At 52.4% G+C, this 57,671-nt stretch carries 42 protein-coding genes, 4 pseudogenes and 1 other annotated feature (1 of these 47 only partly in view); of the genes and pseudogenes, 12 read left to right on the top strand and 34 right to left on the bottom strand.

What is annotated here, in order from left to right:
• Nucleotides 1-201: the 5' end (the start) of a bifunctional aldolase/short-chain dehydrogenase gene (locus tag ACHHV8_RS22295; protein WP_395161661.1), read on the bottom strand. Its footprint begins 1,869 nt before the window's first position; only the first 201 of its 2,070 coding nucleotides appear in the window; the start codon lies at nucleotides 199-201; its stop codon lies off the left edge, out of view.
• A gap of 637 nt (nucleotides 202-838) precedes the next feature.
• On the opposite strand from ACHHV8_RS22295, the gene ACHHV8_RS22300 reads away from it, so the two are divergent.
• Nucleotides 839-1,435, top strand: coding sequence for a YdeI/OmpD-associated family protein (locus ACHHV8_RS22300; RefSeq protein WP_395161662.1), 597 nt, complete (start codon nucleotides 839-841; stop codon nucleotides 1,433-1,435).
• Between the two features lie 313 nt (nucleotides 1,436-1,748).
• Here the strand turns inward: ACHHV8_RS22300 and ACHHV8_RS22305 are convergent, their stop codons facing one another.
• Together ACHHV8_RS22305 and ACHHV8_RS22310 are read right to left on the bottom strand one after the other, a co-directional pair.
• Complete coding sequence (locus tag ACHHV8_RS22305; RefSeq protein ID WP_395161663.1) at nucleotides 1,749-2,876, bottom strand: class I mannose-6-phosphate isomerase; 1,128 nt, start codon at nucleotides 2,874-2,876, stop codon at nucleotides 1,749-1,751.
• The gene (locus tag ACHHV8_RS22310; RefSeq protein ID WP_395161664.1) at nucleotides 2,791-3,156 is read right to left on the bottom strand and encodes a hypothetical protein; all 366 of its coding nucleotides are present in this window, start codon (nucleotides 3,154-3,156) and stop codon (nucleotides 2,791-2,793) included. The genes ACHHV8_RS22305 and ACHHV8_RS22310 overlap by 86 nt, the downstream gene beginning before the upstream one ends.
• A gap of 137 nt (nucleotides 3,157-3,293) precedes the next feature.
• Here ACHHV8_RS22310 and ACHHV8_RS22315 point away from each other — a divergent pair.
• Nucleotides 3,294-4,746, top strand: a pseudogene (locus ACHHV8_RS22315) (IS1182 family transposase).
• A 108-nt stretch (nucleotides 4,747-4,854) separates the two neighbouring features.
• Here ACHHV8_RS22315 and ACHHV8_RS22320 read toward each other — a convergent pair.
• Nucleotides 4,855-6,078, bottom strand: coding sequence for a HAMP domain-containing sensor histidine kinase (locus tag ACHHV8_RS22320; protein WP_395161665.1), 1,224 nt, complete (start codon nucleotides 6,076-6,078; stop codon nucleotides 4,855-4,857).
• Nucleotides 6,071-6,718, bottom strand: a complete 648-nt coding sequence (locus ACHHV8_RS22325) for a response regulator transcription factor (protein WP_395161666.1) — start codon at nucleotides 6,716-6,718, stop codon at nucleotides 6,071-6,073. The genes ACHHV8_RS22320 and ACHHV8_RS22325 overlap by 8 nt, the downstream gene beginning before the upstream one ends.
• 314 nt (nucleotides 6,719-7,032) lie before the next feature.
• Here ACHHV8_RS22325 and ACHHV8_RS36820 point away from each other — a divergent pair, with 314 nt between their 5' ends.
• Nucleotides 7,033-7,305, top strand: coding sequence for a hypothetical protein (locus tag ACHHV8_RS36820; RefSeq protein ID WP_483874886.1), 273 nt, complete (start codon nucleotides 7,033-7,035; stop codon nucleotides 7,303-7,305).
• Between the two features lie 21 nt (nucleotides 7,306-7,326).
• Nucleotides 7,327-9,366, top strand: coding sequence for a glycoside hydrolase (locus tag ACHHV8_RS22330; protein WP_483874887.1), 2,040 nt, complete (start codon nucleotides 7,327-7,329; stop codon nucleotides 9,364-9,366).
• A 281-nt stretch (nucleotides 9,367-9,647) separates the two neighbouring features.
• Here the strand turns inward: ACHHV8_RS22330 and ACHHV8_RS22335 are convergent, their stop codons facing one another.
• The 7 genes and pseudogenes from ACHHV8_RS22335 to ACHHV8_RS22365 form a co-directional block, all read right to left on the bottom strand.
• Nucleotides 9,648-9,959: a 2Fe-2S iron-sulfur cluster-binding protein gene (locus ACHHV8_RS22335; RefSeq protein ID WP_395161667.1), complete on the bottom strand. Its 312-nt coding sequence runs from the start codon at nucleotides 9,957-9,959 to the stop codon at nucleotides 9,648-9,650.
• Nucleotides 9,960-9,961: 2 nt separating this feature from the next.
• Nucleotides 9,962-10,876: an FAD-binding protein gene (locus ACHHV8_RS22340; RefSeq protein WP_395161668.1), complete on the bottom strand. Its 915-nt coding sequence runs from the start codon at nucleotides 10,874-10,876 to the stop codon at nucleotides 9,962-9,964.
• A gap of 20 nt (nucleotides 10,877-10,896) precedes the next feature.
• Complete coding sequence (locus ACHHV8_RS22345) at nucleotides 10,897-11,694, bottom strand: FAD-binding protein (protein ID WP_395161669.1); 798 nt, start codon at nucleotides 11,692-11,694, stop codon at nucleotides 10,897-10,899.
• A gap of 22 nt (nucleotides 11,695-11,716) precedes the next feature.
• Nucleotides 11,717-12,500, bottom strand: a pseudogene (locus ACHHV8_RS22350) (LamB/YcsF family protein).
• A 131-nt stretch (nucleotides 12,501-12,631) separates the two neighbouring features.
• Nucleotides 12,632-13,662: pseudogene (locus ACHHV8_RS22355) on the bottom strand (5-oxoprolinase subunit C family protein).
• The gene (gene pxpB, locus ACHHV8_RS22360; RefSeq protein ID WP_395163591.1) at nucleotides 13,641-14,360 is read right to left on the bottom strand and encodes a 5-oxoprolinase subunit PxpB; all 720 of its coding nucleotides are present in this window, start codon (nucleotides 14,358-14,360) and stop codon (nucleotides 13,641-13,643) included. Before pxpB ends, ACHHV8_RS22355 begins: the two are co-directional and overlap by 22 nt.
• 331 nt (nucleotides 14,361-14,691) lie before the next feature.
• Nucleotides 14,692-16,077, bottom strand: coding sequence for an MFS transporter (locus ACHHV8_RS22365; RefSeq protein ID WP_395161670.1), 1,386 nt, complete (start codon nucleotides 16,075-16,077; stop codon nucleotides 14,692-14,694).
• Nucleotides 16,078-16,448: 371 nt separating this feature from the next.
• On the opposite strand from ACHHV8_RS22365, the gene ACHHV8_RS22370 reads away from it, so the two are divergent.
• A complete protein-coding gene (locus ACHHV8_RS22370) occupies nucleotides 16,449-17,210 on the top strand; it encodes an IclR family transcriptional regulator (RefSeq protein WP_395161671.1) in 762 nt (253 codons plus the stop codon).
• 155 nt (nucleotides 17,211-17,365) lie between these two features.
• On the opposite strand, the gene ACHHV8_RS22375 is transcribed toward ACHHV8_RS22370, so the two are convergent.
• Both ACHHV8_RS22375 and ACHHV8_RS22380 read right to left on the bottom strand, forming a co-directional pair.
• Nucleotides 17,366-18,316, bottom strand: a complete 951-nt coding sequence (locus tag ACHHV8_RS22375) for a DMT family transporter (protein WP_395161672.1) — start codon at nucleotides 18,314-18,316, stop codon at nucleotides 17,366-17,368.
• 146 nt (nucleotides 18,317-18,462) lie between these two features.
• Entirely contained in the window at nucleotides 18,463-19,212 is a 750-nt protein-coding gene (locus ACHHV8_RS22380; RefSeq protein WP_395161673.1) for a class I SAM-dependent methyltransferase, read from the bottom strand.
• A 345-nt stretch (nucleotides 19,213-19,557) separates the two neighbouring features.
• Between ACHHV8_RS22380 and ACHHV8_RS22385 the strand changes: the two genes are divergently transcribed.
• Nucleotides 19,558-20,145: an MSMEG_1061 family FMN-dependent PPOX-type flavoprotein gene (locus ACHHV8_RS22385; RefSeq protein ID WP_395161674.1), complete on the top strand. Its 588-nt coding sequence runs from the start codon at nucleotides 19,558-19,560 to the stop codon at nucleotides 20,143-20,145.
• Nucleotides 20,146-20,178: 33 nt separating this feature from the next.
• Here the strand turns inward: ACHHV8_RS22385 and ACHHV8_RS22390 are convergent, their stop codons facing one another.
• From ACHHV8_RS22390 to ACHHV8_RS22400, 3 genes are all read right to left on the bottom strand, one after another.
• Nucleotides 20,179-21,651 (bottom strand): protein adenylyltransferase SelO, encoded by a 1,473-nt coding sequence (locus tag ACHHV8_RS22390; RefSeq protein WP_395161675.1) that lies wholly within the window; start codon nucleotides 21,649-21,651, stop codon nucleotides 20,179-20,181.
• A gap of 282 nt (nucleotides 21,652-21,933) precedes the next feature.
• Nucleotides 21,934-22,146: a hypothetical protein gene (locus ACHHV8_RS22395; protein WP_395161676.1), complete on the bottom strand. Its 213-nt coding sequence runs from the start codon at nucleotides 22,144-22,146 to the stop codon at nucleotides 21,934-21,936.
• Nucleotides 22,147-22,318: 172 nt separating this feature from the next.
• Complete coding sequence (locus ACHHV8_RS22400) at nucleotides 22,319-22,750, bottom strand: GNAT family N-acetyltransferase (RefSeq protein ID WP_395161677.1); 432 nt, start codon at nucleotides 22,748-22,750, stop codon at nucleotides 22,319-22,321.
• 357 nt (nucleotides 22,751-23,107) lie between these two features.
• Between ACHHV8_RS22400 and ACHHV8_RS22405 the strand changes: the two genes are divergently transcribed.
• Nucleotides 23,108-24,676 carry an IS1182 family transposase gene (locus ACHHV8_RS22405; RefSeq protein ID WP_395161262.1) on the top strand — a complete coding sequence of 523 codons (1,569 nt, stop codon included), beginning with the start codon at nucleotides 23,108-23,110 and terminating at the stop codon, nucleotides 24,674-24,676.
• Between the two features lie 99 nt (nucleotides 24,677-24,775).
• Here ACHHV8_RS22405 and ACHHV8_RS22410 read toward each other — a convergent pair whose 3' ends face one another.
• From ACHHV8_RS22410 to ACHHV8_RS22425, 4 genes are all read right to left on the bottom strand, one after another.
• On the bottom strand, nucleotides 24,776-33,478 hold the full coding sequence (locus ACHHV8_RS22410; protein ID WP_395161678.1) for a cadherin-like beta sandwich domain-containing protein: 8,703 nt from the start codon (nucleotides 33,476-33,478) through the stop codon (nucleotides 24,776-24,778).
• A 497-nt stretch (nucleotides 33,479-33,975) separates the two neighbouring features.
• A complete protein-coding gene (locus ACHHV8_RS22415) occupies nucleotides 33,976-35,112 on the bottom strand; it encodes a response regulator (RefSeq protein ID WP_395161679.1) in 1,137 nt (378 codons plus the stop codon).
• Complete coding sequence (locus ACHHV8_RS22420) at nucleotides 35,090-38,233, bottom strand: ATP-binding protein (RefSeq protein ID WP_395161680.1); 3,144 nt, start codon at nucleotides 38,231-38,233, stop codon at nucleotides 35,090-35,092. Before ACHHV8_RS22420 ends, ACHHV8_RS22415 begins: the two co-directional genes overlap by 23 nt.
• A gap of 168 nt (nucleotides 38,234-38,401) precedes the next feature.
• Nucleotides 38,402-38,722 (bottom strand): KGG domain-containing protein, encoded by a 321-nt coding sequence (locus tag ACHHV8_RS22425; RefSeq protein WP_395161681.1) that lies wholly within the window; start codon nucleotides 38,720-38,722, stop codon nucleotides 38,402-38,404.
• Nucleotides 38,723-38,866: 144 nt separating this feature from the next.
• Between ACHHV8_RS22425 and ACHHV8_RS22430 the strand changes: the two genes are divergently transcribed.
• Nucleotides 38,867-39,316, top strand: coding sequence for a hypothetical protein (locus tag ACHHV8_RS22430; protein ID WP_395161682.1), 450 nt, complete (start codon nucleotides 38,867-38,869; stop codon nucleotides 39,314-39,316).
• Nucleotides 39,317-39,432: 116 nt separating this feature from the next.
• Here ACHHV8_RS22430 and asd read toward each other — a convergent pair whose 3' ends face one another.
• The 8 genes and pseudogenes from asd to ACHHV8_RS22470 all read right to left on the bottom strand — a co-directional run bounded on the left by asd (nucleotide 39,433) and on the right by ACHHV8_RS22470 (nucleotide 46,923).
• Entirely contained in the window at nucleotides 39,433-40,518 is a 1,086-nt protein-coding gene (gene asd / locus ACHHV8_RS22435) for an aspartate-semialdehyde dehydrogenase (protein WP_395161683.1), read from the bottom strand.
• Nucleotides 40,519-40,643: 125 nt separating this feature from the next.
• Nucleotides 40,644-40,908: a binding site (T-box leader), on the bottom strand.
• Nucleotides 40,909-40,977: 69 nt separating this feature from the next.
• Nucleotides 40,978-42,069, bottom strand: coding sequence for a HAMP domain-containing sensor histidine kinase (locus tag ACHHV8_RS22440; RefSeq protein WP_395161684.1), 1,092 nt, complete (start codon nucleotides 42,067-42,069; stop codon nucleotides 40,978-40,980).
• Nucleotides 42,062-42,758: pseudogene (locus ACHHV8_RS22445) on the bottom strand (response regulator transcription factor). The gene ACHHV8_RS22440 and the pseudogene ACHHV8_RS22445 overlap by 8 nt, the downstream one beginning before the upstream one ends.
• Nucleotides 42,759-42,877: 119 nt before the next feature.
• On the bottom strand, nucleotides 42,878-43,402 hold the full coding sequence (locus ACHHV8_RS22450; protein ID WP_395161685.1) for a VanZ family protein: 525 nt from the start codon (nucleotides 43,400-43,402) through the stop codon (nucleotides 42,878-42,880).
• A 33-nt stretch (nucleotides 43,403-43,435) separates the two neighbouring features.
• Nucleotides 43,436-44,299 carry a M15 family metallopeptidase gene (locus ACHHV8_RS22455; RefSeq protein WP_395161686.1) on the bottom strand — a complete coding sequence of 288 codons (864 nt, stop codon included), beginning with the start codon at nucleotides 44,297-44,299 and terminating at the stop codon, nucleotides 43,436-43,438.
• 105 nt (nucleotides 44,300-44,404) lie between these two features.
• Nucleotides 44,405-45,316, bottom strand: a complete 912-nt coding sequence (locus ACHHV8_RS22460) for an SDR family oxidoreductase (RefSeq protein WP_395163592.1) — start codon at nucleotides 45,314-45,316, stop codon at nucleotides 44,405-44,407.
• A 239-nt stretch (nucleotides 45,317-45,555) separates the two neighbouring features.
• Nucleotides 45,556-45,864, bottom strand: coding sequence for a hypothetical protein (locus tag ACHHV8_RS22465; RefSeq protein WP_395161687.1), 309 nt, complete (start codon nucleotides 45,862-45,864; stop codon nucleotides 45,556-45,558).
• Between the two features lie 174 nt (nucleotides 45,865-46,038).
• On the bottom strand, nucleotides 46,039-46,923 hold the full coding sequence (locus tag ACHHV8_RS22470; protein ID WP_395161688.1) for a TetR/AcrR family transcriptional regulator: 885 nt from the start codon (nucleotides 46,921-46,923) through the stop codon (nucleotides 46,039-46,041).
• 198 nt (nucleotides 46,924-47,121) lie between these two features.
• On the opposite strand from ACHHV8_RS22470, the gene ACHHV8_RS22475 reads away from it, so the two are divergent.
• The 4 genes from ACHHV8_RS22475 to ACHHV8_RS22490 all read left to right on the top strand — a co-directional run bounded on the left by ACHHV8_RS22475 (nucleotide 47,122) and on the right by ACHHV8_RS22490 (nucleotide 51,814).
• Nucleotides 47,122-47,826 carry an MBL fold metallo-hydrolase gene (locus tag ACHHV8_RS22475; RefSeq protein WP_395161689.1) on the top strand — a complete coding sequence of 235 codons (705 nt, stop codon included), beginning with the start codon at nucleotides 47,122-47,124 and terminating at the stop codon, nucleotides 47,824-47,826.
• The gene (locus tag ACHHV8_RS22480) at nucleotides 47,823-48,914 is read left to right on the top strand and encodes an AbrB family transcriptional regulator (RefSeq protein WP_395161690.1); all 1,092 of its coding nucleotides are present in this window, start codon (nucleotides 47,823-47,825) and stop codon (nucleotides 48,912-48,914) included. The genes ACHHV8_RS22475 and ACHHV8_RS22480 overlap by 4 nt, the downstream gene beginning before the upstream one ends.
• Before the next feature lie 166 nt (nucleotides 48,915-49,080).
• The gene (locus ACHHV8_RS22485; RefSeq protein WP_395161691.1) at nucleotides 49,081-50,556 is read left to right on the top strand and encodes a DHA2 family efflux MFS transporter permease subunit; all 1,476 of its coding nucleotides are present in this window, start codon (nucleotides 49,081-49,083) and stop codon (nucleotides 50,554-50,556) included.
• 469 nt (nucleotides 50,557-51,025) lie between these two features.
• Nucleotides 51,026-51,814: a class I SAM-dependent methyltransferase gene (locus ACHHV8_RS22490; protein WP_395161692.1), complete on the top strand. Its 789-nt coding sequence runs from the start codon at nucleotides 51,026-51,028 to the stop codon at nucleotides 51,812-51,814.
• A gap of 496 nt (nucleotides 51,815-52,310) precedes the next feature.
• Here the strand turns inward: ACHHV8_RS22490 and ACHHV8_RS22495 are convergent, their stop codons facing one another.
• From ACHHV8_RS22495 to ACHHV8_RS22515, 5 genes are all read right to left on the bottom strand, one after another.
• Nucleotides 52,311-53,138 (bottom strand): carbohydrate ABC transporter permease, encoded by an 828-nt coding sequence (locus ACHHV8_RS22495; protein ID WP_395161693.1) that lies wholly within the window; start codon nucleotides 53,136-53,138, stop codon nucleotides 52,311-52,313.
• On the bottom strand, nucleotides 53,128-54,003 hold the full coding sequence (locus tag ACHHV8_RS22500) for a carbohydrate ABC transporter permease (RefSeq protein ID WP_395161694.1): 876 nt from the start codon (nucleotides 54,001-54,003) through the stop codon (nucleotides 53,128-53,130). Before ACHHV8_RS22500 ends, ACHHV8_RS22495 begins: the two co-directional genes overlap by 11 nt.
• Nucleotides 54,004-54,026: 23 nt before the next feature.
• On the bottom strand, nucleotides 54,027-55,103 hold the full coding sequence (locus tag ACHHV8_RS22505) for a glycoside hydrolase family 130 protein (protein WP_395161695.1): 1,077 nt from the start codon (nucleotides 55,101-55,103) through the stop codon (nucleotides 54,027-54,029).
• A 37-nt stretch (nucleotides 55,104-55,140) separates the two neighbouring features.
• Complete coding sequence (locus ACHHV8_RS22510) at nucleotides 55,141-56,463, bottom strand: ABC transporter substrate-binding protein (RefSeq protein WP_395161696.1); 1,323 nt, start codon at nucleotides 56,461-56,463, stop codon at nucleotides 55,141-55,143.
• Between the two features lie 107 nt (nucleotides 56,464-56,570).
• On the bottom strand, nucleotides 56,571-57,578 hold the full coding sequence (locus ACHHV8_RS22515; RefSeq protein ID WP_395161697.1) for a LacI family DNA-binding transcriptional regulator: 1,008 nt from the start codon (nucleotides 57,576-57,578) through the stop codon (nucleotides 56,571-56,573).
• Nucleotides 57,579-57,671 lie beyond the last annotated feature (93 nt).

Raw genomic sequence — 57,671 nt, forward strand, 5'->3', positions numbered from 1 at the left:
GTCGGAACCGCTGCCTTTCACGAACATGACTTCCACATCGCGGCCGCGGAAATCCTTCACGATAGTTTTGCTCGAGGTATTGCCGCCGCCGTAATTGCAAACGCGGCGATCCGTGCCGATCAGATTGGAACGGTAAACCAGTTGATCCAGCCCTGTAGCGAGCTCTGCTGCCTTTGATGCTTCCCACAAACTTTGTACCATGACTATACCTCCGAGTAAATGTTTATTTGGATTTGTTTTTATATTAGCACATTTGTTTTTGTTTGAATACACTAAAATCAAAAATAAACAAAAACAAAACAAAAGAAGCGAAGATGAATTGTGGAGCAAACCCATACGCCGGACGCTAGAGAGGGAACAGGTATGGGGCGAAAAGTTTACGTACCGTGTTTGAAGTCGTGTTCAAATATATTTAGATAAGCCTGTACGCAAATTGTGCAATCCATAAAAAGGAAGTACAATGGAACCTGGGAAATGCGGATTCAGATAAGCGAAGAAAAACGAAAAGCCGTTAAGCCACTTCACTTGGGCCCCTATCTAAAGCCGTATAGAGGCTCTATGATCCAAGACCCACCGACAAATGCTGAATAACTCATTATGCATTGCTCGCCGGAGCAGGGGACGTTATAGAAGATCATGTTTCGACAGAGCCCGCTTAGAGTCGTGAGAGTTAATCGACCGCGCGCATCAGGTTATGATCGGTATGTCCCCGCTCCGTGTCCGTCAGCATGGGTGAGCCGCAAATTGGGACAAGCTAAATAGCAATCCATTGGATTTTGAAGATGAACTGCTTATTTAAAACACCCTATTTTTACGGATGAAAAGGAGTTGTTTCTTGATGACCAACCGCACAACGAATCCGAAGGTTGATGCGTTTTTAAGTAAAGCCAAAACGTGGAAGGAAGAATACGAGAAGCTGAGGGCGATCGTTCTTGACTGCGGGCTGACCGAAGATTTTAAGTGGATGCATCCTTGTTACACGCTGGAGAATAAAAACATCGTTCTAATCCATGGATTCAAAGAATATTGCGCGCTTCTGTTCCATAAAGGCGCTTTATTAAAAGACCCCCGGGGGATTCTAATCCAGCAGACGGAGAATGTGCAGGCGGCGCGTCAGATCCGGTTCACCAATGCTGAAGAAATCGATGAATTGAAAAATATCCTGAAAGCTTATATTCATGAAGCCATTGAAGTTGAAAAAGCCGGTTTGGAAGTGGATTTTAAAAAGCCTGCGGAATATACCGTTGCTGAAGAGCTTCAAAATAAATTCGACGAAATGCCTGCCTTGAAAACGGCCTTTGAAGCATTGACGCCGGGACGGCAAAGAGCCTACCTGCTTTATTTCTCCGAACCCAAGCAATCCAAAACCCGGGAGTCCAGGGTCGAAAAATATGTACAGCAAATTCTCGACGGCAAGGGATTAAACGATAAATAATAAAATAACCCCACAAAGTGGGGCTTGTGCTTCGAAGCAGACTCAGGTACTTTGCGGGCCCCGAAAACATATAAATTGTATCATGTTAAGAAAAACCACAGGCTGAGCCTGCGGCAAAGGAATAAATAAGATAAAGCTCAGGCCCCCGCCTCTAAACGCAGTGTTCTCGCATCCGTACAGCTTTTTTCCGGCGGCTGCATAGTAAGAACTTTCGGGCTCCGCTTAGAGCGGATACGGCCGCGCAGCTCCCGGCGCGCGTGCTTCGCTGCATGACGGCGGCCGGTCGAACCTCATCGCCGGGCGCTCATAAATGCTATGCCGGCGGGAAGCAGAGCAGCACCTGCAGCGCCTGCGCGTCGTCACCGCTGCGAATGAGCTCCAGCTCTTCGCTGTCCGCGGGAATAAAGAAAGAGTCGCCGGCCTGGACAGACAGCTCTCCGCCCGCCCAGCTCAGCTTGCCGGAGCCCTTCACGGCGATAGCGGTAAAGAAGCTGTCCTGCGGCTTCAGGCGCCAGCGGCCTGCAACCTCCAGCCGGTGCATGCGGAAGCAATCCGTATCCCGGCTTCCGATCAGCTGCCATTCGGAGCCTTCTTCCGTCCCCGTCAGCAAGATCGGATCCTTTTTCCAGCGCTGCATCGTTTCGTCGTAGCTAAGATCTTCATAATGAAAGCAGTCGAGCATCCGCTCGAATCCGATCCCTTGGTGGCATGCCTGATCCGGCACGGCATGGCCCCGCGGCGTCGTTCTTTCCGTACGGAGCGTCAGATCGGTCGGCTCCTGGATCTCAATTAAGAAGCAGCCGCTGCCGATCGCATGCGGCACGCCCCCCTCTACCAGAAATACCTCTCCTTCCCGTAAAGGGATTTGGTGGAGCGCATCCACCATGCCCTCGATATCCTGAGCCTCGAAAAGCTTGCGCCATACCTCGCGGGTTATGCCTGGCTTAAAGCCCATCAGCAAATAGGGCTCCACTCCATCGATCGTGCGCCCTCCGAGCACATACCAAGCCTCCGTCTTGCCGTAATCCGACTGAAACTGTTCCTTGGCGAACTTCCGGTCCGGGTGTACTTGAATCGTCAGACGTTCACTCGAATCAAGCGCTTTCACAAGCAAGGCGGACTGTACGCCATATTTGGCGACGTGCCCGCTTCCGAGAAAGCTTTGCGGACTGCGCTCTACCGCTTCCTTAAGCAATCGAACGGTACCGTCCGAGCCTATATATTGGCTGTAGCCTTCCGTAATGTGCTCGCGCCCTACATTAGCGGCCCGGACGAGCGAGCCGACCCAATCCTCCGGGAAAGCACCATCTGACGGCGCATCCGCCCCATGCCACCGATCCAGCAGCCCGCCTCCCTCATACGTCCGCCATACCCGGTTGGGAAGAAGCTTCAATGGCCGTCGCGAATCGGCAGCAGCGTTTCCTTGTTCCTCTAGTTTCATCAATCGAAAGCCTCCTCATGATCTTTATCCATAGACAGATGCCTACTTGTATCATAAGGAATTTCACACCGGATGTCTTCCCTTTCTTCACATCCCGTCTCCGATCCAGCGGCTCACCGAGCGGCTGGCTGGAAACAAGCGGCAGGGAGAAGTAAAAGGTGACCGTTCCCGCCTTCGCTTCAAGACCGAAGGAAGCGTTATGGTTTTGCAAAATCGTTCGGGCAATCGGCAAGCCGAGGCCGGTGCCGCTGAATTGTTTGCTGCGGGAGCTCTCCATCACGTAAAAAGGCTCCCACACCCGATCCCGAGGCCACTGAAAAAGTCCGTTAATGAAAAGGTACAGACTCTCAATATTTTGAGGGCGCTGTGCCTTTTTTCTTGTATACTTTAAAGTAATACGTCGGAAGGGTGAAGACCATGTTCCAGCCTCAACTTTCTTTTGCATTAAGCCCATACACAGCGCTATATGACCTCATCGTGCCGAAAGACAACATGCTACGCCAGATAAATGAGCTGGTTGACTTCTCCTTCGTCTACGACGAATTGAAAGCTAACTACTGTTTGGACAACGGCCGTAACGCCATCGATCCGTTGCGGATGTTTAAATATCTGCTTCTGAAAGCTATTTTCGAGGTGTCGGACGTGGATCTGGTCGAGCGCTCCCGGTACGATATGTCTTTTAAATACTTCCTTCAGATGGCTCCGGAAGAAGCCGTCATCGACCCGAGCTCCCTTACGAAGTTCCGCAAGTTGCGGTTAAAAAACATGGATCTGCTGGATCTGCTCATCGGCAAGACAGTTGAACTAGCTACTGCGCAAGGGATTTTAACGAGCACCTCCATCATCGTGGACGCGACGCATACAAAAGCCCGTTATAACCAGAAATCACCGAGGGAGATTTTACACGAACCGTTCCCGCAAATTGCGAAAAGCCATCTACTCTATCGACGAATCGCTGAAGGGGAAGCTACCTGCCAAGAACGCCGTGGATACGCTCGAGGCCGAGATCGACTATTGCCAGAAGCTCATCAAGGTTACCGAAACCGGGCTTGGTATCGCCCAACTGCCTAAGATTACAGAACCGTTGAATCTGCTAAAAGAGACCGTCGAGGATGACATAGAACAACTGCGCATCTCGCAAGATCAGGATGCGCGCGTCGGCCACAAGAGTGCAGATTCCTCGTTTTTTGGCTATAAGACGCATATTGCCATGAGTGAGGAACGAATCATTACGGCGGCAATTGTAACGACCGGAGAGAAGAACGATGGCAAGCAGTTGCAATCGCTCATCGAGAAAAGCAAGGCTGCGGGCATGGATGTAAAGACGGTAATTGGCGATATGGCCTATTCGGAAAAAGAAAACATCGCATACAGCAAGGAAAATCAGATTGAACTCGTCTCCCGGCTTAACCCACAAATCACCCAGGGTATGCGCAAAAAGGAAGATGAATTCGAATTCAATAAAGATGCAGGCATGTATGTATGCAAGGCAGGCCATATGGCGATTCGGAAAGCGCGGACAGGAAAAAAGGGAATCAGCAAAAACCAAAAGGACACTTACTATTTCGATGTGGAGCTATGCAAACGATGCCCCTTCAAAGAAGGATGCTACAAGGAGGGCTCTAAAAGTAAAACGTACTCGGTGAGCATTAAATCCGGGGAGCACGCCGAGCAGATGGCATTCCAGGAAACGGAGTATTTCAAAGAGAAGGCGAAAGAACGGTACAAGATCGAGGCCAAAAACAGCGAACTTAAGCACCGGCACGGGTACGACGTAGCCACGTCCTCGGGTCTGTTAGGCATGCAGATACAAGGAGCTATGGCCATATTCGCAGTAAACTTAAAGCGGATATTGAAACTGGCTGACTAAAAAATAGCGTAAAGCCCTATGAAAAATGCGGTACCCTCCGAGAAAATCGGAACAGGTGCCGCATTTTTTTCGCCTAACGCCTGGACTCACCGAAAAAACGTAAGTTCTTCAGTGGCCTCCCCGATCCCACCGGGCATCGTCGCCAATGTCCGTCTCATTGGAAATGCGGAAGCAAACCGTATTTCTCTCCGTTCGCATCCCTACATTAACCCGAGAGCCGACCGTATATTTCAGCGCATTGCTGAGAACATTGTGAAGCACGGACTCCAGCTTGGGCCGATCCGCCGTCACCCATGCGGTCTCGGGCAGCCGGTTTTCAATCTCCAGCATCAGCCCTTGCTGCTCGAACGCAATGCTATAAGCGTCAAGCGTCTCCAGCGCCAACCGGTGAAAATCGACCGCCTCCATACTGTAGGACACGACCTGCAGCCGGGAAAATTCCAGCAGCCGCTCGATCAAGCCGGCCATCTCTTCGCTCTGCTGACGGATAACGCCGGCATATGTACCGTCATCCAGACCGTCCTGCAGCCCGGACGTATACACCCGGATCAGCGACAGCGGCGTCTTCAGCTCATGCGAAATGTCCGCGATAAACGTGCGCAGATTGGCATTCCTCTCTTCCAGCGACCGGTGCGATGCTTCAAGCTTATCGCTCATCCGGTTAATGCTGCGGGCCAAAGTCTCGATCTCGTCCCCTGTCCGAATGTCCGCCTTGGTAAAAGATAAATGGGAGATTGCTTCGGCCGTCTCATTCAGCGTCGCAAGCGGCTTGACGATCCGCGCTGTATACAATGCGGAGAGCAGGATAAGCAGCAGCAGCATGCCGATCCAAATGTAGGCATTAAAATGATTGACGATTCGGATCGTTTCCGCCGAATGCGTGATCGATTCGCCTATGACGAACACGGAGCCGCCAACGGTCACGAAATTAGCCAGAAAGCTGGATTTCAGCTTCGTCTGGTCATATATTTTATTGACCCGTCCACCGTCGCGCAGCAGCGCGATGCTCTCCTCCGTCAGCCAAAATTTGCTGAGCGCAATGCCTTTGCGGTTCAGCAGCAGCAGCAGCCCGCTGTTCAGATCATTGACCGGATCCGACAGCGGGGCATAGGCGATCGTCACCTCGTTCTGCTCCTCTATCGCGGGAATCTGCTCGATTAAGGGACCAATGTCCATTGCGGTAAGCCCGGAGACGAGCTCGGCCAGCTTGTGCTTTTTCTGATACAAGAAATATTTCGGCAAAAAATACGTATTCACCGCAAACGAAAGAACAAATACAACGCACAGCGCGGCGGTGATCCGCACGATCAGCTTCCGCGTCAGCTTACTCATCGGCAGCCTCGAGACAATAGCCCATCCCGCGATGGGTTCTGATATGCTGCTCGCCGATCTTTTCCCGAAGCCTGCGGATGTGGGTATCGACCGTCCGTTCTTCGCCGAAATAATCGAAACCCCATACCTGGTCGAGAAGCATTTTACGCGTCACGATCTGGCCTCTGTTGAGCGCAAGATATTTCATCAGTTGAAATTCCTTATGCGTTGCCAGCACGTCCGTGCCGCCGCGGTACACCTTCTGTCCTTCGAGATCGACGGTCAGATCGCCGATCATCAGCTTCGAGGTGAGCTGCAGCAGCTTTTGGGCCCGGAGAATCAGAATGCGGGGATCAAACGGCTTGCGCACATAATCGTCCGCACCGGATTTCAGGGCGAGCAGCTCGTCCTCCGGGTCTCCCTTGGCCGTCAGCAGCAATACTTTCGTTCGGCCGGTTTGCTTGATTTCCTGGCATACCTCAATCCCGCTGTGCTTCGGCATCATCCAATCCAGAATGGCCAAATCAATTGTATGATTATAGTAAATATCCAGGGCGGCCTCGCCGTCCTGCGCAAGAAACAGCCGGAAGCCCTCTTTGCGGAAATAAGCTTCCAGAATCTGCAGCATAAGCGGCTCATCCTCTGCGAGCAGCAGGTTCATCTCCGAGCCCCCTTCCTGAGCGGTGCCGCGTAGCCGTGACACGCTGTCTTTTTACTTATCATTATAATCTCCCATTGTTACACCAGTATGAAACAACCCCACAAAGTAAGGCTTATGCTTCAAAGCCGACTCAGATACTTTGCGGGGCACCCGAATAAATTCTATCATGTTGAAATAAACGGCGGTCGGGGACGGCCCCTATATTCGTAACATCCGCAATATTTTACCGCGCCTCTATTTCCCTGCACATTCCTGTAACATTCCTTCCTTACACTGACGCTGCTGGTTAACCAAACAACGGGAGGAATATATTTATGAGAAAAAGATTTGCTTGGACTTGTGCTGCCAGTCTTTGGGCCGGTATCTTAACCGGATGCCAGGACAATGCAGCAGGCCGACTCGAAGCGGCAAAGCCGCAGCTGACAGCGGAGGCCGCACAGCCTGCGGGCGAGCCCTTCGATTATGAGGTGGACCCCGAAACCTTCACCCTGGCCGTCATTAAAGACGGCGTTCGCGTACCGGCATCGGTCTCTCTGCCCAAGGCAGCGGTAACCGATCTGGTCCAAAGCAAGGATTCGGTCGAGTGAACCTATCCCGGCCAGGTGCATGTGCGGATAGCCAAGAAAAGCGACTATTTGGACATTCGTCTGGAGTCTGTCGGAGCCGAGCAGTTTCAATGGCCCTCCGTCAAAGCCGACCGCTACCTGCTTCCCTTGGGCGAAGGGAAACAGATTCCGGCCGACGACACGAATTGGCGGACGTTCCTGAAGGACCAGAGCTATACGTGGAGCGAATCGTTCTCCATGGACTTTTTTGCCCTGCAGGCCAATCCGTTCTCAATCGTCTATGTGGTGACGAACAAGTTCAACGACGAGGTGCATTTCGATACGTCGTCGTCTATCCAGTTCCAATTCACCCATGCGTTTCCTTCCATCAATCCGGATAAAAGCTACGGGTTCCGCCTATATGTCACGGGCAATGATCCGCAGAAGGTCGTACAGCCCTACCGCAGCTATGTCCAAGAGAACGGAAATATCGTGACACTGAAGCAAAAAGCCGCGGACAATCCGAATATCCGCAAGCTGTACGGAGCGCCGCAAATTTATTTGTGGAGCGAGTCTATTCTTACCGATGCCGATGTCATGTGGCCGAAGCTTCGAACGATACTGCCGGTGTCGCTTGGCCCTTGGCTCGTACAGCTTCTTGCCGGTTCGGCCGACGGCAGTGAAGAGCTCACGCAGGTGTTAAAGGATATAAAGAAACAGGATTACTTGGATAAATATCAGAAAAGGGTTGTGCTGAGCGCCCTGAATCAAGGCATAAAGCAGCGTGGCTTCTATTCTCCATCCATGTTTCCGAAGCCGGGCGAAGAGGCACAGAAGCTGATCGATCAGGGAATGGGCAAGCTCAGCGAGCAAAAGCTGTATGAATTGAACAAGCTGCTGCTCAAAAGCGCGCTGCAGGACGCCGTGCCCGCCATTTCCGCATGGGGTCAGGCAGGTTCGACGGACCTGATCAAGGAGTTAAGCAGCTCCGGCGTGAAGAACGCGTGGATCGGACTGCCGAATTGGGCTGACGGACTGATGAACCCCCAGCTGGTTGACGAAGCGAATCGGGCCGGTTATCTCATCGCTCTCTACGACTCCTATCATTCCATTCAGCAAAATCCGGACCCTTCGTGGAATACGGCTTCGTTTCCCGATCCGTCGTTGTATGAGAACGCAACAATTACGCGCAAGGACGGAACGAAGGTGCCCGGCTTTCTGCAAAGAGGGCGCAAGCTGAATCCTGTCTTGGCGATGCCGAGCGTCCGGCAGCGGGCAGCCGGCATTCTGCAGGACGGCATCCGCTTCAATTCATGGTTCGTGGACTGCGACGCCACGGGCGAAATCTATGACGACTACTCGCCGGCTCATTCGACAACGCAGCAGCAGGATCTGAAGGCCCGTCTGGAACGGCTCGGCTATTTCGCCGACGATAAGCAGATGGTGGTCGGTTCGGAAGGGGGAACGACTACGCCAGCAGCGTCATTGCCTTCGCCCAAGGCATCGAGAGTCCGGTCATCGCCTGGGGCGATCTCGATATGCGGGAGAACCAGCAAAGCGAGTATTACGTGGGCGGCTACTATGCTCCGGACGGCATTCCCGACCGGTACGGCAAAGCGGTGCCTGTTAAACCGCTGTATGAAAAAGTATATACCGACCCGGCCTACTCGCTTCCTCTGTACAAGCTGGTCTACAATGATGCGATCATTACGACGAATCATTGGGAATGGGGCACGTATAAAATCAAGGGCGAAGAAGCGGATAAGATGCTTTACGGGCTTTTGTACAACGTTCCTCCTCTGTATCATTTCGGACCGTAAAACCTGGGAAGAGGACAAAGCCAGCATCCTCGATTATCTGAACGTATGGTCCCCCTTCCATCAGCAGGCGGTTTCCCATGAGATGAGCGCATTCGCCATCCTGACGGACGACAAGCTTGTTCAGATCGCACAATACGGAGAAGACTTGAAGGTTATCGCCAACTTCTCCGATCGCGAAGTGACGGTTGGGGATGAAACCATTCCTGCCAAATCGGCTGTTCTTTACGAGGGAAAGCAGCGCTTGATCTTCGATGCGGCCGCGAATGCCAAGCTGCTGCCTTAATTGCGGGACAGACGACTGTTGTCATATGGCGCTAGTTCGTTGCACAAGTAGGGACGGCGAATCGAGCAGTCTCTTAGCAAGCAAGTAAAAATATTCTGCGGCTAGTGAGGCCGCTGAGAAATTTACGGAGAGTGCGGAATCATTCAATAGAAGCTAAAGCGTTCGCCTTTGTCCGTGGCAAATAAAGACGCTTCCAGAACCACCTTTGCAGGTGGAATGGAAGCGTCTTTTAATTAGGAAGCTTATCCTTATAGCAAAGAGGAAGCGAGCGATTCCCTCTCTTATTCCATCGAAGTAGCCAGGTCTTTGATCCACGGAAGCCCCTTCGTCGGCTCAATATGGACCTCCGATTCGGGTACTGCGCGGATTGAGCACAGATAGCCCGCTTTGCCGTCCACGACCGCCATGCACTCCTTGCAGGCATTGGCCGACCGGCACGAATATCTCACCGCCAGCGACGTATCCTGATGCTCGCGAATCCAGAAGATCGCATCCAGCAGACTCATCCCGTCGTGGTACGGCACCTCGTAGTCTTCCGTTCTTCTGCCCGTCTCCGCATCGCCGCGGACGACATGCAATGTGACGTTTGCCATGCTTATTCCCCCCCTCGACTCGGTTGTGCCGGATCGGCTAGTGACAATTCCTCCATCGTCCACTGACGCTGCTCGTCCAGCCGGAACTTCGTGCTGACGGCGGTATCGTAGGCTTGGTCATAATCAAGACGCACATGCGCGCCCCGGGATTCCCGGCGGGCCAGCGCCCCGATGATGATCGCTTCGCTCAGCTTCAGCATATGGAGCAATTCGAGCTTCTCCACCAGCGTCAGCGCATAAAATGCCTGCTTCGCCAGCGCGATGCCTTCCACGCGTCCGGTCAGCTCGCGCAGCTGCTCCAGCGCAAGGTTCAAGCTGGCTTCGGTCCGCAGCGGTCCTGCGCCTTCCCACATCAGCTGCTGCAGCTCGCGCTTCACCGAAAGCATGGCCGTCTCGTCCTTGTCCACCTCACGCGGATGCCACACCTGCTCCAGCCGCGCGAACTCCCGCGCCAGCTCCGCCTGCAGCCGTTCGGCCGAAGCCTGCCGGCGCTCCGCCTTCGCCGCGGACTCGGCCGCGGACTCGGCCGCGATGCGTCCGGTCACCAGCGCTTCCGTGATCGCGTTGCCCGACAGCCGGTTCGCGCCGTGCATGCCGTAGATCAGCTCGCCGCAGGCGAACAGCCCCGGCACGGTCGTTTCCATGCGCGGGTTCACGCGGATGCCGCCCATCGTGAAGTGGGCCATCGGCGCGACTTCAACCATATCCCGGGTCAAGTCGACGCCCTGGTTTTTCAGAATGTCGATCACTGGCCCGAACGCCGCTTTCAGCTTCTCTTCCGGCACCATGCGGAAATCGAGGTAGGCGCCGCCGTGCGGCGTGCCCCGGCCCGCTTCCACCTCTTTGAAGATCGCAAAGGTCGTCTGATCGCGCGCCGCGGTGTAATTGCCCGCGACTTCGTTGTTATATTTGTCCATAAATTCTTCCAAATTGCCGTTCAGCAGGCGGCCACCCAGCTTGTAGCGGAACGGGCCCACATGATCGGATCAATGCCGACGAGCGGCGGATGCAGATGAGCAATCGGGAAAAACTGCACCATTTCCATATCCCGCAGCTCCGCTCCCGCTTCAGCTGCCAGCATAAAGCCATCGCCGGTCATATTCGCCGATGCGCTGTTGCGCGCATAAATCTCGGTCAATCCGCCGGTGGCCAATATGACCGCGTTCGCCGCGATCGTGACCGGGCGGAACTGCTCCATCGTAAACCCGACCGCACCGACGACCACGCCGTCCTCCACGACCAGCTTCGTGATCATGATGTTCTTCAGCCGTTCGATCGCTTCGTCTTTCCAGATCGCCCGGCGCAGTCCCGCCGAGGTCGCGCCGCCCGTGTTCAGGATATCGACGTAGACGCAGCGGCGGCGTGAATGGCCCGGCGCCACGACCTGGGAATGCTTGCCGTCCGGCGTTCTCGCCCATTTGACTCCGTAGCCTTCGGCTTCGAGAATCAGCTCGGGTCCGCGGTCGACGATCGTGCGGACGATCTCCGGGTCCGCCATGCCGCGGCTGCCCTTCATCGTGTCTTCAAAATGAATGTCCGGGTTGTCCTCTTCGGCGTCTCCGAGCGCAACCGCTACGGTCATCTGCGCGAGAATCGTCGCGCCGCCCCGGCCTACGAGGCTCTTGTCGGCCAGCACGACCTTCGCGCCTTCCGCCGCGGCCGCTTTGGCTGCCATCATGCCGGCTGCGCCGGAGCCGATGACCAGAACGTCTGTTTCAATATGCAAAGGATTCATGAGTGTGCGCGCTCCTATCTGTCTATGAGGATTGTCCGGCGATGGTTTTGCCGATCGGCTGGACGGTAATGCCGGCCTGCTTCAAGGACTCGTTGATCGTTTGAGCGAATTCGAGCGCATGCACGCCGTCGCCGTGAATACAGATCGTGTCCGCTTGAATGCGGACGTCTTCCTGCTGCCGTGACAGCACTTTGCCCTCGTTGACCATGCGGATGACCTGCTTTACCGCCTCCTGGTCATCGGTGATCATCGCATCCGGCTGACGTCTGGGCGTCAGCGATCCGTTGGATTGGTACGTACGGTCGGAGAACACCTCGCTTGCAGTGCGCAGCCCGATCTTCGCTCCGGCCTTCAGCAGCTCGCTGTTGGCCAGTCCCAGCAAAATCAGCTCGGGATCGACCTTGTACACGGCTTCCGCGATCGCTTCCGCCAGCGCAGGGGTCACCGCCGCCATGTTGTATAATTCGCCGTGGGCTTTGACGTGCTGCATCGTGCCGCCCTCAGAGCGGACGAAGCCCCACAGCGAGCCGATTTGATAGACGACGATGTCGTACGCCTCCTGCGGCGAAATATCCATCTTCCGCCGGCCGAAGCCGATCAGGTCCGTGCAGCCCCGGATGCGCGCCGATGCCGACACCGTGCTCCAGCGCCAGCTTGACCGTTTTGCGCATCGTCCCGGCATCCCCGGCATGAAACCCGCAGGCAATGTTGGCCGAGGTTACATAGGACAAAATTTCCGCGTCTCGGCCCAGGCTGTACGCCCCGAAGCTTTCCCCCATATCGCAATTCAGATCCACATATCTCATTGGCATTGTTCCTCCTCTGATTTTTTGATCGCCGTATCCTTGATCGCTGTTTCCTGATGAACCGCTATTCCTGCTTGATCGTCACGTCCTGCTCGCTCGATCGCTATAATCTGATTATCATTGCTTTCTTATCACATAAAACGCATCGGAATGCTTTTTCTTAAAAAATCCAGGTTCAGCTCCGTCATCAAGTGAACCTCCTGCGCTTCCTGCAGATCGACCTGCTGGAAGCGGACGCTGCTGCCGATTTGCGCCTGCGCCAGCAAGGGCAGGTCTGCCGAGATGACCTGCGCGATCTTCGGGTAACCCCCGGTTGTCTGCCGGTCCGCCATCAGCACGATCGGGTTGCCGTCCGGCGGCACCTGGATCGTCCCGAACGTCACCGGCTCGGACAGCATCTCCCGGCGCTCGCGCATCTGCAGCGGCTGCCCCGCCAAGCGGTAGCCCATCCGGTCCGACTGCGGCTGGACTTTAAACTCCGCCGAGAAGAACGTCTCGAGGCCCGCCTCATCGAACAGCTCAAACTGCGCGCCAGGGAGAACCCGAAGCTTCGGATTGGCTTCGTAAGCGGGCATCAGCTCGTAGGAGACGCGCCAGGCCACCGAAGCAAACGGCGCACCGCCCGCCTGCCCGCCGCGGAGCCGCTCGAGGATCCGCGAGCCGAGCGCGGTCACAGGCTTCGTGCGAAGCCGATCGCCCGCCTTCAGCGCCCGGCCCTCGAAGCCGCCGAGCCCGGCGCGCAGATAGGTCGAGCGGCTGCCCATCCGCTGCGGCACGTCGAAGCCGCCGGCGACGGCAAGATAGCAGCGGCAGCCTTCGCGGGCGGAGCCGAACTGCAGCGTCGCCCCGGCCGGGACATAAACCGGCCGCCATAGCGGCACGGGGTCCCGTCGATGCGGGGCGACAAGTCCGAGCCGCCGATCGCGATCAGCGCCGGCGCGTCGAAGGTCAGCACCGGGCCGATCACCGTGATCTCGAGCGACGCTTCGTCCTCCCCGTTGCCGACGAGCAGATTCGCCGCCTTGTGCGCGAAGCTGTCCATTGCGCCGCTGGCGATGACGCCGTATTTCTGGTAGCCGTACCGGCCCGCATCCTGCAGCGTGGAGAGCAGGCCCGGTTTATGCACCTGCATCGTTGTAGTCATCGGCTGTCCCCTCCCCATTGGTCATACTCCTTGCGGGTAATCGGGTAAAAGCGGATTCTATCGCCCGCTTCAAGCAGCGTCGGCGGCTGCCTGTCCGGCAGAAACAACGCCAAAGGCGTCCGGCCGATCAGCTGCCAGCCGCCCGGCGTCTCGATCGGATAGACGCCGGTCTGTTCCCCGGCGATGCCGACCGTGCCCGGCGGGATGGCCAGCCTTGGCGTCTGCTTGCGCGGCGCCGCGATCCGCGGATCCATGCCGCCCAGGTAAGGAAAGCCCGGGGCGAAGCCCAGCATGTAGACCAGGTACGAGCCGCCGGCATGAATCTCGATCACTTCCTCCGTGCGGAGCCCGTTGATCTCGGCGACATGCTCCAAATCGACGCCGAATTCATCCCCGTAGCAGACGGGAATCTCAACAATCCGCGGCTCGGACACGGCACCTTCCTGGATATGCTCCAGCATCTCGATCAGCCGCCGCTTCACCCCGTCATAGGGATAGCGGATCTCTCCCTGAGCCATCCCTTGGCTATCTTTTAGAAAAATGCGAACCGGGTCATAAACGACCGTCACCGAGGTGAAGGCCGGAATATATTCCACCAGGCCATCGAACGGATGGCTGTCGAGATAGTCGGAAAACACGCTGACCTTCGTGTGCGTCTCCTCATCGACCCGTTCGCCGAGCTTGACTACAATGGCGCAATCCCCCAGCGGGGACATTTCCAAATACCGAATATCAATCCCCTCCTTCGTACGTTACGGGTTTTCGCTCCAAGCTGCCTTAAGCCGCTCCACTGTCACACGTCCCTTGGCAATGTGCCGCATGGAATGGAGGGCTTCTATGCTTCCCCTGCTCCATTGTCCTATCTCCGCTGCCGATTGTGCGCCCCGCAGCGTCTAATGAAACAGGTCAGCCCCAAGCCGGCCTCGCCCAGATAGTCAACCTATCTGAACTATGGCTAGATTCTCGGGGCTAAAAATTCCGTTTTACGGAATTACATTTCCGATATTCGAAATAGATTATAAATTCATTATAGTTCCAACCTGCTTGTTAGGCAATCCCGGTTTCCTCGTTCTCCACATCCTGGCCGATCGGCTCCCATTTGATCAATAGGGTTGCCAGCAGACCGAGAATCGGAACGATAGCCAGCAGCAGCAGCGTATTGTATAAGCCCGCCATAGCCAGTACAACCGGGAAGAGGAAGAAGCCCAGGATACTGCCGACCCGTGTAATGCCTTGACCAAACCCGGCCCCCAGTCCGCGAAGCTCTGTCGGGTAGGACAAGGTTGCCATGGTCATGCCCTGCGAGCCCGGACCGAACGCGTGACCGAATATAAATGCGGCCAGCAGCACGGCGGAAGCTCCAATATAGGCGTTGCCGATCGTTCCCATTACGAGAAGACCGAGTCCGGCAACGATATAGCCGATAATCGACAGCTTGCGAACGCCCCAACGGGTATTCAGCGACGCGCCCAGGAAACCGCCGAGGGCGCCGAACAAATTAAAGACAATGGTACCCGTAATGGCATAAATAACGCCTTTTCCGAACAGGATGGTAGAAATCGTCGGGATATAGAAACCTACCGCAAAATATTCCATACTCTGGGTGAACGTGATAATCGAAGCCAGCAAAGTTCTTAATTTGTATTTGCCTTGAAAGATCGCTTTGTAAGAAACCTTTTCCTTGTTTACCTGCTCAGCGCTCACTTTGACAGCCGGATGAACATTCACTTGAATGTTATAGGTTTTCCGGATCACCTTGGCGCTTTCCTCCAGTGACAAATGATGAGCTGCCCAAAGCGGGCTTTCATTCATATAAAAATACCGCAGGAACAAAACGATAAGAGCAAAAACCCCGCCAAGACCAACCGACCATCTCCAAATATATTCATGCTGATTCAGAAAATAGAACGGCAGCGCGATCAGGCCGGTAACCGATGCGGCGCTGAACCACAGAGGGCACCAGAGCGTAACGTTGGCCCCTTTTTTCTTCAGGTTGCTGTATTCCGCAATGAAGCTTAAGGCTACAGGGATATCCAGGCCGACCCCGATCCCCATCAGCAGCCGGAAAAAGACAAGCCAGCCAAAGTTCGGAGACAACGCTGCGCCGAGCGCTGCAAAAACCATCAAAAACAAGTCGATCAAAAACATTTTGTTACGGCCGAATTTATCGGTATAATAACCGCCAAAGACCGCGCCGAGCAAAGAACCAACGGCCATAATCGCCGTCAGGCTGCCCAGCTCCACGGCCGTCAGACCGAACTGCTGCTGAAGCTGCGCCGTACCAATGCCGATGCTTGTAAAGTCATAGGCGTCGACAAACACGCCTGCGAGCGCCAGCAAAATAATTTTAAACCCGGGCTTGCTTACCGGATTGGAGTTGATGAAATCAACAATGTCCCGTCTGCTTCTTACTTCTAATACTTGTCCACTCATTAACGTGCGACCCCTTCCTATTGCTTTCCTGATGTATATCCCGGCCTATCCCCAATACTTTCCTGCTTATGATCCGGTTCTCGCTGCTTTTCCATACCTAAGCCTTCTGACACAACCCCATTTCCTTTTTATTGTTGATAGCTCCTTTATTCCAAATTCCGTATTTCGGAACTTTAAATCCGAAATTTAAACCCTATATATACGATCATTATAGTCGGTATTTTGCAAAAATCAAGAAAAAATTTTCATATTTTTATCATAATCCTCAGGAGAGAGGTTGGGATTCATTCTGCATCCGTTGTATACTTAATAACGGCCCCTTAAATGGTCTCCAATCATCCCATATTCAAACACGCAAGCAGGAGGAACAAGTGCAAAACAAAAATAAGACCGTTGTAAGGTTCATGGATCTTCTTAATCTATTCTTGAATCACATGAAGCTCAACATAAACGAAATGGTGCAGCTTTCCGGCATCCCCAAAACATCCGTCCATCGAATGATCGGTTCCTTAGAAGAGATGGGATTTCTGCATAAGGATAAAGATGGCCGCTACTCGCTTGGCCTGCTGTTCCTGCAGTTTGGAAATCTGGTCGCGGAACGGCTGGATATCCGGCATATCGCTTTAGAAGGAATGCAAAAGCTGCGCGACGAGATCGGAGAAGCCGTCCATCTGGTTCTGCGGGATGGTAATGAGTCCATCTACATCGAAAAGCTGGATACGGATCATCCCGTGAGGCTTTTTACGAAGATAGGCAAAAAAGCGCCGCTTTATGCAGGCGCCTCCTCGCGTATTATTCTTGCATTTATGCCGGAGCAGGAACGAGAGGCTTATTTGAAAGAGGTGGAATTGAAGCCTGTCGCCTCCGGTACCATCATCAGCAAAGAGGAGCTGAGTGCCTCTCTGGCGCTTTCCAGACAGACGGGATACAGCTTCAGCCGTTCCGAGCTGGAGAATTACACCGCGGAGTTAAGCGCTCCCTTATTCGATCATTCCGGTCAAATTATTGCCGCGCTTAGTATTGCGGGACTTGAAGTGCATTTTGGGGAAGAGCAGCTGCCTAACCTTATTCAGAAGGTTACATCCGCTGCGCATGAAATATCCCGGAAGCTTGGGTATATCGGGCAGGGCTAGATAGCTAGGCAGCCTCCAGGCTGCCCCGAAACGCAGGTGGGGTATCTTCTGAGGGAGGGGATAACCCACCTGCGTCCCCACCATGTGAGGGAGGTCTCTCCCCCAAAGGGCAGGGCGGGCGTCGTTCCGTTAAGCTCAAACTAAAGCAAGCTGGGCTAGGGCAGCAGCACAATCCCGCCAATGCCTATAAGCACCAGCAAACTCCCTGCAATCACCCGCAGGGTGATGCCTTCCTGATTTTTTAACAGAAAGTAGCTGAGAGGAATAACCAGCAGCGGCTGCGCCGTGGTGATCAGCGTAGCAATGGCAACCGGTATGTAATGCATGGCGGCAATTTGTCCGATTTGCGCCGAAATGGTCAGCATGCCGCTCAGCGCATATAACCGGACGGCCTTGGGATCGGCGGTTCGCAAGGAAGAGGTAATCTGTCTTGCCTTTTTATTGAGCAAGATCTGCAGCATGACGCCGGTCAAAGCGCCGAGAAAGCCTCCGAGCACCGGCTCGTTCCAATCCTGAATTCCCGATCCGCGCGTAATATTGCCCAGCGCATAGGAAATCGATCCCAATAATGCCAGTGCGGCTCCCGGCTGGATGAGCCCGTACCAGCTTTGCCAGCCCGAAGCTTTCCTGTGTTGTGCCAAAGAAACATCTTCTTGCAAGCCTGCGGCGACGTATTTCCCCGACGGGTTATAGCTGACCGCAAAAAGGCCCGCCAGAACGACCAATACCCCCGCAAACTCCCAGTAAGACAAGGTTTCGTCCAGAAACAGCCATGCCATGAGAAAAGTGAACAGCGGGCTGCTGACCATAAAGGTGCTGGCTTTGGCCGGGCCTAGTTTGGCGATCGAATCGAAATACATCGAACGCCCCAAGTAAGACGCGAAAATGCCGGATATGACAAACATAAAGAAACCGAAAGGGTGAAATGCCACAGGATCGTCCATCACCATGAGACGAATGAGAAACAAACAGCCGGAGAACAGCACATTCACCGAAATCGAAATCATAAATCCAATGTCCAGGCTGAGCCGCCCGCTGGCAGCCTTGGTTACAATCACGTTCAAGGAAAACATCAGCAGCGATAAAATAGCAAATAATTCCCCCATCAATAATCCTCCACCATTTGATTTCATGATCTATGCCAGACAGGCGTGCCTATGATAAAACCGTCTATCGACACCGCTTCATGGATTTTCGAACGAAGAAAAAGGATCCCAGCGATCCGCCGGCATCCCCCTGTTTATTTTACCACTTATTTCTTCGCAATGATCATAAATCGTTTCGAATTGGTCATAATTCCTCGTTCCGTCCGGCTGCGTTCGATGAATGCATGAAGTATGTCAAAATCGTTTTCACCGGTTCCAAAATCCGAAATAATCGGGGTATGCTTCAAAAGAAAAACAATATCCTCATCCGTCTGGTAATACTCGGCCGCATCATATTCAAAAGATTGAATATCCGAAAACCCGGCTTCGGTCAAATCGGAAATGTATTTATGTTTTAATTCTCCGTCTTCCATTCCAAACTGCTGCCCTCTTTGAAAAGCCTGCTTGATATTCCGTTTATCATGCTCGCCTATTTGCTGCGTGAGAAAGATTCCGCCCTCGGCCAAAACTCTTGCAGCCTCCTGCGCGCTGAATTCCGACTGTCTGCACGAAACGATATGAAAAAAGCCCGCCGGGAATTCAAGGCTTCCGGCATCCATCTGCAGAAAGCGGGCACGGTGCTCGTTTGCCTTCAGCGCATTAGCCTGAGCGGTGCGGATCATCCCTTGCGATAGGTCTATACCGACAAGCAGCAAGGCGGACTCTGCAATGGGCAGCAATTTTTCCCCGCCGCCGCAGCCGATATCAAGCCAGAGGTCGGTCTTCCTGCACCTCTTGGTTACTTCCTCATAAAAATCCCATTGCTCCCCCACGGTCCGAACGTTCAGCCGGCTAAAGTCCCAGCCGTTCACGCTTCCCATCTTTTCATAAAAGCTTTTATATTCTGGCGGTTCCATCCCCCACACTCCTTCACAACCGTGCGCTCACCTTGACACAGCTTTATACCCACGTGCCTTTGAAGGGCAGCTTAGCTGACGAGACCCGGCATTGTATTCCATCCGGCCGACGCTATGATTTTACCAGCATAATTCAGCTTGATTGAAGAATACAGATAAACTGTTGCTGTAATGAAACTCGCCCGCAGCGGCCGATTCCACAGACCATCCCGCTTATGGTAAACTTAAAAAGTCTTTAAAACGCTTTCCACGTAACTGCATTCCGGATTGAACACGGGCAGGACGTTTCATGAACAGTCCACATTCCGTCTACAAATTACAATTACATAGAAGGAAGGTTAGCCTATGAAAAATAGATACGAGGATCTCGTTACATCCGTTGAAGAGCTGCGCGAACTGGTCGGAACGCCTAATGAAGCCGTTGTCAAAAAATCGATTGCTCAAATTGATGAGCATATCCGGCATTACTTGTCGAAATCTCCATTGTTTTTTCTTTCAACCGCGGGCCGGGAAGGCCGCTGCGATGTGTCCCCTCGCGGCGATGCTCCCGGATCGGTGCATATCCTTGACGATCAAAGGCTGGTTTATGCCGAGCGTCCGGGCAATAGGCGGATTGATTCGTTGCTAAATATTCTCTCCAACCCTCAGGTAGGCATGCTGTTTATCATCCCGGGCCAGGAAGAGGTGCTTCGCATCAACGGAAAAGCATGGATCACCCGGAACGAGGAGCTGCTCCGGCCGCTGGAATGGAAAGGTACGCCGCCTAAGCTAGGCGTTATTGTCGAGGTAGAGGAAGCCTTCGTGCACTGCCCGCGGGCGTTGAAGCAGGCTGGCATCTGGGATCTGGAATCGTGGCCGCCCGCAGAAGAGCGGCCATCCATTCAAGAGATGTTTAAAGCCCACCTTCAAATCAACGGCTTGACGTTGAAATAAAGTTGATCTCTAGAAGCATCCGGCACAGGCAGATCATGTACCGCAATAGGTCCGGTAAGGATAGGCGGACGGCACAGGCAGCGAGCAATACTCAGCCTGTTCCGCGGCGTACGCGTACGGGTTCGCCAACGCTTCAAGAAGCCGCTCCATTACGCTGTAATCTTCGTGCATCACCGCGGCATCCAACGCTTCCTCCACCCGATGGTTGCGCGGGATGACCGCCGGGTTACTGCTGCGCATGAGCTGCCTGGCGTCGTCTTGCGACTCCGGCTGTCTGCCTAATCTTTCCTGCCACTGCTCATACCACCGGCTAAACGGTTCCGTGCCGTAAAAAACGGTGTCCTCCGGCTTTTCCAACGTTAATGCACGGAACGTATTCGTATAATCCGCCCCATGCTTCTGCATCATCGTGAGCAAGCCCTCAATCAGGGAGTCATCCTGCTCTTCCACATGAAATAAGCCCAATTTCGCTCTCATTCCCGAGAGCCAATTCCGTTGATACAACTCAAAATACTCTGCAATCGCCCCCTCCGCCAATTGAACGGCCTGATCCTCGTCCGCATGCAGTAAGGGTAGTATTGACTCTGCCAGCCTTGCAAGATTCCAGGCGCCGATCCGCGGCTGATTGCCATAGGCATAGCGGCCCTGAGCGTCAATGGAGCTGAATACGGTTGACGGGTTATAGGCATCCATAAAAGCGCACGGGCCATAATCGATCGTTTCTCCGCTGATGGCCATATTGTCGGTATTCATCACCCCATGGATGAAGCCAACAAGCTGCCATTGGGCAATCAGCGCCGCCTGACGCTTGATGACTCCCTGAAGCAGGGCAAGGTACCGGTTCTCGGCCGCATCGGCTTCCGGATAATGCTTCTGCAAGGCATAATCGGCCAGCGCCTTGAGATCCTCAGCTTTTCCCCAATTCGCAGCGTACTGAAAGGTACCGACACGCAGATGGCTTGCCGCTACGCGCGTCAGCACAGCGCCGGGGAGCTCGGCTTCGCGAAAGACGGATTCGCCCGTCGTCGTCACGGCGAGGCTGCAAGTAGTCGGAATGCCCAGCGCATGCATGGCCTCGCTAATGATGTATTCGCGCAGCATCGGCCCGAGCGCCGCCCGGCCGTCACCGCCGCGGGAGTATGGCGTTCTTCCTGAGCCCTTCAGCTGGATATCGAAGCGCTCTCCCCCAGGCGTAATTTGCTCGCCGAGCAGCAGCGCTCTTCCGTCTCCCAGCATCGTGAAATGGCCGAACTGGTGACCTGCGTAAGCCTGCGCCAGAGGTTCGGCCCCTTCCGGAATCCGATTGCCGGCAAACACCGCAGCGCCGTCGCTGCTTCTCAGCGCTTCGGCATCAAGTCCCAGTGCCGCTGCCAGCGGGGCATTGAGTACAGCCAGCTTCGGCGAGCGTACCGGCGGCGGAGTGAGCTTGGCATAAAATATTGCCGGCAGGCGGGTATAGCTGTTATCCAAATTCCAGCCCGCTTGTATTGCGTTTTGCTCTGTCAAACGTATCATCCCTTTACGTATGGGCTATAACCATAGAGGATAGCCTCGTTATTGTCTACTTCTGCCAATTTATTATACCCTTTCCGGTGCCTGACGGCATCTTCTTCCAAGCACAAACTTAAAAACCGCACCTATAGATGCGGTAAGCATTTGTGTTTATTTTCACTTAGTGTGAATCCCCTTGTTCCTCAATGGCCTAGTCGCGCACATAGATGCGGATGTCAGGATGCCCACATTTATTTCCAAGAATGATGCCTCATGCAGCCTCTGTCCGAGCCTGACCTATGCTTTCACAAGCTCTTTCTTCCAAAATTCCAATACGGTATGCTCCGGCAATTGGACGGAGGCCCATGAGTTTTTCGTTTTAAAGCCCAGGTCTTCCATTTTTCCGATCAGATTAGTCACTGCAGAATTTTCTACTCTCACTTCCATGGAAAGCGTATTTTTAATCAAATCGGACAGCTCCGTACACTCGTTAATTGCAGAAGTATTCATGCTCCTTTATCATCCTTCCGAACCGAATATTGCTTTATACTGCCCGGAAAATTCCATATTATTCGACTCCGGATCATGGCACGCCTGCGAGCTTAATGCGTCAGGCCGTTCCTCGAAATGATTATATATTGTGCAAAAAGGCGGCAGCGCAGGAATCGCGACGGCGGGTGCGCTACCGAACAGATCCTTGTTTACCCTCAATTAAATCTGCGGCTTTCCTCCACAATCCTCCGGCGCAGGGAACAAACCCGCTTCCGGCATAAAATGAAGCATGCTTCATATCGTACGTTACGGTGACAATCTCCAGCCCCGCACGCTCGGACTCTTCCAGCAGCTTCTTTACTAAGGCTTGCCCGATGCCCCTCTGCTGAAATTGCGGATGTACGATGATGTCTTCCATATATCCGTGCTGCAGGCCCGTCCCGGCAACATAGCCGAATGCGATAAGGCCGCCGGTTTCCGCATCCCGGCATCCCGCCCAGAAGCTGCAGCGTTCGAACAAAATCGGGTAATCGGAGTGCCGCGCCTCCCACCCCACCTGCTCTCTAAGCGCCGGCACCTCATGCGGCTCTATCGGAAGATTTAGCATAATCTCATGCTTCATGACATTCCCCTTTCTTTTTTGCGCCTGCTCATGAAAATTGTCCACCGACGTCTTTTCAGCGATGTTCGACCGCGTTTGGCGGTAGCTTCCCCCTTGATGGAATAGCCGCATGGGCAGCTTCGAGGCGATATTCCCTTTTTGAATATACTAATATACTATACCAGAATTAACCATAAGTAGAACCGGATGCGTTCTATCTGGAACACCGTTATCCCTGCCCAGCAAACAAACGAAAGAGGGTGTCCCATAAGTCATTAAATGACTGAGGGACGCCCTCTCATTTTGTACAACAAAAAGAAACCTACCTTTGGTAAAATGGAAGTACCACCCACCATTCACATAAAGGAGAGGTTTCTTTTGTACATTCAATATACCATGGATCAACTTTGCCTGCCAATGGATTTAGAAGAGGACATTCCAGCAAACCACCTCGTTCGCGTTGTAAACACTGCCGTCAATCGTCTCGACGCCGCTATCTTCGACGCCGCTTACCCCGGAGGCGGACGAGATAGCTATCACCCCAAGATGTTAACCAAAGTCATCATTTATGCCTACACACAACGCATCTACTCCTCTCGCCAGATTGCCAAGGCTGTCCGTGAAAACATCATGTTTATGTGGATCGCAGGCAGGCAGCGCCCGGACTTTCGTACCATCAACCGCTTTCGTTCGGAACGAATGAAAACTGTACTGGAGACTGTGTTTACGGCCGTTCTTCAATTCCTCGCAGAGGAGAACTATGTGCAGTTGGAGCATTACTTTGTGGACGGCACGAAGATCGAAGCCAATGCCAACCGCTATACGTTTGTTTGGGGAAAGGCTGTCGTGAAGCACAAGGCCAAGCTCCAGGAGAAAGTCCAGACCTTGTTCGCCGCCATTGAAGAAGCTGAGAGGCAAGAAGAAGGAGCACATGAGGGCAGGGATCTTCACGAGCTGGGAGAGTCATCTGCCATCACAAGTGAAAAGCTGGCACATGCCGTCAAGCAGTTGGAAGAGCGCCTGCAGGAGAAGCCTAAAGATAAACCGCTAAAGAAGGCGGTGCGTGCGCTCCGCAAGGACTTGCTTCCGCGGCTCCAAAAGTATGAGACACATGAGATCATCTTAGGAAATCGAAACAGCTACAGCAAAACGGACCATGACGCCACATTTATGCGAATGAAAGAAGACCACATGCGAAATGGCCAGCTCAAGCCGGGTTACAACGTACAGATTGGCACTGAAAATCAATTCATTCTCGGCTACAGCGTTCACCAGCGGCCGACCGATACGCGCTGCCTCATCCCTCATCTGGAGAAAATAAAATCACAGTTCGGCAAGCTGCCACACACCGTCATCGCTGATGCGGGCTATGGCGGTGAGGAGAATTATGACTATTTGGAGCAGAACAAAGTCGAAGCCATTGTAAAGTACAGCACGTACCATCGCGAAAAAAGCAAGGCATGGCAAAAGGACATCAGTAAGATCGACAACTGGACCTACAACAGCGAGCAAGACACGTGGACATGCGCAGCCGGACAACCGCTCCATTTTCGTAGGGTAAGTAAGGAAAAAAAAGAAAGTGGGTATGAAATCGAACACAGGCATTACCGAAGCACCAGCTGTGAGGAATGCCCGCTGAAACCACAGTGTACGAAGGCCCAAGGTAACCGTGAGATCAAAGTCAGCATGAAGTATTTGCGGCTAAAGGGCCAAGCAAGGCAAAAGCTCCGCAGTGAAGAGGGTTATGCCCTGGCAGTGAGGCGCATGATCGAGCCGGAGCCTGTGTTTGGTGATATGAAACACAACAGAGGATTTAGAAGATTTCTGCTTCGTGGCTTACCAAAAGTAAGTCTGGAGGTCGGGTGGCTTTCCCTTGCCCACAATCTACTTAAGAAAGCTGCAATAGATACCAAAAACCAAGGAGCTAAGCGAGAACAGATCGCATAGCTCCTTGGTTTTTTCGAATGTCATCTTATTTTGTTCCAGAGGGTGTCTCCAAATTTACTTTTGGGACAGCCCCTCTAACGTATAATTTGATTCCATTAATTAATGGTGGGGCACGATCGTTACACTGCCATCGGACATCAGCTTCACGGTACCGGAAGCCGATTCGATTTCTTGCATAGCCCAGTGGTCTTGCGGGACATCCGGCCAGCTGGAGGACTGTACATGCGCGGCCGGACGTTCAAACAACCGGTTCAATACTTTCACCGCTTCAGCGCGGTTCAGCTTGCCTTCCGGCTGGAAGGTACCGTCAGGATAGCCTTGCAGTACGCCTGCCTTCGATGCTTGCTCAATCGCATCGGCTGCCCAATGCGTCTGCGTATCGCTGTAGCGGCCGACAGATGCTTGGTCTGCCGCGGCTGCAGGAAGCAGTCTGGCCGCAATGCTGGCCATCTCCGCTCGGGTAACGGCATCGTCGGGACGGAACAGCCCCTTGTCGTCGCCGAGCATCAATCCCGAGCGCTGCATACCGGCAATTGCCTCAGCCGCCCAATGTCCTTCTGCGACATCAGGGTAGCCCGCTGCCGCTCCCGTTGCAGCGCCGCCTGCATGGCTTGCAGCTCCAATGCGGTACAGAATCGTCGCCAATTCTGCGCGTGTAATGGACTGCTCCGGACGGAAGGTGCCGTCAGGGTAGCCGGACAAATAAGGCTCCAGCACCTTCAGCGCTTCCGCGCTATTTTTCTGAATCAACGTAAATGTACTGAACTTATTGATTTCAATTGCAATCCCGGCCGGATTGCCTTCGGCATCGTAGCGGATTTCTCCTTGCGAAAGCTCCTTGTCGCCGTCGCTGTGCTCGATATACACAGCCAGATTGGATAACACTAGTTTTGCAGCCGCCTGATCTGCAGGCAGCGTCAAGCTGTTCAGCGGGAACAGGAGCTCTGTCGTGTACCCGGAATAATTCGTTTCAATCTGAACCGGTTGGCCGATCACGTTGACCGGCTGGCCGCCGGCTGCATTTTTCACCAGCTCTGCAGCCTGCACCCGGGATGCTACCTCGCTGCGCCCGGCGTCGGTACGGACTGGAACCACCCGGAAATAAACCTCTTTCCCATCCTTGCTCAGCTGCTCCAGCGAAGCTTGCGATAAGGTGATTTGCGCATCCGGCAGTACGATCTGCAGGGACAAGCCGCCGCCAGCAAGCAGGTTCACGGACTCGGCTGTCAAGCTTACAATCCGTTCATCCGCCGGTGCCTCCGGCAGATCTGTCACATAGATTCGAGCGATGCCGTCCTTGTTCTGAACGGCTTTATCGAGAATCACGCGTATTTTGTCCGCATCGAGCTTCACCGAATCGATCGTTCTGCCATCCTCGGTCGAATTCCGAACGATGGACGTCTGATCCGTCCAACCTCCGGCACCGCCGGAAATCGTCGTTTGACGTACATTTTCAGCAGGCTTTTTGGAATCCCGTACACGTTTCACATCGATGGAATATGTCTGCGAAGCGGTCCGGTCAGCGGACTCCACGCTTATGATAACCGTGTTGCTTCCTAAGTTAAGGTGTGGCGTAAAGCCTCCGCCGCCCTTCAAGGAAACCCCATCAACCGTCACGGTTGCTTCCGGATCATTGGCAATCGCCGTTACTGTCGCGACACCGCTGGTGGTTGCTCCAATTGTTCCGTACTTCAGCTTGTAAGGATTAAAAGCGCCATCCATTAGCGGCGTTACCTGCAGGCTGGACAGCAGTGGCGGCTGCACAGGCTGTGTCTGCAGACGCAGCACGGAGACATTGTAAGTAAGCTTGGTGCCGTTCTGAGCGCTTACTTCGACTGCATAGGTTTGCGCGTTCCCGGTAAACGGAACGGATAATGCAGAACCGTTCGCTGCAGCTTGACCGTCGATGTGAATCGTCGCATCCGATTGTTCCACAGCAGGCAGCAGCGTCAAGGATTGGGCCGTATTAGGTGCAAGCACCTGATAATTCAATACCGCCGGATCAAATCCGGACAGCAGCGCCGTGCCTCCGGCAGCCACTTCCAGCTGCCGCAGCCGTGCGTCACTGCTCTGCTCACGCCATACCGCTACCTGATAGCTTCGCGTTTCAGAGCCGTCCGGCGAAGCCACCGTCACAGGAATCGCATTCTCACCTACAAGCAGCGGTATCGATTGGGATGCCTGACCGCTCGAAACCGGCTGCCCTTTAATCTTAATGCTAGAGCTGGCCTTCAAGGCTTCCGGCGTCAACGTAACGCTGTCTACCGTATTGTCTACATAGACGTTGAAGCTTTCTTCCGCCCCTGTAAACGGCTTCGCCGGAAGCTCTTTCCCGGACTGCTGCGCAGTCGCGTCATTCAGCTTCAGCCCACGCAATACGGCAGCGCTGGAGCCTTTTCCATCGAGCTTCAAAGTATAGGTCTTATCCGTCCCGCTGGCGGGATGGACTACTATTTGCACGGTACGTCCCGCAGCAGGCACGTCGACCTCTGCATAGCCGTTCGAAAGCGCCTGGCCGTCGACAGTAACCGCGGATGAAGCGTCCATCGGAACCGCGTAAACGCGAACCTTATCCGAGAATGCAGACGCTTGATACGAAGAGGTGCCGAACTGATAAGGCTTGCTCAGCTTTGCATTTCCCGTTGCCAGAGCGGCAAGATCGCTAGGATAGGTCGGCAAGGTTCCATCGATGCCGCGCAATACTTCAAAGCCATACTCCGTTTTATTACCGACTTCATCGGATGCCGTAATCGTTATCTGATTCCGGTCCGCCTGAGCCGTCCAGTCCAGCGGAGCGTAATATACGAAGCGTCCGTCATCGTCAAGCGGAACCGCCGTTCCATTAATCGTCAGCTTAGCACCGGAATCCGTTTGACCTGTAATATAAACCTTGCTGTCGTCTGTAACGGTACCGTTCAACGAAATCGGCTGCCCGTTCGTATCGTCGCCGCCGGACGCAATAAGCAGCGGACCGGTACGATCGATAAACAGCTTACGGTACACAGTACTGCGGTCGCCGCGCTCATTTACCGCTTCGAGCAGCAGATTGTATTCCCGTTCTTTCAGTACGCTTACTTTCAACAGCTCCTGTAAAGCAAAGGCATACGTACCGCCTGCCGTAACTTGCCCGCTGCCCAGCTGCTGTCCGTTGACAGACAGTGTAAGCGATGCGTTCTGATCGGACGCCACCTTCAAGGAAGCCTGCTCAGCGGTTGTAAGCAGCATTGTTTCTTCCGTTCCGTCATAGGCCGTGTAGGAGCGTTCAACAACCGGAAGCGCGCCTGCATCGAGCGATACAGTGAGAGCGGCCGGCTGTGGAACCGGAAGCTCTGCTTTCACGCCGGCGGATAAAGGACTCAATACAATATGTCCCTGCTCCTGCCCGAGCGCCGAAACCGCAATGGTGTAGGAAGCACCCGCAGTCAATCCGGATACGACGACTTCCTGCTCATTCCCCGATTGCGGAATCCAATCCATCACGGGAACATCGGCTTGCACATTCTCTCCTTGACCAGCCCAAACCCGATACTGCGTCACATTCCCCGAAATGGATGCAAAACGCAGCTTCACTTCTCCGTTACCGGTAGAAAGCACTTCCGGCTGGCTCGGCGCACTTAGCGTATACGGTGCGGTAACTTCAACGGTTCCTTCCGCAATTGCATATACCGGCGCTTTGTCGGCGCTCGTTCCCGCCGCGGACAAATAATAGGTTCCCGGCAGTGTCGAAGCAGGCAGGTCGATCGTGGTGCTGCCGGAAGCGGACAGACCGTCGGCAATTACTTCTCCGATCAATTGATCAGCACTTCCTGTCAGCATCAACGTCACTTTCGCATCAGACGGAGCATTTTCCGTCGACCAGGCTGCCTTGATTCGGTTTTCCGCCCCGGAAACAGGCGAGACGGTCACCTTGATAGCAGACTGCGGAATAAGCTTCTGGATTTGCAGATCCACTTTTTTCGCGCTTTGAACCGTCCATCTGCCTGCAGACGCTCCGAGCAGCGAAACGTAAAGCGCATCACGCCCGTCCTGTACCGGATTCGGTGTACTGATCTGAGTCTGCTCAAGCGGATCCCCGCCCGCACTCGCGGCCAACACCCGGTCTGCCGCCGGCTGAAGGTAGGCGTTGCCGTTCGGACCTTCAAAGTTCAAAGTATACTTCGAACCGTTAGGCGCGATGAGAGTCGTATTCACATCTCCACCGCTTACGGTCAGCATATAATTTCCGTTCTCCGGCAGTTCAAAATATTTGCCGAAGCGTCCCTCTGTCAGCAGAGGCTTGATGGATTTAAATTTTCGGGTGGACTTATAGGCAACCACACTGGTAAAGCTGCTGCCTTCCACCTTCCATTGTCCGCTTAAATCATCCCCGTTAAGCAGAACGGACAGCTTCTTCTGAGATGCATCATAAATGGCATTCATGCCCGTCTGATTCGGATCAAGCTGCAGCGCATACAGCTCGCCGTTAGGTTTAAACAGCTTCGTCTGCGCATCCGCTCCGTAAATTTCAACAATCGCTTGACCGTTATCGGTCCGGCTCATTTGAAATGCCGTAGGATAAGCCTGCTCTTGCAGCCACTGTACGACATCGCCGATTGCAGCCTGCGGCGGCACGTTATTCAACACAACCGCCGGGCTTGTGCCGGCGCTGACGATCCACGTTCCCGCTTCCACCGCATCCAGCAGCGCGTACAGATTGCCCCCGCCATCGCGGTAAGCGTTCCAGTCCGGCTCATTCTGCGCGGTTTGCAGGCTGTAAGGACGCCCATCCGGCTTGTAAACAATAACGTCGCCTTGAACCGGGCCGATCTTCATCACGTAAGACCCGCGCTCCTTCATGTTCAGCGCCGTAACCGGCCTTTCAGCCGCTTGGGTCCACATTCCAGCCAGCTCGCCCAGCTTCAGCGATCCGTTAGCAAATGTCAGTTCATTGACACGGATACGGCTGTCGCCGTTCGTTATCAACGTCCAGCTTCCTGGTGTCAGCTGTGCGCGCATAAAAGTCGTGTCGCTAGCCGCATCGTAGTAGGTTCCCGATTGTGCGCCTTGCGGGTAGCTTTGGCCCAGCATTTCTGTTGAGCGAAGCATACCGGAATGCTGATCGCCCGTTAAGGTAATGAGCGCGTCGTAGGAACGCTCTACCGCAAACGTCACGTTCGATTGGCCGCTTGTAGCGTCCGTCTTCGTGCTCATGGACGGCGTCCGGTCAAGCGACGTAAACTGCCCGTCGACCATCTTCGCTTTCGCATCCAATTGAGCCGTATCGTCCGGCTGGAAGGACAAGCTGACCGGCGTCCAGTCAAATACCCGCTTCATGTCTCCCGCAGCGGCGATATTTACCTTTTTGACCGGATCCTTCATCAGGAACAGTTCCTCCGCTATATCAAGCCACGGGTCCGCTGCATCCATAAAATCGGACACGTTGTTCATGAAATCGAGCCCTTTTTCCCACCAGGACTTCTTCGGCGGCTCTGCTTCCACTTCAAACAGAATCGTATTGTTGTTAAAGGTATACTTCATATTGGCGCCGATTCCGTTATGCCGGAAGGTGCCGTAAATACCGGTGTCATTGACGCTCAGCGCAATATTGTTCACCGTTGCTCCGCCGATGCGCGGGATCCCCTTCGGAACGTATACCGTTCCCTGGATAACCCCGTTAAAGCCTTTTTTATTGAAGGAATAAGTGCCGATGGCTCCCTTGACTACATCAAAAACATTAATTTCGCCCTTCGAAGCAAAGCCCGGGGCGGAAAATCCTTTGATCCCGGCTGTTGTCGGGTTCACTACCGTCTGCATGTTCATGTTGTTTACAGGCAGCCAATAATAGTATTCGATGCCTCTGGCATTAAAGCCGTAGGAGGATACATCCATATCGATCGAATCGGTTCCGATCAGATTAAATTTGTAGTTAGCCTGCGGATGCTTAAGCTCAGGCACAATGATGTCATTCACCGAGCCGGTAACGCTGAATTTCTGCGGAACCTGTGTTTTGTCCGCCAGCTTGTCCACGTTCCCGAACAAATAATTCACCTGCAAACCTGTCGAAGCCAGCTTTGCCTTATGGTACATACCGAAGCTTACACCGTCCAAGCGCCCCTGCTTGGTCTTCATATACAGATCGAAGCTAAGATCGGTATCGGGCAGCGTGCCTGTACCCTGAACGCCGACATACGGAATGCGGCTGTCCACAACAAACTGGGTGTCTTTCACATTAAACGGTCCCGCCTGGAAGTTTTTGTTCATCTTGAACGTTCCGGACAGGTCAAACCGGTTATTGCGGAAGTTCAAACCGTCGACCGGCACAGTGCCCGTCACCTTCTGGCTTCCAAGCTGCATGCCAACCTCAAGATCGCCCGTCAGACGCAAGCCGTCTTTGGTAAAAATGAGCGAGCTTGCCTTGAGCGGCATATCGATATTCAAATAATCGGCTGCTTCGCCGCTGCTAAGCGGGATGGAAAAATCATCCGAGGTGAGCTCGAACGCTCCCTCCTGGATCGTGTAGGACACGTTCGCTCCAACGCTTCCTCCGCCGTTCACGTACAAGCGTCCTTCGCCGCTGATGACGGCTTTGCCTGTGTCGGTATCCTTCGTGACGACAAGACGGCTGCCCTTGAACATCAGCGATTCGTTGATAGTAACAACCTCGGAGGTATCGTTCAGCACATAAGTATTCGGATTCTTCGGATCCTCCGTAAACGGTCCTTGCAGCGTCAGGCTGTTCACTTCGTTGCTTTCAGAAGTGCTCGGCACATCGACTCTGGTAAAGTTACGCGGCTTGTAGAAATCCAGCGCCGTCACCATCAGAGCGTCAGGGAATATATAATCATCGTAGAAATTGTGCTCCAAATGGACGTCATAATCGCCCGGAGGCAGGTCTGACTTCGAATCTTTTAAGGTCAGCTCCAGCTGGCGCTCATTAATGATGTTATAAGCCAGGTCATATCGGGTGCCGTCCTTGCCTTTCAGGTAGTAATCAATGCCGTCGATCGGTTTGCGCAGCAGGTTCGTAACGCCTGTACCGACTGCAACCAGCCGCTTCTTATCCTTCACGTGAAGAACCGAGGCGCCGACGCGGGCATACTTCACATCAGGCGGATCCATATTCGGATCTTCTATCATAGTGAAGTCTTTGACCGGCGTATAGCTTGTTCCGAGCTCATTGACCGCGTATCCGCGGAGCTCGTAAGCCTGCTGCCAGATGAGTCCCGTAATGGTGACCGTAAAGGAACCAGCGCCTTTCGGTTCATCCTTCGTATAAGGAACTTGAGTCCAGTCGCTGTCACCGTTTTTACGATACTCCACTCCTCTCGAAGTGATGTCTCTCGAACCGTCATCATACACATTCGTAATGACACTGACCGTATCGTTGGTATGCTGGGGATCAAAATTGATTATCGGTTCCACATCGAACTTTACACCTGGCGGCGTCGGCGGCGAATAGCCGAACAGCCACGTTTCATTCATGTTCGCGGCGGGCCAGGAGCCAACCTGAGCATTACCGATACTCGGGAAGTTTATTACTTCAATCTCGTTGCGGCCTCCTCCGAACATAACAAAGTTCTTCCCGTCAAATGCCATACTGGCATAACTAAGCGGGAAAGGCAGCTGGTTAGGAATCAACTGAACGTCATATTCCGTTCCGTTCTGCCCCTTCCTATCTTGAAAAACAGCTTCCATACCCACAACATAAGGATAATATTCCCAACTGTTATCGCTCCAGCCATAAGCCATGGCATGCTTCCAGGTAGAAAAGCCGCCTATACTTTTACCGGCCATATCGGGATACATCGTCGACGGTAATTTCAGTTTAGGCACCAGCACGGCATTCGAGTGGACATAATCGCGCTCTCCGCTGAAGATGACGACACGCCGGCCGTCATAAGCCATAACTTGACCCCAGCGGCCGTAGTCTTCCGGACCGTTCACCGAGCTCCAGTTACCGCTCTCTCGATCCCATTTCCATAGGAGCGGTGAGCTGTCATCGTGTGTGATCGACTTTGTCTCATGGGTGCTTTTATCCTCATAGCTTTTCGTCACCGATCCGCTATCGCCGCCATACAGCACTGCCGTCTGGCCGTCATAGGCCATCTGGCCGCCGTACGATGCCGGAGGAGAATCGGTCGGACTCGCTTCGGTCCATGCCGTACCATCCCACAGCCACGTATCGTTCAGCAGCGTTTTGGAACCGCTGCTGCCCTTATAGCCGCCGAACAGAATCAGCTTCTCGCCGTCGTAGGCAAGCGCAGCTCCTGCCCGCGCCGAAGGGCCGGCTCCTGTTACTTCCTCCCACTTCTCTTCCAGGCCGTCCCACAACCAGGTGTCGTTCAGCAGGCCTGATTGCCCCTCACCGCCAAACAAGAGCACCTTTTTGGTGACAGGGTCGTACGCCATAACCGCGCCTTTACGCTTCTCAGGAAGCGGATCTAAATGAAGCTTTTCCTGCCAGGTCTTATGGCTGCCGTCCCAAATCCAGGTTTCATCAAACAGTCCGCCACTGCCCTCGCCGCCGAACATCACCACGTTGCCGGCATTCTCATCATGAGCCATCGAAGCGGCTTGTCTAGGCTCTGGAGGCAGTTCAACCTTTATCCGTTCCCATTTATAATCGATTAGTTTACTGCTGTCCGGTGTTACAGGTGTATATGTATTCGACCCCACCGTATCGTTTCCATTGCCATAAGTTTGCTGCGTGACCGTTCCCCCTGCTTGAACAGTACTCAGCCCCCCCTGAAAGAGAGGCAAACCCTGCAGCAGCAGCGCAGCGATCAAAATCTTCGCCAATCCCACATTCCAACGTTTCCGCACTGATGCGTTCCCCCATTCATCTTACATTTGCCAAGTCATACTACATAAAAAACTGCCAGCCTCTCTATCGCATAGATTGCCAGAAAAAATACACAACTCGACACAGAGGCCACTGAAAAACTAGCGGAGCGTGCGGAATCGTTCTGTAGAAGCGAATGCGTTCGCCTTTGTCCTTGGATTTCAACCGCTACAAGCGGTATATAATCAAAGAAATCCAGGGACAACAGCGATCGGAAGAATGTTCCGTACTCGGAGCGATGCCTTTTTCAGTGGCCTCCTCGACACATCAGCTCCTTTTTTGTCTGATTTTGTAGTATTCAATTATATAATCAATATAACGAACTACTCTGAACAAATTCTGAACATAACGTTCTACAAAAACCGACACAAAAAGCAGCACTTTGTCGAACCGTTGAAACCAGCTGATATTTTCCGTCTTTAGTGCGGTATAATAAAAAATCCCTCCATCACTGGAGGGAAAGCTTCCAAATATTACATCATTCCTGTCTGCCCGATTGTATCAGCCTGCTTACCTGCTCGTCGTTCGGCCTGTCCGGCTTTCTGCCCAAATCCGCTTGAAAAAGTTCAACAAAGCTGTCGTAATGACGCTGCAGAGCCTGATAGTCGCTATTCCTGGCATAGGCCGACAGCACAAGCTCACAGATTTCTTCCGAATACGGCTCCTTTTCCTGGAGCAGAAGCAGCCTTTGCAGCGCCATCCTTTCCCGTCCTGTCTGCATCTCATACCGCGCCAAGGCAAGCGACAGCGAAAGGTAGCGGCTTAGCAGCTCTTTGCTTTTCGAGGCGGCCCATACATAGTCATGCTCCTCCAGGTAATCGCCGCTGTACATGTCCGTTATACGGTTCAGCTTCTCCCAGCTGTCCTCATTTATTGGTTCTTCCAATGGAATAGCTTCCAGCAGCTGAACATCCGTCTGAAACTCATCGGCACGAAGACGGTAGCTGTCGAGCTCATATTCAATCGTTCGCTGCACGCCCCACTGCTTCAGCAATTTGCGGATTTGATAGACGGAAGTATGCAAATGCGTCATAGCTTTATCACGCAAAGTATCCGGCCACAGCGTATCCAGAATCAGATCCTTGGAGACCCAGCGATCTCTGCGGTGAAGAAGGAAGGCGAATAACTCCTGCGACTTGGAGGTACGCCATTTCAGATGCCGCACAGCTTCGTCCCCATCGTACAGCGCCAATCGTTTTAAGCAGCAAACGCGTTTCTCCGTGTTTACCGCCTTTTCCTTGCCCTGGCTGCTCTTGCGGAGCATAGCTTCAATACGGCGGACCGTCTTGGCGATACGATCGGGATGTATCGGCTTCAGCAAATAATCCATTGCACACCGCTCAAACGCCTCAACGGCATAGTCGGCATAGGCCGTGACATAGACGATGCGAATGTCATCGTCGATCTGAAGAATCCGTTCAGCCGCTTCGAGCCCGTTCATACCCGGCATCTCAATATCCAAAAAAACGACATCCGCCCCTGACCGTTCCAAATACTCAATGCCCGCTTGCGCGGATGTAAATTTCCCTTCAACCCTTACGCCGTGCTCCGCCGCCAGCAGCCGCTCCATATGGAGCAATGCCGGCTTCTCGTCATCTATCAGAATCGCCTTCATCCTTCATCTCCTCTCGTCCTCTGATCGCTTGCAGCCGGTAAACGCGGGGAACGGTAAAGCTTACGATAGTGCCTCGCCCTGGCCAGCTCTCCACTTGAAGTCCTTTTCCGTACAACGTTATCAAACGTTTGTGAATATTGATTAAACCGACCGAATCCCCTCTCGCATTGTCCGATAAAATCGAGTCCAGCTTATGTGCCGGGATGCCTTCTCCATCATCCTCTACAGAGACGGTATAGCCATCCGTTGTTTGACGCAGCTTTACTATCACGGTACCTCCGTCCGGTTTGCGCATAAGCCCGTGTCGGACGGCGTTCTCTACAATAGGCTGGATACTGAGCGGCGGAACAAGAGTTTGAACCGACTCGTCCATGTCAAACCGATATTTGAGCCGCTCATCGAAACGAGCCTGCTCCAAATGTAAATACGCTTTGACAAGCTCCAGCTCCTTCGAAAGCGGGATGAGCCGATCCAAATTCTGAAACCCGAAGCTTCCTCTTAAATACTGGCTCAATTCCAGCAGCAAACGGATCGCTTGATCGGCATCGTCCGGACAGATCGCAATAATTGTATTTAAGGCGTTGTACAAAAAATGAGGCTTGATCTGCGCCTGGAGAAAAGCCGTCTCTGTGCGGATTGAATATTGAACCGACCTTCGGAGCTCCATCAGCGTACGGACCCGGCTGCGAAGCTCTCCGGCATCTACCGGTTTTCTTAAATAATCGTTAACTCCGGCCTGAAAGCCAAGCTCGATATCCTCCGGACGGCTTCTCGCCGTCAGCATCAGGATCGGCAGCTCGGACAAAGAAAATCTTCTGCGAATTTCCTTGCAGAGCTCGAGCCCCGTCATACCGGGCATCATCCAATCGGTAACCACTACATCGGCATCCATTCCTGCGAACAGTGCTTCCAGAGCGTCGATTCCGTTATCAAAGGCGGCAATTTCATATTGCTCTATGCTTAGCAGGCTGCGAAGTACCCGCAAATTGACCGGATCATCGTCGATAATCAGCACACGGCCGCGGCTGCTGTCTTCTTCTGCCTCAAACTCGTCAGCCTCCGCTGCACGATCCGTCCAAATCTCCTCCGCAACGGCAGTCTGCCTTTCGGCATGCTTGCGAACGGGCCCGCTGGCGGCAGGCAGCTTGAAATAAAATGTGCTCCCATGACCCAGCTTCGATTCGACCCACAGCTTGCCTCCGTTAAGCTCAATCAGCTTTTTCGTAATGCTAAGCCCAAGCCCTGTGCCGTGATATTCCCGGTTATACGCCGATCCTCCCTGATCGAACGCTTTGAATATATCCTTGAGCCGCTCCTTTGCGATCCCGATCCCCGTATCGCTAACGGCTACTTTGATATAGGCGCCGCATGCCTCTGCCTTGATACGTATTTCCCCCTGCGGGGTAAATTTGACGGCATTGCCGAGCAAATTATACAAAATTTGCTGCAGCCGCTCTTCATCCGTATCCATCAGCGGCAGGTCTTCGGCCCATTCCTTCACGAAACGGACCTCCCTCTTCGCAGCAACATGCCGGATGACCTCCAGCACGGAATAGGCAACCATTCGAAAATCGACGGCATGGCGGTTCAGGAGAATCTCGCCGTTTTTCAGCTTGGCAAAATCCGCAATATCATTAATTAACAGCGACAGCCGCTTCCCCGTGGAAACGAGGAGCGCTAAATGCTGTTGTTGATTCGTATTCAGCTGGCCCGCTGCCCCTTCCATCATCGACTGCGCCATGTTAATGATGCCGTGCAGCGGCGTTCTCAGCTCATGCGAGGTATTGGCCATAAATTCATCCTTGAGCCCGTCCAGCGTCAGAAGCCTGTGAGACAACGCTTCAACTTCATTGAAGGACTGCGCGGACCGTTTTGCCTGAATCATCGCCTGAGCTAAAACAAAGAGCAGAATCTCGATCATCATCATGGCGGGGGCTAGATGAATACCGATCACATACAAGAAATTAAGAATGATGAACAGCATAATACTGCCAAAGCTAACCAGCAGCCAGAAGCCGCTGACAGCCGTCCTGCGGATCACCCCGGTCAGCAGAACATGCATTGTATAGATGACACTGGCGAACCCGAACACCAGAATGAACTTTTCCCAGCTCGTAAATATCGCTGCCGGAAGCAGGATACCTGACGCCAGCAGAAACAAGCCTGCCCACATAAACAGCCGGATCACCGCAGGCCTCACGCAGGAAGGAACGGTAACAGCCACGTAACGGTGAAGGAAAAGGTAGGCGCACGTCGACGACAGCAGCTGCACTCGGAGCATCACATGATCTAAGGGAAGCCCCTGCCAGACGACCGCCAAAAGCTTTTCTCCATGCGAGAGAATATACAGCACAGAGAACAAGCAGAAGCAGGCTAAGTCCAGCACCGCGCGGTCATTTCTGCGTATCCGGTAGAGCAGCAGGAAATACAAGCCCGGAATAAGCAGCCCGGCCGCCGTCAGCATATCGACTAAAACAGCAAGCTCGCGGCTTTTCATTATCGATTGCTGATCACCGAACTGTATCGGCGTGACCATGCCGCCGCCCGCCCCATACATAAAATTCGATGCTTGAACGATAATCTCCACCGTACCGCTATGTACAGGCACAAATACGGCATATGGAATATTGCCCGCTGTTTCCTCCATAGAGGAAGCTCCCGGCGCTCCGCTCGCCCCCACCTCCTGTCCGTTAAGAAACAGACGATGGGCCATTCGGATATTGCCGGTGCGCAGCCCGTACAAATGCTCCTGCGCATTTCCAAGCTTGACGACCAGACGATAAGTGCCGTAACCGAACGGTGCCGGCTTCCCGTTCTCCACAAACTTGGCGTCCCATTTTTGCGGAACCTGAATGAATCCGCCGGCCGCTGCCCCCTGCTTCTCCATAGAGCCGGTTAAATCAAGCTGGCCCGGCGCAACCCATTGATTAGGATAAAATTCCCACTCCCCTTGCAGAAGAACCGAGCCGGTTTTATAAAAGTCCCATTGTGACAGGTCCAGCACACCTGCCGAGGCCCGCGGACTTTCCTTAAGAGAACTCATATAATAAAGCTGCCATGCAGCAGGCCCCATTGCCACCAGCACAAAAATACTCATCATTTTAACCCAATACTTGATCACGCCGACTCCCCTTATTTCTCGTTCTTTCGAGAATATTCGCGGTCCGCAGGTCAAATTCCTGTATCCGTATCGCTGCCAAATATCCCTATTCCGCTGCAGCAGCTGGGGCATGAACCGTCAGAAATAAGCAAAATCCCCACAGTTTCGGTTGCTGTGGGGATGATTGCTTTATTTAAGAGGCTGCTTTAGTCGCGGTCGCCGCTGACGGGCGCGGGCTTCACCGCCTTTGCGGCCCGCTTCCTCGCGGCTCATCTTGCCGTCGTCGTTATCGTCGCTGTCATCGGAACGGGTATTCGAATGATCCCGGGCTTCGCCGCCCTTTTGACCGATCTCTTGATAAAATTCACGGTCATGCGTTCTGGATGTGGCGTCGCCGCCTTTTTGACCGATTTCCTCGTAAAACTCCCGGTCATGATTTTTGGCTGTAGCCTCTCCACCCATGCGACCTGCTTCTTCTCTGCTCATTTTGTTGTCCTGGTTTCTAGCCATTGTAATCACTCCTCGTAAGTTTTAGTGCCTTTGCACAGTTAATATTTACCCTTGCCCCAGACTTTGAAACTTCGTATATCATTTTCCGTATACTAGGAATATAATATAAGATATATACTTTAACGGCGAAGGAGTCACGAGAGCTTGGACAACAACGGTATACATCACATCGTGGAGGAGCTGTTAGCGCGTTCCGGCAGCTCCGCGAAGGTCGTTATCGAAGAGCGCTTCCCCGCCCGCCGGATGGTCGGCGGCAAATACAATCCAGGCTCTCATACCGTAACCTTGTATGAACAAGTAATTGAGGAGCAGTGCCGGCTTTTATTCGCTTCCGAGCGATGTCTCGGCGAATATATCAAAGCGATATTTGCCCACGAGCTGGGGCATGCCGAAGATCCCCAATTGACGGAGCTGGCGGAACGACTTAATGACAGCCCGCCCGCGCTTCGCAAGCGGATTGCCCTGCAAATCGAAGAAAATGCATGGAATTACGCCGAGCAGCTTGTACCTGAAGTGGATGCCGGCCTAATGAAGACCATCATTTTCCATTCGCTGCGCGCCTACCGGGAGAGTATTCAAGAAGAATCGGCATGACCGGACACGAACCGCCGGAATCCGGCTGCGAACCTCATAAATATAAAAAACAGCAAGCTCCCGAAGCCTCGGGACGCTTGCTGTTTTGCTGTTTCTCCAATTCGTTAGCCTTGCTGTTATTTAGGCTGAATGTAGCCTTCCGCTTTCAGCAGCTCGGCGATGAGCACTGCACCGCCGGCCGCTCCACGCAGCGTATTATGCGACAGTCCTACAAATTTGTAGTCGTAGAGGGAATCCTCGCGCAGCCGGCCTGCGGAAACTCCCATCCCGCGTTCAATGTCGCGGTCCAGTTTCGTCTGAGGTCTGTTCTCTTCTTCAAAATACGTGATGAACTGCTTAGGCGCGCTTGGCAGGCCAAGCTCCTGCGGGCGTCCTTTGAACTGCTGCCAGCGGGCGAGAATTTCTTCCTTCGAAGGCTTCTTCTCGAACGATACGAATACCGTAGCCAAATGTCCGTCCGTTACCGGAACGCGAATGCATTGCGTTGTAATTAACGGCGCAGCCGCTTTAACAATTTGGTTGTTTTCGATCGTACCCCAAATTCGCAGCGGTTCCTGCTCGCTTTTCTCTTCCTCGCCGCCGATATAAGGAATGACATTATCCAGCATTTCCGGCCAGTCGGTGAAGTTTTTGCCTGCTCCGGAAATCGCCTGATACGTCGAGGCAACCACTTGAGTCGGCTTGAAATCCAGCAGAGCATGCAGGGCAGGCACATAGCTTTGAATGGAGCAATTCGGCTTCACGGCAATAAAACCGGTCGACGTGCCGAGCCGCTTGCGCTGCGCTGCGATCACTTCAATATGTCCCGGATTAATCTCCGGAATGACCATCGGGATGTCCGGAGTCCAGCGGTGAGCCGAGTTATTGGAAATGACCGGCGTGCCCGTTTTGGCATAGGCTTCTTCCAGCGCCTGAATTTCGTTCTTCTTCATATCGACCGCGCAGAAAATAAAGTCGACGTCAGCCGCAACCTCTTCCACCTTCGAAGCGTCCTGAACGACGATGGATTTCACATCCTCAGGGATGGAGCCTTCCAGCTTCCAACGGCCTTGAACCGCTTCCTCATATGTCTTGCCGGCCGACCCGGCACTCGCCGCAATCGCCGTTACTTTAAACCATGGGTGCTGATCCAGCAGCTGAACGAACCGCTGGCCGACCATTCCCGTTCCCCCAACAATACCAACTCTCAGTTTTTCTGCCATAAGCTGTTCCAATCCCTTCAACATGGTATAATTAAGCGCTCGTTACATAATATACATCTGCATGTGTACGGTGTTATTGATAAGGCTCCAACAAAAAAAATCCCACCCCCAAGACTAGTCGTAGTCTTGGGGACGAGATTTGTATGCTCGTGGTACCACCCCAGGTTCGCTAATATGTCGCCATATTTGCCTCTTCAAGTACGGCATTACCTCGTAATGCTTATACTCTAGCTCTGTAACAGGAGCTCCTGGCACACCATCCCTGGAAAGTCCGAGTTCCGATGTGCTGCTCTGAGCCTTTTTTCAATAAAGAATTCGATGCTCCTTTTCAGCGGACGGAGCTCTCTGTGTATGAATCCATTTATTTACTCTTCTCATCATCGCATTTAAATATACTGCGATTATATTATCAAATTCCCGCGATGCGGTAAATACTTTTTTTGAAATTAGTAAATATTACTAATCATTTAACGGCAGCCGAACCTCAAACAGTGTGCGGATCAGGCTGCTTTCCGCGGAAATAGAGCCTTGATGCTGGGCTACAATATTTTTCGCAATGAATAAACCAAGGCCGGTGCTCCCCTCCCGATGCGTCCGCGCCCGGTCGCCGGTATAAAACATATCGAAAATATGAGGAAGCTCCTCCGCAGGAATGCTGCTGCCGTAATTGACCACTTGAATGACCGCTTCACCCGCATCGGAATAGCCGGCAATGTCGATGAATTGACCGTCCTGTCCATAGCGGACGGCATTGGTCAGCAAATTTTCAAATACGCGCGCGAGCATCTCGCCGTCTCCCAGGATGGTCAAATGCGGGGTCACCTTCATGCGGGCCGTTAAGCTGTTTTTCTCCAGAAGCGGATATAATTCCTCATTTAATTGAACGAGCAGCTCGCTGAGATCGATGGGCTCCCGCTCCATGCTGAGCTTGCCGTAGTTCATCCGGGTAATTTCGAAAAGCTCGTCAATCAGCTTCTCCAGCCGCTGCGACTTGGTATAAGCAATCGTCGTGTAGTGCTTCCTCTGTTCGGCCGTCAATTGATCGTCCTGAAGCATGAAGTCCAGGTAGCCCAATACGGAAGTCAGGGGCGTACGCAGATCGTGAGCCAGGTTCAGGACCAGCTGCTCCTTGCTCTTCTCCGCAAAATCCCCTCTCTCCAGCGCTTGCTGCAGCTGCTCGCATGCCCGGTTGATGTCTTGGGCAATATCCCCGAATTCATCGTCCGACAGGATGCGGATGCGGCTGTTAAATTGGCCGTTGGCGAGCTGGTTGATCCCGCCCGATATTTCATGAAAGTAAGCCGCGTAACGCTTGGTGAAGCGAAAGAAGAAATAGAAAGAGAGCGGAATAAATATAATTAGAAAGAAATTAACATCCCCGATATCTCGAATGAAATAACGGACTTTCGTCAAAGGGCTTTCCAGCTTGGTCGTATGATAATAGAGCTGAAGAGCTTTATAAACCATATAAGTAATGGCCGCGGAGCACAGCATGCTGAGGCCGAACAGCAGCACCATTTTAAATCGAAAGCTTCGGATCGCTTCAGCCATTGAACGTATATCCTACCCCCCAGACGGTTTTGATCAGTTTATTCTTGTGCTGGTTCATCCCCGAGCTTTTTGCGCAAGGTGCGAATATGAACCATAACCGTATTGCTCCCTTCATAATAAGCTTCGCCCCATACCTGCTCGAAGATATGCTCGGAGCTGTACACCTTCTTCGGATAGCTGGCCAGAAGGTACAATATATCGAACTCCTTCGGCGTCAGCTCGATAGGCTTGCCGTACAGGAATACCGTCCGCTCTTCAGGGTGGATGACGAGTCCTCCCGCCTCCAAGGCCTGCTGATTCGCCTGCCTGGTCTGATTAAACTGAATCGACCTCCGAAGCTGCGCATTCACACGCGCAACCAGCTCCATCGGGTTGAAGGGCTTGGTCACATAATCGTCCGCCCCTCGAACCAGCCCTGCGATTTTATCAAGATCAGTGGCCTTGGCGCTCAAAAAAATAATAGGCAGGTGGTGCTGCTCCCGGATCTGTCTGGTCACTTCATAACCGTCCAGCTTCGGCATCATAATATCTAAAATCGCCAGATCGATAGAATGCGTCTTGACAGCGGTTACCGCTTCCTGACCGTCAAATACTTTGATACAGCGGTAGCCCTCTTTTTCCAGGTGCAGCTCGATCAGATCGGCGATCTCTTCCTCATCGTCAGCTATCAGAATCGTAATAGATTTCATAGTCCCACTCCCTGCAATAGGATTAGTATGACTCTATAGTATCAGATTCATTCCCGATCCTGTTAATCTGCAAAAAGGAGACAAGTTTAGAGTTTAGGCTTGATTATGGTGCGTCGCCGCTAGACCATCGTATCTCCCGGTTGGGGAACCTTGGAGCCTAGCTGCATGAACCAGACGCACAATTTCACCGCAGTACAGCCTATCAGACCTCCGCAAGTATTCAGCAGGAGATCATCGACATCAAATCTCCCAATGGCCAGCACGGCCTGCGAGAGTTCCAGCATGAGACTTAATCCAAAGGAATACAGGCATGCGTTTATAGCCGATAAGCTGCTTTTGGCGGACAGCAGTCCGATGAATATGCCGAAAGGAATGAATATCGCGACATTCCCGACCAGGTTAATGAAATCATGAACAGTCAACACATGAAACCTTCTCGATATTTCTTGGAACGGGGTCAGATTGCCTTCCCGCAATCTAGCCATAATTCCTCTAGGCTGTTCCATACTTTGCTTGAGCCGCTGCCCAAGAAACACCGGTTCCATAGGGCCAAATTTAAATAAAATAATTTTAACCAATAGATAGACATATACGGCCATCACCGCTTGCAGAATGACGCGATTCCTCGTTCCCCGTTTGTTCATTGGCTCTCCTCTTTCCCGGTGTTTATGCTTAGATCAACGATATACGGTTACAATGACCCCGTCCGTGTTGCTGCCCGAAATGTCGTAGCGTCCGCTGGCAGGCACTTGAAGAGTCGTGTCCCCGGAGATCGGATAGTAGAAAATATCATAGGTTTGATTCCCCACAACCGTCGTAAATGACTTTTGTTCCTGTAAGAAGTCCAGATATTCCTCCAGGACCCAACCCTTCTCGTGCATAACGGCACTGTGCGGCAGACCGACATAGCGAAAATGCCAAGGCTCGTACTGGATGCCGGTAACGGCCGTTTTATCCTTCGGGTACCTCAAAATAAAGCCGTACCTCCATGCGTTTGCTTTCAGCCACTTTCCCTCCGGCGCCTGGTTCATTTCCGATTGCGTAGAGCCAATATCCAGCGATAAGCCCAAGTTGTGCTCGCTGTATCCCGCAGGCATGGCATACTCACCGCCCATCTGCCGGTACAGCAGATCCTGTTCCTTGGCGTCTCTGTACCCGCTGCTGATTAAAAAATGGCGGACACCGTCCTTCTCGGCCGCCCCGATCATAGCTGAAAATTTTTGCACCAGGCGTGGCGACAGGCGGATGGAATGATCCAGCAAACCGAAGCCTTGGACCAGCTCCTTATGCTGAAATAGGTTAACCGCTTCGGAAGCTCCAACTCCCTTGGGACCAGGATGGTCATTGTTCACCAGCAGCATGTCGCCCTGATGAATCTGATCCTTGGTTACTTTTATTGTCAGTCCCGGCTTTGATGGCGCCGTTTTCCCGGCCTGATTTGTGCCTGCCGGAGGCTGTTCCACCCTGATGTCCGGTTCGTATTGAGCCGCTCCATAGCCCGCCAGCGCAAGCAGAACAAGCCAAAAAAACCATTTCTTCATCTCTAGTTTCCTCCTAAGCGTTCGTCCGTTTTAGGATAAGGAAAACTATTAAAAAAGAAATGGTGCTAAAAATAAAATTTTTATTAAATGGCCGCTGCGGCCCGATTACCGATACCCGGAAGCGTCCGCAGGCTTGCCTGCCTCCTGTACTTCTACAAGATAGCGCCAGCAGTCGGGCTGCGAGCCGTCCAGATCACGAAAGCCATACTCTTGTGCGAGCTTGCCGCTTGACAAAGAACGGCCGTTCCAACGCCCGACATTCGGATCCTGGGCAAGCGCGGCAACCGCGCGCCCGGTAAATCTCGGCGATTCCGATATGACAAAATGAGGCTCCTTGGCCGCAGCGTCACGCCAGTTTTCTTCCTTGACTCCATAATGCTCCAGCATGATCTCCGAGCGCATCCAGCCCGGAGTCAAAGCCACCGCAGTACATGGATAAGGTGACAGCTCGTGGGCTAAAGACTGAGCCATACGAATGACAGAGGTCTTGGCCAAATCATAAAATAAAGATAAACGATAATTGGCCTCGTTGTACTCCGCGGTGCCGTCGGTAATCTCGACGACCAGCCCGCTCCCGCTTCGAATTAACAGGGGCAGGGCAAAATGGCTTGTAATGATATGCGTATCAATCGCAAGCCGAAGCGTACGCAGTCCCCCCTCAAGCGAATGCTCCCAAACGGGCATGTTCCATTGGGATAAATGCTCCGCCCCCCATACATCGTTAACCAGAATGTCCAGCCGTCTTTGCTCCTGCTCAATGCGCGCCATTAAAGCCTGAACCTGTTCCGGAACCAGGTGGTCCACTTGAACCGGTATTCCATGCCCGCCCGCTTCGTTTACGAGCTCGGCGGTTTCCTCAATCGTCTCCGGGCGGTTATACTCGGAGCGCTGCGTACGTGTCGTCCGTCCGGTCACATATACGGTGGCTCCCGCTGCACCTAATTCGACCGCTATTCCTCGGCCTGCGCCTCGCGTTGCGCCAGCCACCAGTGCCGCTTTCCCTTTCAGAGGCTGCATCATTTACCGCTCCTTTCATTGATCTACAATGCAGTATAGACCATAACTATGTCAGCCTATGTCATAGTCAAAAATGAAAAAAAGGCTTGGCCCAGGAGGACGCCGCCGAAAACCGGGATAAAGAGGAGCGCTACGTTTCTACCAAACGTGTTCGCCCGCTTACCCGGTCTTTCAGCGGCCCGCCAAGTGCAGCCAAGCCCCTCTTCATTCTGTCCGCGCTATAACGCCGCGCTATGCTGTCAGCGTGTAACCGCAAGCTCATTCGGACGGTGAAAATGAACGAGGGCCATCGACCGTTCCCCATCCACGACATATTCAAACTCCTTCAAGCGTTCAAACCCGTCATCAAATGTATGCTGAATATCCAAAGTAAAGTCAATCCGTTCAGGCGCGCCTGCTACAATGCGGAGGCGCATGCGTCCCTGCTCGTCCTGCCAGGCGATAACGGTTCCGTCATTGAAAACAAAGGGGCGGAACTCCAGCTTGGTTAGAGGCTGCTCCTCAATCCGTTTCACGACATGATTCACGACATCTATAAGCGACTTCATAGCAAACCCCTCCATTATAAATTCATCTTCCTTCAAGCTCCATTACCCTCCTGGCAAGGAAACGAAAAAAGGAGACAATATAGTATACGTAGCTTGTATACTTTTATTGTCTCCTTTTACATCCGAATCAATCTATTTCCTATTATTTATAGCATCGCCGATAGCCGGGGGCTGTTATGACAATAGAAAGTGCAGCTGCCGAAGATGTGACCGGAGCTCCGGAATCAGGTCCAGATAAGTAGTGAACACACGGATCAGCGTCGCATCCGGGGACGGGCGGCCGCATTCCTCTCCGAGCATCGCGGCAACCTTCTGAAGCTCTTTACGTTCGCTGTCGGGCTTCGACAGCTGGCCGATTTTATCGCTCATCATCTCTATCAGCTGCTCCACCGTCGCCTGCCGGACCGGAGGGTCGCTTGGATTCAAATAATTAAAATAGATATTGCGGCCGTCGATCACCGGCTTCGGCGAGGAACGGATCAGCTCTTCGGTCAACGCGTCCATCCGGTCGGCCAGGAATGCCGCCAGCTCCGACATCGGCAGCGCAATGACCTTCTGCTGAACGTAGTTCAAATATTCTATATGAATGCCCCGGAAAATCGCGACCACATCCCAAACATACGGCTCGATTCTTTCCCCGTAGGCATCGATAAGCAATTCATGGCGCCAAGCCTGCAGCGCAGCTTTCTTGCGCTTCCAAGCTGTGATGAAATTATCGTTGGCCGTAATGGGCAGCTCCTTGAAATCAATCATAAACAGATGATTGTCCACGGTATATTGCAGCTGCAGCTCAATCTTGCGCCGCAGCTTTTCTTTGGGCGGCCAATTAAGCTCATTCCCCAGACGATCCAGCGCGGCTGCCTGGTCGAGCAGCGTTTGGTGGCATGCGACGAACGCTGCCGTGAATAAATCTTCCTTGGAAGCAAAAAATTTATAGATGCTGGCTTTGGCCATGCCGCATGCTTCTGCGATATCCTGCATCGATGCGGCGGTGTATCCTTTCATTCGAAACAGATCCATGGCGGTGTCCAGAATTTTACTTTTTTTCATATCTTCCATCTATTATCCCCCCCTTCTATCTTGACATGAGAGCAGATGAACGTCAACGTTGCTCATTGACGATAAAACTATGCGGTTCTATAATGAACTCATAAGTTTTAATATTCATTATTCCACAAGGGAGGTGGCCGGCTCCTGCCTCGATCGGCTTGAGGCCAGGGAATCGGTATACACATGCGAATTGCGCAAGGCATTGAAATGTTAGAATTACATTTGGGACCTATGACCGTTTGTCCCACGATTTTGTATGACAAAGACTCCATGGTCTTGGCCGACACGGGCATGCCCGGCTCCGCTCCGGCAATCCGCGAGCTGATCAGGCAGGCGGGCGTCGGAGAGATCCCGCTGAGCTCGATTATTTTGACGCACCAGGATATTGATCATATAGGCGGCTTGCCCGAATTTGTGCCGGTTGAAGGCCAAGCTCCGATCGTATATGCGCATAAAGACGATGCGGATGCCATTAACGGCACAGAGCCGATGCTGAAGGTGACTCCGGAGCGGCTTGCCTCTTTCCTGCAGCCGTTGCCGGAAACGGTGCGGATGCTTTTTGAGCGGACCTTCCTGCACCCATTGCGCCCCAACGTCGACCGGCTGCTCGCAGACGGGGAGACACTTCCGATCGCCGGAGGGCTTACGGTCATTCATACCCCTGGGCATACGCCAGGCCATGTCTGCCTGTATCATCAGCCGAGCAAAACGCTGATCGCAGGCGATGCGATGCTCGCGATGGACGGCAAGCTGAAGGGGCCCAATCCGTCGGCAACGCCCCATATGGAACAAGCGCTGCAGTCGCTGAAGAAATTGATCGCTTTCGACATTGAAACGGTAATTTGCTATCACGGCGGACGCATCCAAGGCGATGTAACCAACCAAATTGCCGCATTGGCCGGTCAGTTATGATTCGTTTCCTCGTCACTTTCGTTATAGCTCTGGCAGGCGGTGCGCTGTTTACAGTTATTCATTCCCCGCTGCCCTGGCTGCTCGGTCCTATGGTATTCACTTTAATCGGGTCGCGGATGCTGAAACGAATTACACCGCTCTGGCCCGGCTTTCTGCGCAATACGGCCATGATTATTATCGGGTATTCGATCGGCCTGTCATTCACGATGACAACGCTGCGCGAGATGGGCCGGCAGTTGCCGACGATGATTCTAATGACGGTGCTGCTGCTGCTGTTCAGCGCGCTGATCGGCTATTGTGTTTCCAAAGTATCCGGCCTGCCGCTGCCGACCGTATTGATGGGAAGCATTCCGGGCGGATTGTCCCAGATGATTCTCCTCGCGGAGGATACCCCGGGCATCGATCTGACGGTCATGACGTTCTTGCAGGTTTCACGGCTTATGATGATTATTTTCTGTGTCCCTCTGCTAGTGTTCAGTCCGTTATTCAGCGGCCCCCGCACGGCGATCGAAGACACCGCCGCCGCCGTGGCTTCCCCTTGGGGGGATTTATTCCCCAACCTATTGCTGTTTGCCGTCGTTTGCGTCATCTTCGCGTATTTGGCTCAGAAAATCCGGTTTCCTTCCGCCTATTTGCTTGGTCCGATGATTGCGACGGCCGTTCTGAACCTATCGGGGGTATACGGTCCCTCCCTTCCATCCGGCCTTCTTGACGTTTCGCAGCTGCTGATCGGCACTTACGTCGGCCTGCTGCTTCGTCCTGAAAGTCTGACTAACAAGGTCAGAACCATCGGCTTGGCGTTCCTCAGCAACGCGGTGCTGATCTTGGGCTCGCTAGGTCTGAGCATTCTGCTGACCCGCATGCATGATATTTCCGCAGCGACCGCCTTCCTGAGCATGGTGCCCGGAGGCATGGATCAGATGGGGATCATGGCCAAAGAAATTCAAGCAGATATCGCCGTCGTCAGCTGCTATCAGCTGTTTCGAACCTGGTTTATCTACTTTGCGGTTCCGCCTTTATTGAAGCTGGCCTTCAAGCGATTGCTCCCTGAGGCCAGTACGGTGAGAGGGCAATCGCCTACGAATTAAGTGCGAGCTTTCCTATAATACAGGGTTTCAAATGGCAGACAAATAAAAGTGAGCAATGAAGAAATAACATTTTATAGAAAAATACCGCTGAAGCTGCAGCCAAGTGCCGTTCTTTCCGATGCTTAGCGCTGCTTTTGCGGAGGGAACTCATAGGAGGAAGAAACCATTGTCTTCAGAAGAAACATCAGGTCAGCGAAGTTGGCCCGTACTGACGGCCATTATCGCCGGCTCTTTTTTGACGGTTCTCAATTTGAGCACCATCAACGTCGCTGTCCCCGCCCTTATGCAGCACTTCCAGGGCGACCTGAGTCTCATCCAATGGACGATCACCGGCTTCATGCTGGCTATGGGCATCACCGCCCCGCTGGCCGGCTACGCAGGCGAAAGATTCAGCACCAAAAAGGTGTTTACCGCTTCGCTCATCGGCTTTACGATCTGTTCTCTGCTCTGCGCTACTGCGACAACTCCGCTGCTGCTCATCATTTACCGCATATTGCAGGGAGCCGTTACGGGGCTTGTGGGCCCTACTGCGATGACCATCGTCTATCAGGTCATTCCGCGGCATAAGCAGGCGGTAGGCATCAGTCTGTGGTCGCTGGCGGCCATGCTGGGTCCGGCCATCGGCCCTACTTTAAGCGGCTGGCTGCTTCAGCATCTCGATTGGTCATGGCTGTTCTGGATTAATGTCCCGCTCGGCGTGGTGGCTGTCGTCCTCTCTATCCTCTGGATACCGAGCTATAAGCTGAGCTCATCCCAATCGTTCGATGCGATAGGCCTTGTCACAGTTCTGGCAGGCAGCTTGTCTCTGCTCATCGCTTTCAGCGAGGCGAACAGCTGGGGCTGGCTTTCGGCCAAAACAGTACTCCTGCTCGCGGCCGGCGCTATCCTGATTGTCCTGTTCATATGGCGGGAGCGAAAAGCGTCTGCGCCGCTGTTGAACGTCAGAGTCTTCGGGTACACCCGCTATACGCTGACTCTTATCATTGCAACCATTATCACGGTCAGCCTCTATTCAGGCACACTGCTGACCTCTCTGTTCCTGCAAAACGTAGAGCGGCTTTCCCCGCTCCAAACCGGATTGGTGCTGTTCCCGGCCTCTCTCGTCATGGCTCTGGCCATGCCGGTTGTCGGCAAGCTTTACGTGCGGTTCGGCCCCTTCTGGCTGATCAGTATCGGCGTAACGATGATCTCCCTTGGAACGCTGGCGCTCGGCTGGCTCTCCGTCGATACCTCGCCCGCCTATATCGCCTGTTGGATGACCGTGCGCAACGTCGGCTTCTCTCTCACGATGATGCCTGCCAGCAACGCAGGCATGCAGTCGATTCCGAAGGAATGGGCCGGGCACGGCTCCTCCATGAGCAACTGGGTCCGCAACGTGGCCGGCTCGTTTTCCGTCGCTTTTTTCACGGGCCTGCTGACCTCCCGTACAGGCGTCCATACCGAAGCGCTCGCCCATGGCGCGGCCGCTAACGATCCGACGAAGCTGCTGGCTATGACGATGAGCGTGAACGACGTCTTTTTCGTGGCCGCGTGGATCGGCATTGTCGGCCTGCCTGTCGCCTTCCTGCTGAGAAACAGGAAGCAGAACGCATCCGGCGGCTCCGCTCCTCTGTCCAAAGAATACCGCGCTGTATCCCGCTAAGAGCGATCCTGCAGTTCTGAACTGCAGGACAGTAGGGTGGGACTGAGTATGGGACTAAGCTCGTGCCAAAACAATGAAGCTGCTTCGTACTTCCAGGCAGCTCCTTTAACCAGCCAAAATGGCGCCGCAGGGACTCAACCCTGTAGGCGCCATTTTGTTGTCTCACGTAAGCTTCGAGCGACCGTCCGAGCAGCACAGCAACACGGGCTTGGGATGCTGTCTTTGACCGGCTAATCGTGACGCTAACAGGCAGTTTATCTCAGCATACCAACAGAGAAAAAATGAGGAAAAGTAAGGTTTTTAGAGATAAACAGAGTTGTCATTTTCTGAAAATCCCAAATTTAGGCATTGTAATGCGAATGTGTAAAATGATCCAAAAGAGCGAACATGCGTTTTTACGGTTTGTAAAAAAAGAGATTATATTTTACGATTGGTAGCATTCGAAACCAAGAAGTAAGAGGAGGTTTAAATGAACAATATATTATTAAATTCAAGAAAAAACACTCTGGATACTAAAGGGGTTTTAGAACTAAATAAAAAGTTTTGGGATAGTACCACTGACAAATGGGTCGGTATAACTGCGCTCCCAACACTCGGATGCTTGATCCCATCCGAAGAAGATTTACATTTGTTTGGTGATGTTTCTGGTAAAAAAGTTCTTGAAATTGGTTGTGGAAGCGGTCACTCTCTTAAATATCTTGGCGACCATCATGCATCCGAGCTTTGGGGACTTGATATATCAACACAGCAAATTGAGATGACAACCCGTCATTTACAAGATTATGGATATGAAGCGCGTTTATTCAATAGTCCCATGGAAGAGAATCCAGGCTTACCGCTGAGTTATTTTGATATTGTTTATTCCATATATGCAATCGGCTGGACGATCGATTTACAAAAAACATTCGATTTGATCGCGTCTTATTTAAAACCAGGCGGTACTTTTATATTTAGCTGGGATCACCCGGTTATGAGATGTATGGATGTTGAAGAAGATAAGCTTGTAGTAAAAAGCTCTTATTATGATGAAAATCTTTATACGTTTGAAAAATACGGCTTTGATGCTGCATTCAGCAAAAGGAAAATCTCAACGTATGTTAACGCTTTATCTAAAGCAGGATTTATTATTGAGGAAATGATAGAAGAAACGGATAAACAAACCCTTGAAAGGGAAAGTGAAATTGAACAAAGATATCATTCTGCTTTCAACGCGAAAATGTTTCCCTTGTCCTTCGTTTTTAAAGCAAGAAAACTTTAACCGGTATTTAAGCAAAAGTAAAAAAGCTAATCTAACGGGAAACGCTAGTTAATATATATCTAGGTGTCCCTTGGGATAAGGAAAACGGCATGCCGGATAATACATTGCGGCGCCTTGGGGAGACGGACAAGTTGAACGGCTCGAACCGATGTGTTCATCAAGGTTGGCTTATACACCGAAGGACATCCTTAACTTCCTATAAAGCATTGGGCAAGCGGGTCCCTGCGTTTCCCGCAGGCGCAGCCAAGCTTTTCACTCCGGCGGCGGAACCGAAACGGAGCCGTCGAATGTTTCTGGAGAAGCGTCAGCGGTCGCCTTTGTTCGCGGATTCCCTCCTCAGCTAACTCATTCCAGGAATCCGCGAGCAACAGCGATCGGAAGAACATTCGACGGCGCAGTGCCCCGGTCACCATATCTGCTCTTTTCACCTTGCCAAATGCCAAAAGCGCCGGCCCAATTGGGGCCGACGCCATCAGCGCAAAGCAAAGCTGCATTTCTATTTAAGAGCAAACTGCATGCCCTCTTTGAAGTTTTTACTGAACAGAATAAACAGGATCAGCACCGGCAGCGTTAGAACAACCGAAGCCGCGTACAGCGGTCCCGGATAATCCTGATACGGACCGAACATCTGGGCCAGCATGACGTTTAAGGTCAGCAGCTTCTCGCTTTTGACAACGAGCATATCCCAGAGCAGCTCCACCCATCTCTCCATAAACAAGAACAGGAACAGAATCGTTGTGATCGACTTGGCAATCGGCATAATAATCTGGAATACGACTCTCATTTCAGAGGCGCCGTCCATTTTGGCCGCTTCGATCATTTCGTTAGGGATTCCCCTGAAATAGTTCGTGTACATGAAAATCGCCCACAGGCTGACGGACTTCGGCAAAATCATGCCTAAGTAGCTGTTCGTTAAGCCCATTTCTTTGACGATCATAAACGTAGGCACCAGAATAATGACAGCCGGGAAAAACATTTGGAACAAAATAATCGTATTCACGGCCCTGCTGCCCTTAAACTTCAGCTTTGTAATCGCATACCCGACAAGCACGGCGGAGAACAGCATGAGCAGCGTCGAGCTGATCGTTACGACAAAGCTGTTGAACAGCGCGCTAAGCCAAGGTCTGGCCGCGCCGCTGTCTCCCCCGGTGAAGATCCATGTATACGACCGGAGTGTGAGATGCGTCGGAATTAAGCTGCGGTCGACCTGATCCCATGGCGCCAGCGAGGACAATATCATATAGATATAGGGCCACACGTTCATCAGGAGCATAACAGTCGCGAAGCAGTACAACAGAGTCATTTTAAGACGTTTACCAGCCATTCTTTGTACCCCACTTCTCTAATAGCGTACGGAAGATAAATACCGTGATGAAGGTCAGCAACGCGTTGACGACGGCAATGGCCGTACCATAGCCTGCGCTCAAACGGGTAAATGCCTGGTTATAGATTTCGATCTGCCACGTATTCGTAGCCAAGTTAGGTCCGCCGCCGGTCAATACGTAAGGCTCCGTAAAGATGTGGAATACGACGCCGATCGCCAGGATCAAAACGGTATACATTTGCGGATAGATCATAGGCAGCGTGATCAAACGGAATTTCTTAAAGCCGGTCACGCCGTCCAGTAAGGCGGCCTCGTGCACTTCCTTCGGCGTGCTCTCAAGTCCCGAAAGCAGCAGCAGCGCGTAGTAGCCGGAGAGCTTCCAGGTGATCATGCCGCAAAGAATCATCAAGGCAAGCGTCGGACTTCCGAACCAATCGATGTTGGTATGAAACGTTTTGCGAATCCATTCATTCACCGGGCTGTTATACGAGAATAACCCGCGTGCCACAACGGCGCTCGCTACTCCAGACGCCAGGTAGGGAAGGAAGAAGCCGATCGCGAATACCTCTTTAAATTTAGGCAAACTGTACACCGTCAGCGAAAGAATTAACGAGCATACCAGCGCCATCGGGATCAGAATAATCATGAATTTATACGTGACCCAGAAGGCGGCGTGCACCCGCTCATCCTTCAACATGTCCGTAAAATTCTGAATGCCGACGAAATCGTATTCCGGGGAAATCAAATTCCAGTTGGTTAACGATAAGTAGACGGACCAGCCTAGCGGAAACAAGAAGAAAATAAGCGTATAGATAACATAAGGGCTGGCGAACAACCAGCCCAGTTTATGATTACTTTTTACCATTTGAGCACCTCTTTAACCCTGCCTTAAACGCCGAGCGCACGATACAATTCCTCAATATGAATCTCGGCCAAGGCAATGACATTATCCGCACCGCCATAGTAAATTTTCACGATATTGTCTTCGAACAGAACACCGTCCGTAAAGACGACATTACCGAAGAAGCCTTCCACTTCATAAATGGCTTCCGGCTCAAGGATCGGCTCCTTGGTCTTGGCAATAATCTTATTCGGATCTTCCAGATCAAGCAGAACGGCCCCAAGGGAATAACGGTTCGTACGATCTGCGCCGTGATAAATTTCTACCCAGCCTTTTTCCGTTTTGAAAGGCACCGCGCCGCCGCCGATTTTCAGCGACTCCCATACCGAGTCTACGCCCATCAGGAATTGATGCTCTCCCCAGTGAGTCAAGTTAGGCGAGGTCGCTGTCCACATTTCCGCGCGGCCGATTTGCTTCGGTACCGGGCGGTGAAGCGCGAAATATTGCCCGCCGATTTTCTCAGGGAAAATCGTCACGTCTCTGTTCTCCGTCGTGAAAATAATGCCCATACGTTCAACGGATTCAAAATCGGTCGTTTTGGCTAAAGCGGTTGTGATCCCTTTGTCCGATACGGCGGTGTAGTTGATATAATACACGCCGTCCAGCAAAGTAATGCGGGAATCCTCCGTACCGAAGGCTTCGTAACGGTTGCTCGGGAAAATAAAAGCTTTTTCTTCTACGACAAAGTCCACTCCATTTTTACTGCGGGCCAGTCGCAGGTGAGACATTGAAGTCAGATACACATAAGTATCTATATCCTTTTGCTTCACCTTTCTTGGATCGGAGAAATCATAGGCTGCATCGCTGCGGTCCAGCGTGTGAATATCCACTTCGAAGGTATCGCCCTTTTGTCTCAGGATCGGAACGCGAAGCTTGTTCGCGTCCTCCTGTTTAGGCCGCTCCGCAACGCGGAGAAGCAGGATCACTTCATCTTTATAGCGGGCAACGCCAGCATTAAATACGCACTCTACCGTAAAATCGTCTCTTAAAGGCTTGACGTCTTTAGGTGTAATTAAAGGATTTTTGATATGTCTGGTTATATTTATCTTTGTTGTGGTCTCCATGTAGTTTCTCCCCATCTTCCCTTAATCATGAATAAATTTACTTTTTGCTGAGCGCCGCTTTGATTTCCGTTTCCGTTTGAGCCCAAGCTGCAGCCGGATCCGCCCCATTGTTTACAATAGGATTCACGCCTTTTTCCCCAAGGATCGTATGAATATCAACCATTTTCGGACTGTTCATTGTCGGAATACCGTTCGGTACCTGCTGCCCGAATACTTTGATCGCAGGATTTTCATCCAGGAATGCTTTAAAAGTATCGTTCATATCCACATCATCGCGTGCCGGTGTATTATACGTTGCTTGCATAAGCTCCAAGTCATGCTTCGCATCGGACAACAGCCATTGCATGAAATCGAGAGCCGCCGCCTGCTGTTCTTTCGTCGCGCTTGCGTAAACGACCAAGCCTTTAGCATCTGCAAAAGTTTTCACGTCCGCAGTGCTTACGCCGTCCGGTACAGGTACAGGGGCAACTGCATAGTTCTCGCCGAATTTCAAATTAGGGAATTTGTCTTTCCATGTAGCTACATCGGAAGTTCTAAGGTAGCGGCTGACGGCAAGGCCCGTCTCGAAAGCATCGTTCGCTTTTTGCGACAGCAAATATTTATTATCGCTCAGCTTTTTGAAGAAGGAGAATACATCGGTTGCGGCTTTGCCGTCTGCAACCATTTTGTTGCCTTCAACAAACATATTGCCGTTCGTGGCCGCATTGTAGAACATGAAGAAATCCGTCCAGCGGAAATAATAAGTAGGCTGCGAAATTCTGTCATTGAAATAAAGGAACTTGTCCGGGTATTTCGCTTTCAGCTTCTCGCCGACAGCCAGCATTTCGCTGTACGTTTTCGGCGGTTCGTTGACACCGATTTCTTTCAAAATATCGGTACGCCAAGCGATCATATCCGAAATCGAGAACACCGGCATCACATATTGGCTGCCATCCGCCAATTTCCAGTTGTTGATCGTTTTTTCCATCTTCCGGTCGGTTACAACTTTTTTAAATTGATCCGTTTCACCAATATTCACGATCGCTTTATTCTCGGCTAATTGAGCCGCGAAGCCTCTTGTAATGTTCTCGGACATGGTTGGCGCCGTACCCGAAGCGATAGCGGATTGAATGCCTGCTTCCGATGTCGGACTTTCCGGCATTTGGCTTACTTTAATTTCAACATTCGGATGATCCTTCGCGTAATCGGCCGCCATCTTGTTCCAGAAGGCCACTTGCTTCGTATTCGGTGCCGACCAGAAGTCAACTGTTACTTTCTTGCCACCGCTTACATTTGCACTATCATCGGATTTTGCTCCACCACAAGCGGAAAGCGTCAAGACCATAGAGGTGGAAAGCAGCAATGCTGTTATTTTTTTCATAAAGCCTCCAGTTAGCATGAATTATGGTGTGGAATTACATTATTGAAGAATTACTAAAATTAATTAATCACGTGATATTGATATTAAATCATCATTACAAAAGCTTGTCAAGAATGTTTTGTAATTCTTGTCGAATTTCGTAGAATAAGCTCGGCAGGAAGCAGTATTTCTTCAGCCGGATCGGTTTTATGGGCCAGACGCCAGAACAGCTTATCTACCACTCTTTCACAGAAATGAACCCTGTCAATCCGCATCGTCGTTAACGAGGGGTGGCACATCGACGCTAAAGGAATATCGTCAAAGCCGCATATGGAGACATCTTCAGGGACCACAATCCCCCGTTTCGACAAATTTTGCATCAATAAAAACGCGGACATGTCGTTGGAACAAAACCATGCCGTCGGATATTCGCCCAAGCTATCCAGATAACGGGTAAATTCCGCTTCGGTGTGGGAATGCTTCAACAGCATAAAAGATTCCTGCGCCGTTATATTATGCTCACGAAGGCATGTCAAATATCCTTCATAGCGTTCCATGTAACTGGGGGACTGATCTACCGATCCGATAAAGCCGATGGCGGAATGCCCCAATTCAATAAGCTGCTCCACCGCTTGGTAAGCTCCGTAACGGTTATTCGTCAATACGCAGTCCATCTTGCAGCCAGGGTAATGGTGATCGACCAGAATGCAAGGGATGCCTGACGTCTCCAGCTTCTTCAAATAGGCTTTATCCAATTGAGACAAGACAATGACCGCATCCACATCCGAGTTGGTAATGAACGGCGGCAGCACAAGCTGTTCCACCTGCTCCTGCTGAATGGTATTGACCAGCAAGTGGAATCCCCTTGCCTTCAATTCCTTTTCGATACCCAAATATATTTCGGCAAAGAAACCACTGTGCTGGATGACAGATTCGGTAGCCACCAGCCCGATATAGCCCCGCTGGACGACGCTCTGCTTTTGCTGGTACCTATAACCCATGCGCTCCGCGCACTCGATAATCTTCCTTCTCGTTTCCTCGCTAACTCCCGGTTTCCCCGATAAAGCTTGAGAAACAGTGTTTTTTGTCGTATTTAAAGCATCAGCGATCATTTGCATAGTTACATGTTTTGGCATAGACACATCCCTCTTCCATAGACAACTAAATATTACTTATCATATCATAAAGTAAACACAATATTTTGTCACGTTATTTTCAATTATTTTCAA

Origin of the sequence: Paenibacillus sp. TAB_01 (genome assembly GCF_043945595.1) — a bacterium.
GTDB lineage: Bacteria > Bacillota > Bacilli > Paenibacillales > NBRC-103111 > Paenibacillus_S.

Coding starts and splice junctions, on each gene's coding strand:
- ACHHV8_RS22300 (WP_395161662.1), top strand. CDS start 839: ATGACCAACCGCACAACGAATCCGAAGGTTGATGCGTTTTTAAGTAAA.
- ACHHV8_RS22425 (WP_395161681.1), bottom strand. CDS start 38,722: ATGGCTAGAAACCAGGACAACAAAATGAGCAGAGAAGAAGCAGGTCGC.
- ACHHV8_RS22510 (WP_395161696.1), bottom strand. CDS start 56,463: ATGAAAAAAATAACAGCATTGCTGCTTTCCACCTCTATGGTCTTGACG.
- ACHHV8_RS22480 (WP_395161690.1), top strand. CDS start 47,823: ATGATTCGTTTCCTCGTCACTTTCGTTATAGCTCTGGCAGGCGGTGCG.
- ACHHV8_RS22455 (WP_395161686.1), bottom strand. CDS start 44,299: ATGAAGAAATGGTTTTTTTGGCTTGTTCTGCTTGCGCTGGCGGGCTAT.
- ACHHV8_RS22400 (WP_395161677.1), bottom strand. CDS start 22,750: ATGAAGCATGAGATTATGCTAAATCTTCCGATAGAGCCGCATGAGGTG.
- ACHHV8_RS22380 (WP_395161673.1), bottom strand. CDS start 19,212: ATGGAACCGCCAGAATATAAAAGCTTTTATGAAAAGATGGGAAGCGTG.
- ACHHV8_RS22465 (WP_395161687.1), bottom strand. CDS start 45,864: ATGAAGTCGCTTATAGATGTCGTGAATCATGTCGTGAAACGGATTGAG.
- ACHHV8_RS22475 (WP_395161689.1), top strand. CDS start 47,122: ATGTTAGAATTACATTTGGGACCTATGACCGTTTGTCCCACGATTTTG.
- ACHHV8_RS22515 (WP_395161697.1), bottom strand. CDS start 57,578: ATGCCAAAACATGTAACTATGCAAATGATCGCTGATGCTTTAAATACG.
- ACHHV8_RS22305 (WP_395161663.1), bottom strand. CDS start 2,876: ATGAAACTAGAGGAACAAGGAAACGCTGCTGCCGATTCGCGACGGCCA.
- asd (WP_395161683.1), bottom strand. CDS start 40,518: ATGGCAGAAAAACTGAGAGTTGGTATTGTTGGGGGAACGGGAATGGTC.
- ACHHV8_RS22375 (WP_395161672.1), bottom strand. CDS start 18,316: ATGGGGGAATTATTTGCTATTTTATCGCTGCTGATGTTTTCCTTGAAC.
- ACHHV8_RS22500 (WP_395161694.1), bottom strand. CDS start 54,003: ATGGTAAAAAGTAATCATAAACTGGGCTGGTTGTTCGCCAGCCCTTAT.
- ACHHV8_RS22385 (WP_395161674.1), top strand. CDS start 19,558: ATGAAAAATAGATACGAGGATCTCGTTACATCCGTTGAAGAGCTGCGC.
- pxpB (WP_395163591.1), bottom strand. CDS start 14,360: ATGTCCCCGCTGGGGGATTGCGCCATTGTAGTCAAGCTCGGCGAACGG.
- ACHHV8_RS22365 (WP_395161670.1), bottom strand. CDS start 16,077: ATGAGTGGACAAGTATTAGAAGTAAGAAGCAGACGGGACATTGTTGAT.
- ACHHV8_RS36820 (WP_483874886.1), top strand. CDS start 7,033: ATGAGAAAAAGATTTGCTTGGACTTGTGCTGCCAGTCTTTGGGCCGGT.
- ACHHV8_RS22415 (WP_395161679.1), bottom strand. CDS start 35,112: ATGAAGGCGATTCTGATAGATGACGAGAAGCCGGCATTGCTCCATATG.
- ACHHV8_RS22460 (WP_395163592.1), bottom strand. CDS start 45,316: ATGCAGCCTCTGAAAGGGAAAGCGGCACTGGTGGCTGGCGCAACGCGA.
- ACHHV8_RS22320 (WP_395161665.1), bottom strand. CDS start 6,078: ATGAGTAAGCTGACGCGGAAGCTGATCGTGCGGATCACCGCCGCGCTG.
- ACHHV8_RS22335 (WP_395161667.1), bottom strand. CDS start 9,959: ATGGCAAACGTCACATTGCATGTCGTCCGCGGCGATGCGGAGACGGGC.
- ACHHV8_RS22505 (WP_395161695.1), bottom strand. CDS start 55,103: ATGGAGACCACAACAAAGATAAATATAACCAGACATATCAAAAATCCT.
- ACHHV8_RS22450 (WP_395161685.1), bottom strand. CDS start 43,402: ATGAACAAACGGGGAACGAGGAATCGCGTCATTCTGCAAGCGGTGATG.
- ACHHV8_RS22325 (WP_395161666.1), bottom strand. CDS start 6,718: ATGAACCTGCTGCTCGCAGAGGATGAGCCGCTTATGCTGCAGATTCTG.
- ACHHV8_RS22340 (WP_395161668.1), bottom strand. CDS start 10,876: ATGGACAAATATAACAACGAAGTCGCGGGCAATTACACCGCGGCGCGC.
- ACHHV8_RS22490 (WP_395161692.1), top strand. CDS start 51,026: ATGAACAATATATTATTAAATTCAAGAAAAAACACTCTGGATACTAAA.
- ACHHV8_RS22495 (WP_395161693.1), bottom strand. CDS start 53,138: ATGGCTGGTAAACGTCTTAAAATGACTCTGTTGTACTGCTTCGCGACT.
- ACHHV8_RS22440 (WP_395161684.1), bottom strand. CDS start 42,069: ATGGCTGAAGCGATCCGAAGCTTTCGATTTAAAATGGTGCTGCTGTTC.
- ACHHV8_RS22395 (WP_395161676.1), bottom strand. CDS start 22,146: ATGAATACTTCTGCAATTAACGAGTGTACGGAGCTGTCCGATTTGATT.
- ACHHV8_RS22345 (WP_395161669.1), bottom strand. CDS start 11,694: ATGAATCCTTTGCATATTGAAACAGACGTTCTGGTCATCGGCTCCGGC.
- ACHHV8_RS22470 (WP_395161688.1), bottom strand. CDS start 46,923: ATGGAAGATATGAAAAAAAGTAAAATTCTGGACACCGCCATGGATCTG.